Raw genomic sequence first — 41420 nt, 5'->3', positions numbered from 1 at the left:
CCGGGTCCCCTTTTTTATATCCCCGTTCATCCTGGGGGTCTGGTTATTTTTTTTTTATTTCACTTATTAAAACCGCGGCGTGGGGTTTTTTTCCGCGACCCGAGCGGCGATTGCGGCGCGGACAGCACGCCGCCGTGCTCGCCGTTCAGATAAACGTCGAAGGCCGCCGGATCGGGCGTGTCGATGGTGGCCGCCAGACCCGGCGGCGCGCGCCAGGCCTCGCCCGCCGCCAGTTGGCGCGCGAACAGGATGCGGCCGTCGCCCTGGCGGATGACCAGGATGGCGGGCTTGCGCGCCTGCAGAATGACCTGAGAGGCCGTGGCCGAGGCGCCGTAGATGGCCCCGCGCGGGTTGAAGGCGGCCTGCACCGGCGGCGCGGGCGGCGGGACGGCGTTGGGGTCGTCCGGGTCGATCCCCGTCAGCTGAGCCTCCAGCCCCGGCGTGATGTACATGGCCGGCGTCGTCTGGTCCGGCGGCGCCGCCTTGGGCGCGCCGAGGTAGAGGGCGCGGTCCCGTTGATGATCGGCCTGCTCGGCCCAGTCCTTGGGCACGGCGACTAGGTCGGAGGGGTGCGGCGCCTCGATGCGGTTAATGCGCTGGAAGACGTTCCAGCCGATCACCACCGCCAGGAAGACGCCGATAACGCCCAGGATCTTGGGCGAGTTCTGACGCATTTGCTGCAAGGCGGCGCCCGTCGGCGGCTGCAGCGGCACAGCCGCATCGGGGTATTCCTGCTTGAACCGCTCGACCGCGTTCAACTCGTCCAGGCCCAGGGCCCCGGCGTAGGCGCGCACATAGCCCATGGAGAAGATCCGCGACGGCAGGACGGCGTACTCGCCCTGCTCCAGCGCGGTCAGGAAACGCGGATGCACCCGCGTCCTGGTCGACAGTTCGGCCATGGACAGGCCCGACGCCAGGCGCGCAGCGCGCAAAGAGGCGCCCAGGGAATCGTCCGAGGGTTCCTCAGGCGGCGCCGCTTCGGGCGTCGCCTCCGGGGTCTGATCCAGCGTCGCGTCGGCGTCGAAGTCGAACGCGGCTTGCCGATCCTGGTCCATAGGGTCGGGGTTCCGTCACGTCAGGCGCCCGTGCGCCCGTCATCCCCGCTTAGACGAGGCGAGAAGCGCGGGCAACGCGGGAAAGCGGCCCCGCTTGTTCAGACTTCGACGTTGAGCTTGCGCGCCAGGGACTCGATCTCGCCGCGCACCGACCCGGCCGACGAGCCCAGCAGGACGTTCATCCCCCGCCGCGCCGCGTTCAGATCGGCGGACAGGATCATGCGCTTGACCGGCCCCACCCCGCCCGCAGGCGCGGACAGGCGGTTGTAGCCCAGGGTGATCAGGGCGAAGGCTTCCAGCGGGCGCCCCGCCAGCTCGCCGCAGACCGAGACCGGCGTGGCGCTGTCGGCGCACTTCTGCTGGATCTCGGCCAGGGCGCGCAGGAAAGGCGGCGACAGGGGATCATAGCGATCCGACACGCGCGGGTTTGTCCGGTCGGCGGCGAACATATACTGCAGCAGGTCGTTGGTGCCGATCGAGACGAAGTCGGTCAGCGGCAGCAGGGCGTCCAGGTGCCACAGCAGGCTGGGGCATTCGATCATGGCCCCGACGCGCAGCAGGGACGGCAGGGGCCGTCCCCGGCGCCGCGCCCAGTCGCATTCGACGTCGACCAGTTCGCGGGCGGCGCGGAACTCGTCCACCGTGGCGATCATGGGGAACATGACGCGCAGCTCGCGCCCGGCGGCGGCGCTGAGCAGGGCGCGCAGCTGCATCCGCAGCAGGGCCGGACGATCCAGACCCAGACGGATGGCCCGGCGGCCCAGCGCCGGGTTCTCTTCACGCTCATTGTCGAGATAGGGCAGCACCTTGTCGCCGCCGATATCGAGCGTGCGGAAGGTGACGGGCCGGTCGCCCGCCGCATCCAGCACCAGCTTGTAGAGGGCCGCCTGGGCGTCCAGGCGCGGCAGCTCGTCCGAGACCATGAACTGGAACTCGGTGCGGAACAGGCCGATGCCCTCGGCGCCGGTGGCGTCCAGATTCTCCAGGTCCACCGCCAGGCCGGCGTTGGCCAGAAGCATGATGCGCTTGCCGTCCCTGGTGACGGCGGGGGTGTCGCGCAGCTGGTCGAACTCGGCGCGGCGCTGCTCGCGCACGGCCATGCGGCTCTCGACCGCCGCCAGCATGTCGGGACGGGGCCGCAAGTAGGCCTCGCCCGTCTCGCCGTCGACGATGACCTGATCGCCCTCGGTCAGGCGATCGCGCAGGCCTTGCAGGCGGCCGACGCAGGGAATCTGCAAGGCGCGGGCGACGATGGCCGCGTGGGCGGCGGCCGAGCCTTCCTCCAGCAGCAGGCCGCGCAGCTTGTGGCGCGGATATTCCAGCAGGTCCGCCGGTCCCAGATTCTTGGCCACCAGGATGGCGTCGTCGGGCAGGTCGCGCTGGCCCGGGTGATCGCCCGCCATCAGACGCAGCAGGCGGTTGGCCAGATCCTCGAAGTCGTGCAGCCGCTCGCGGATATAGGGATCGCGGGCGTTGGCGAAGCGGGCGCGGTGCTCGTTGCGGACGCGGTCCACGGCGGCTTCGGCCGTCAGACCGGAACGCACCGCCTCCTCCAGCGACCGGTTCCAGCCCCGGTCGTCGGCGAACATGCGATAGGTCTCCAGCACCTCATAGGGGGTGCCGCCCAGCTTGCCCTGGCTGCCTTCCAGCAAGGCGTCGATGCTGGTGCGCAGACGCTCCAGCGCCTCCTTGAGGCGCGTCTCCTCGGCGGCGGGGTCGTCGGCCAGCAGCTGTTCCGGCGCGATCGGCGCCTCGTGCAGCACGGCCTGCCCGAACGACAGGCCCTCGGCGAACTTCTGCCCCTTCAGCCGCTCGGGTCGGTGGGGCGCGACCTCGACGTCGCGAAGCTCCTCCAGCGCCAGCAGCTCGCCCGAGGCCACCGTCTCGGCCAGGACCATGGCGATGGTCTGGATGTCCTCAACCTCTTCCTCGTCATAGCGACGGGCGGCGCGGTTCTGGACGACCAGGACGCCGATGGCCCGGCCGCCGCGCAGCAAGGGCGCGCCGAGGAAGGCGTGATAGGGATCTTCGCCCGTTTCCGGCCGATAGGAGAAACTGGGGTGCGACTGGGCGTCCGACAGGCTGATCGGCGCGGCCGTGCGGGCCACCTCGCCGACCAGGCCCTCGCCGGGGCGCAGGCGGGTGTTGTGGACGGCCTCGGGGTTCAGGCCCTCGGTGGCGAACAGCTCCAGCTCGCCCGAGGCGCGCCGCAGATAGATAGAGCAGACCTCGGCAACCATGGAGCGGGCGATGATCCGCACCACCATGTTCAGGCGGTCCTGCGCAGGCGCGCCGCCCCCGGCTCCGGCCAGAGCCTCGCGGATCTGGCGCAGCAGAAGGCGGGGCCCCCTCGCCGTCACTGCCACGCCCTTGACCATGCCTGCTCCCGCCTTGCCGCCCCTGATCCGTTCCAGATAGGGCGGCGCTTCCGTTATCCTAGTCTTCCGCGTCCAGACCGTAGGCCGCGTGCAACGCCCGAACCGCCAGCTCGGCGTAATCCGAGTCGATCAGAACGCTGATCTTGATCTCGGAGGTCGAGATGGCCTGGAACTTCACGCCCTTGTCAGCCAGGGCGCGGAACATGGTCTGGGCCACGCCCGCGTGACTGCGCATGCCCACGCCGATCACCGAAACCTTGGCCACGTCGTCGTCGACCCGCAGCTCCTCGAAGCCGATGTCGGCCTTGGCGGCGGTCATCAGGTCGGCGGCGCGGCGCGCGTCGCGGCGGCCGGTCGTGAAGGTCAGGTTGACCGCGCCTTCGGTGCGGGCCTGGCTCTGCACGATCATGTCGACGTTGACCTCGGCCTCGGCCAGGCGGGTGAAGACGTCGGCCGGAGCATCCGTCCGGTCCGACAGGCCAAGCAGCGTGATCCGGGCTTCGTCCCGGCTCATGGTCACGCCGGAAACGATGCGCTTTTCCACAATCTCATCCTCGTCGCAAATCAGGGTGCCGGCGTGTTGCGGCAGGTTTCCGTTTTCATCCGGTTCGATGAAGCTGGACAGGACGCGCACCGGCACGCGCTTGTGCATGGCCAGCTCGACCGAGCGGGTCTGAAGCACCTTGGCGCCCAGCGACGCCATCTCCAGCATCTCTTCGTAGGACACCTTCTCCAGACGCCGGGCGCGGCTCTGGATGCGCGGGTCGGTCGTATAGACGCCGTCCACGTCGGTATAGATGTCGCACGGCGCGCCCAGGGCCGCCGCCACCGCCACCGCCGAGGTGTCCGAACCGCCTCGGCCCAGGGTGGTGATGCGCCCGTCGCGGGTCACGCCCTGGAAGCCCGGCACGATGGCGATCTCGCCCGCGTCGAGCGCGGCCCCCAGCGCGTCGCCGGGCACCTCTTCGATGCGGGCGCGGCCGTGGGCGTCGTCGGTCAGGATCGGAATCTGCCAGCCCATCCAGCTGCGCGCCTTCAGGCCCATGTTGCGCAGGGTCAGGGCCAGCAGGCCCGACGTCACCTGCTCGCCCGAGGCGACCACCACGTCGTATTCGTCGTCCGACAGGACGCCGTCGCCGTACAGGCCCGGCGCCGCGCCGCCCACGCCGTCGGTCCAGGCGACCAGCTCATTGGTCTTGCCCGCCATGGCCGAGACGACCACGGCCACCTTCTTGCCCCTGGCGGCTTCGGCGGCGACGATGCGCGCCGCGCGACGGATGCGTTCCAGGTCGGCCATGGAGGTGCCGCCGAACTTCATCACCAACCGGTTCGTGTCGGCCCGCGTCATCCTGGCGTCTGATCCCCTGCTTGCATGGCGGGCGAAGGCGGTCCATGCCTCTGCCCATGCCCGCTTCTAACGACAGCCTCGATCCGCGCAAACCCCAAAGCGAAGAGGGTTTTTCACCCTTTGCTACCGATCGTGCCGAAGGGCCGAGCATCGACCCGGCCGACGTAGCGCGCTTTTCGGCCCAGGCGGCCGAGTGGTGGGATCCCAAAGGCCCCTTCGCCCCCCTGCACCGCTTCAATCCGGCGCGGCTGAAATTCGTGCGCGATCGGGCGGCCGAGCACTTTGATCGCGACGTGAAGGCGCGCGCGCCCTTCAACGGACTCAGCCTGATCGACATCGGCTGCGGCGGCGGCCTGATCGCCGAGCCGATGCGGCGCATGGGCTTTGAGGTCACGGCCATCGACGCCTCGTCCGAGAACATCGGCACCGCCCGCGCCCACGCCGATCAGGTCGGTCTGGACATCGCCTATCGCGCCGCCACGGTGGAGCAGATGGTCGAAGCAGGCGCCGGCCCGTTCGACGTGGTGCTGACGATGGAGGTCATCGAACACGTCGCCGATCCGGAAGCCTTCATCCGCGCCTGTTCAAAGTTGATCAAGCCGGGCGGCCTGATGATCGTCGCCACCCTGAACCGCACGCTGAAAGGGCTGCTGCTGGGCAAGGTCGCGGCGGAATATGTGCTGCGCTGGGTGCCCGCGGGCACCCACGACTGGCGCCAGTTCCTCAAGCCCGAGGAGTTGCGCGCCATGCTGGACGGCGAGCCCCTGACCGTCACCGGCCCCTATGGCCTGGCCTATGATCCGCTGAACGACCGCTGGAGCGAGGGCGACGACGTGGGCATCAACTACATGATGATGGCGACCCGCGACGCATGATCGGCCCGCGCCGCATCGTCCTGACCGGCGGTCCCGGCTCGGGCAAGACGACGCTGCTGGAGGCGCTGGCGGCGGCGGGTCATGCGACCTCGCCTGAGGCCGGGCGCGCCATCATTCGCCGCCAGCAGGCCATCGACGGCGAGGCCCTGCCGTGGAAGGACCGGGCCCTGTTCGCCGAACTGATGCTGGATCGCGAGCTTGAGGCCCACGCCCGCACAGAAGGCGCCGACGGGCCGGTCTTCTTCGATCGCGGCGTGCCGGACGTGATCGGCTATCTGACGCTGTGCGGCCTGCCGGTCCCGGCCCATATGGAGCGGGCGGCGCAGGACATCCGCTATGAGCGGCGCGTCTTCATCGCCCCGGTCTGGCCCGAGATCTTCGGCCAGGACGCCGAGCGCAAGCAGGATCTGGACGAGGCCCGCCACACCTTCGACGCCATGGCCGAGACCTATCCGCGCTTCGGCTATGAACTGATCGAACTGCCCCAGGCGCCTGTGCCTGAGCGCCTGAACTTCGTGCTGAAGTCGCTTACAGCGGCCTGACCATATAGCGGGCGTCGTCGCCGTAGCTGGCCAGCTTCTCGGCCATGCCCGGCGGGTTCTGAACCTCAAAGCCGTTGCGCGCCCAGAAGCTTGATGCATCATTGACCGCCACCAGGGCGACCGCCGGCCAGCCCGCCGCCTTGGCCTGCTCGGCCAGGCGCTCGACCACCGGCCGGGTGTGGCCGCCGCCGCGCGTGTCGGGGTGCAGGGCCAGGTCGTGCAGATAGACCACCTCGGCCTCGGCCGGAATGGCGTCGATCAGCACGTTCAGCGCCGGGGCGGCGTTCAGCACCCACGGATAGGCCACCAGATAGCCCATGACCGGCCCGTCCTCGGCGGCCAGCACGAAGCAGCCTTCGGGGTGCAGCTCCAGACGGTTGGCGAAGCAGGCGCGCTCTTCCGGATGATCGGGGAAGGACAGCTGGGCCACCGCGACCACGCCGTCGAGGTCGTCCGGCGTCATGCCCCGCCAGGTCAGAGTGGACAGCGGGCGTTCAGCTCCGCCCTGTTGAATCGCCATTGCACGCTCCGGTTCTCATCGTCGTCCGCCCCTTCGATCCGGGCGGTCAGCACATCCCCCGCGCGGTCATAGATGATGCGGTGCGGAAAGTCGTTGTCGGGATTGGCGAAAACCGCCCGCTGCGGGCCGCTGTCGATCAGGCGGAAGGGGGTGGCGGGCGCGCCGTCAGGCTGGGCGAAATAGGCCAGGCCGCCATCCTTCATGGGGGCGATGCGGGCGCTCTCGAAGCCGCTGCGGCCATTGCGCACAGTCACCGAGTGGCCGACGATCAGACCCGCGCGCGGGTCGCTCCAGGTCTCGGACGCCTCGCGCCCGCCGGAACAGTCCAGCCAGTAGCCCGCCAGCCATGACAGGTCGGGCGCAGGCGACGCGGGCGCGGCGGCCTGCAACAGGGCGGCGGCCAGCAGGCTGAAAACGGACATGGGCTCTCCCTCCACAAGGACGGAAGGAAGGTTACGCCGCACTCACGGCGCGGGCTTGTAGGAATGCGACGCCAGTTGTCGCGCCAGTTCCGCCTGTTCGCGCGCCCAGGCGGTGGCGGTGCAGCCCAGGAAGCGACGGAAATCGCGCGCCATCTGCGGCTGGTCGAAATAACCGGCGGCCAGACCGGCCTCCAGCCAGGAGGCGGCGTCGGCGTCCTGGCCCATCGCGTGATCGAAGATGCGGCGGAAGCGGAAGACGGAGCGCAGAGTGCGCGGCGCCACGCCGACGCGATCGCGGAACCGGCGCTGCAGGGCGCGGCGCTCGGCGGGGCTCAAAGGCGGCGCCTCAAGATCGTCCTCGGCGGCGGCGACCTGGGCGCGGACGGCGGGGTCGATGCGCCAGTCGCCCGCCCGGCGCTGTTCCTCCAGCCAGGCGCCCAGGGCGGCGGCCTGCCCCGCCGGATCGCCGGGCGGCGCCGTGAAGCCGTCCAGCCGGGCCACGAGGTCCAGCCGCCGATCCGTCGCCTCGATCAGCGGGCGGCCGAGGAACGCGCGCGCCCCGTCCGGCTCGAACTTGGCGGCGACGATCTCGACCGGGCCGACCGGACGGATGGCCATGGGCCGGGTCATCTGACCGGCGAAGATCACCGACGGTTGCAAGCGGAAGACGCCGTCGGCGTCCTGTTCCTCATAGGGGGCGGCCAGGTCGACCACCAGTTCGGGACAGCCGTCCGGAGCGATACGCTGCACCCCGCCGCTGGGGCGAGGCGCGGCGTAGGTCCACAGCAGGCGCACGAAGGGGCGCAAGGCGTCGGGCGGGGCGAATTCCTCGTACCGCTCCCCCTCCCCCATCTGCGATCAGTTCGCCTTCTTGGGGTCGGGCGGCAGGCTGGGCAGGGGCGCGCAAGGCACGCCGTCGTCCTTCAACTTCTTCACCTCGGCGGGGGTGGCCTCGCCGTAGATCTCGCGCTTCTCGCTGCGGCCTTCGTGGATGTCGCGGGCCTCGCGGGCGAAGGCGTCGCCGACGTAGTCGAAATTCTGCTCGACGTGGTCGCGCACCTGCCGCGCCGCCTGCATCATCATCGACTGCATCTGCTGCAGAGCTTCAGGTTTCAGGGCGTCGGGCGAGGTCTTCTTCGTGCCCGAAACGGCCGGGGCCATCACCTGCTTCCTCACCGCCGTCGAGCCGCAGAAAGGGCATTCCACCAGGCCGCGCGCCGCCTGGTCGTCATAGTCGGACGAAGAGCCGAACCAGGCCTCGAAGCCGTGGTCGCAGTCGCAGGAGAGGGCGTAACGGATCATAGGGGCAGGTCAAAATCGCGGTCGTGGCGCAGGGCGGGCACGCTGGCGCGCGCCTTCTCCACGGCCGAAAGGTCCAGCCGCGCGTGCAGCACGCCCGGTTCGTCGTGGTCGAGCCGGGCGATCACCTCGCCCCACGGCCCGACGACCAGGGAGCGGCCCCAGGTCTGACGGCCGTCCTCATGCATCCCGCCCTGGGCCGGGGCCAGGACGAAGGCGCCGGTCTCGATGGCGCGGGCGCGCAGCAGGGTCTCCCAGTGCGCCTCGCCGGTCGGGCGGGTGAAGGCGGCGGGGACGGCGATCAGCGTCGCGCCCGCCTGGGCCAAGGCGCGGTGCAGATGCGGGAAGCGCAGGTCGTAGCAGATGGTCAGGCCCAGGCCGCCCCAGGGCGCAGCGGCGACCACCGCCGCCTCGCCGGGTCTGACCGAGGCGCTTTCGCGATAGGTCTCGCCGTTCGGCAGGTCCACGTCGAAGACGTGCAGCTTGTCATAGCGGGCCGTGACCGCCCCGCTGGGGTCGATCAGCAGGGACCGGTTGGCGGCGCGCGGGTCATCCGCCACGCCCGAGCGGACGATCGCCGAGCCGATCAACAGCCAGACGCCCAGTTCGGCGGCCAGGGCCTTCAGCCCCAGGACAGCCGGGTCGGCGCCTTCGTCCGACAGGGCGGCGTCGCGCAAGGCGCGGCGCTGTTCGAGGAAGTTGGTTCCCTCGGGCGTCAGGATCAGCCGCGCGCCCCCGGCCGCCGCCTGACGGATCAGAGGCTCGACATGCGCCAGCCCTGCGGCCGCCGTCGCCGGCGTCCGCGTCTGGATCAGCGCGATGTCGAGCGTGTCGGTCACCTAGGCCGCCAGCAGGGCGTCCAGCTCGCCCTTGCGGTCCAGGGCGTGGATGTCGTCCGAGCCGCCGATGTGCTTTCCGTCGATGAATATCTGCGGGAAGGTGGCGGCGCCGCCCGAGCGTTCGACCATCTCGGCCTTCTTGGCCGGATCGTTGGAGGCGACGATCTCCGTATAGGCCGCGCCCTTGCGGTCCAGCAGGGCCATGGCGCGGATGCAGTAGGGGCAGCCGGGTTTGGTGTAGAGAACGACTTCGGCCAAGGGGGACTCCTGAAGGCGGATGGGAAGGCTCTCCCTCACTTAAGCGGTTCGCGCGCGTTTTTCACCCTCGCGATGACGGCCAGGTCCACGGCGCGGGCTCCAGCCTCGATCAGCACCCGCGCGCAGGCCTCGGCCGTGGCCCCCGTAGTCAGCACGTCGTCGATCAACAGCAACCGCCGCCCCTTGATGCGTCGCCGCCCCGCCTCGGTCACGGCGAAGGCCGTCTTGACGTTCAGCCGCCGCCCGCGCGCGGACTTGCCGCCCTGGCTGGCGGTAGGCAGCGGGCGGACCAGGGCGTCGGGCAGATAGTCGAGCCGCGCCGCGCGGGCCAGCGGTCGGGCGATCTCGGCCGCCTGATTGAACCGCCGCGACAGCAGGCGGGCGCGGTGCAGGGGCACGGGAACCACGGCGTCGGCCGTCTCGATCAGGGGGGCGGCCGAACGGCTGATCCAGCGCGCGAACAGGGGGGCGAACTGCTGCTGGTCGCCGTGCTTGAACTTGAGGATGATCCCGCGCGACGCCTCGTCGTAGACGCAGGCCGCCCGCGCCCGGCCGAAGGCGTAAGGGCCGGCCGTGCAGGCCGCGCACCGCTCCGCCGCGAAGTCGCCGCCGTCATACTCGAACGCCGCGCCGCAGCCGTCGCAGACCGGCGCCTCCAGAAAGGCCACCCGGCTCCAGGCATCGGGCGACAGGCCCGCTGACGCCGCCGCCTCGCGGCTGTCGTGAGCAACCGGCGGCAATAGAATATCCAGCAGGCCCCGGCCCGCATCGCGCGCGCCGGATGCTAAAGGCCTCCCGACGCCTTTCAATCGACCTCTCCAGCCCCCATCCTGAACCGACATGAGCGCCCCCTCTTCCTCCTCCGGTCCCCCGATCATCTTCGACGCCGCTCGACGCGCCGCGCGCCTGAACCGCGCCGCGCGACGTTTCCCCGACGCCGACTTCCTGCACCTGCGCGCCGCAGACAATGCGGTGAACAGCCTCGAAGTGATCCTGCGCGAGTTTCAGGCGCCCGTCGACCTGTCGCCGCACCCCGGCGTCTTTGCCCGCGCCCTGGCCGACAGCCCGGCGCGCGAACGGGTGGGCAAGGTTCGCGCTGTCGGCTCGACAACCGAGCGCGCCGCGCCGGGCGCCGGGCCGCTGGGGCTGGAGGACGGCTCAGCCGATCTGATCGTCAACCTGCTGGGCCTGCACTGGGCCAACGACCTGCCCGGCGCGCTGAGCCAGATCCGCCGCGCGCTGAAGCCCGACGGCCTGTTCATCGCCAGCCTGTTCGGGGCGGCGACGCTGAAAGAACTGCGCGGGGTGCTGACCGAGGCCGAGTTGGAGGTCAACGGCGGCGCCCAGGCCCGCGTCTCGCCCTTTGCCGACGGTTTCGACGGGGCGGCCCTGCTGCAACGGGCCGGTTTCGCCCTGCCGGTGACGGACGTGGACCGGGTGACGGTGCGTTATGGCGACCCCTTCGCCCTGATACGCGACCTGCGGGCGATGGGCGAAACGAACGTGCTGGCCGGGCCGATCCGGCCGCTCAGCCGCGCCGTGCTGGCCCGCGCGGCCCAGCTTTACGCCGAGCGCCACGCCGAGGCGGATGGGCGCATCCCCGCCACCTTCGAGATGGTGCATCTGGCCGGATGGGCGCCGCACGACAGCCAGCAGAAACCCGCCAAGCGCGGCTCGGCCAAGACGCGTCTCGCCGATGCGCTGGGCGTCAGAGAGCAGACCGGCGAGGAAGACTGACCATCAACCTCCGGCAGCGAGCACGAACTGGCTGACCTTGCCGTAAACCGCCTCCATCCGACCGGAGAAGGCGCCAAGGGCGGCCAGGACGACTATGCCGATCAGGCCGCAGATCAGGCCGTATTCGATGGCGGTGGCGCCGCCTTCGTCGCGGAGCAGCCGGTGGATGAAACCCTTCACGCCCGGCCTCCCCTGTCGTCGGCCCGTCAGAGCAGATCGCGCAGCCAGGCGATCAGCGGTTCATCGGCCGGGGGCATGGGGTAGGCCGACAGCTTGTCCGGCTTCACCCAGGCCAGACCCGCGTGCTCGCGCGCCTCGACCACGCCGGACCAGCGCCGGCACAGGTAGAGTGGCATCAACAGATGAAAGGATTCGTAAGCGTGACTGGTAAACACGAAGGGGGCCAGGCAGGCCTCCTTCACGTCGATGCCCAGTTCTTCCTTCAGCTCGCGGATCAGGGCGGCTTCGGGCCGTTCGCCCGGCTCGACCTTGCCGCCGGGAAACTCCCACAGGCCCGCCAGCTGCTTGCCCTCGGGGCGTTTGGCGATCAGCACGCGGCCGTCCGGGTCGATCAGGGCGACGGCGACGACCAGGACGGTGGGAACAGACGCCTCGCTCACGAGCGGTAGTCCCCGTTGATCTCGATGTAGCGCTTGGTCAGATCGCAGGTCCAGACCGTGGCCGAAGCCCGGCCCGAGGCGACGTGGACGGTGATGTCGATCTCGGCGTTCTTCATATAGGCGCTCATGACCGCCTCGTCGTAGGTCGGCGAGGGGGCGCCGTCGATGGCGGCGACGTGCGGGCCGAAGCGGATGGCCAGGCGGTCGCGGTCGACCGCCTCCTCCGTCTTCCCCACGGCCATGACGATGCGGCCCCAGTTGGCGTCCTCGCCCGCGATGGCGGTCTTGACCAGCGGGCTGTCGGCGATCGACTTGGCCAGTTTTCGCGCCGAGGCGGGCGAAGCGGCGCCCTCGACCGTCACCTTGACGAATTTGGTCGCGCCCTCGCCGTCCTTCACCAGCTGGTGCGCCAGGTCGAGCATGACGGCGTCCAGCGCGGCCGAGAAATCCTTCAGGCGACGGTCGCCGACGCGGCCGATGCGCGGCGCGCCGGACGCACCCGTGGCGAACAGCAGCGCCGTGTCGTTGGTCGAGGTGTCGCCGTCCACCGTCACCGAGTTGAAGGTGGTGCGGACGTGCAGGTTCAGCAGGGCCTTCAGCACCGGCGGGGCGATGTCGGCGTCGGTGACGATGAAGGCCAGCATGGTCGCCATGTCCGGCGCGATCATGCCCGAGCCCTTGGCGATGCCCGCGATGCGGACCTTGACGCCCTCGATCTCGCACTCGGCGTAGGCGCCCTTGGGGAAGGTGTCCGTGGTCATGATGCCCAGGCCGGCCTGCGCCCAGGCGTCGGCCTTCAGACCGGCTTCGACCTCGGGCAGACGGGCGGTGATCTTCTTGTCGTCCAGCACCACGCCGATGACGCCGGTCGAGGCCAGCATGACGTCGCGCTGGCGACAGTCGAAGCGCTTGGCGACCTCGGAGGCCGTGCGGCGCGCCGCATCGGCGCCCGCCTTGCCGGTGAAGGCGTTGGCGCAGCCGGCGTTGACGACCAGGGCCCTGACCCCCTCGCCGCCCTTGTCGGCGTCCAGATGACGCTTGCACCAGTCGACCGGGGCCGAGCCGACCTTGTGCCGGGTGAAGACGCCCGCGCAAGACGCGCCCTCGGGGAAGCGAAAGACCACCAGATCGTCGCGCTCATGCTTGTAGAATCCCGCGCGCGCCGTCGCGATCTCGACCCCGCCGATCGGCGGAATGGCTGGGAAAGGCACGGCCAGGGGCGAGATCATCAGGCCCGGCTTGCCGGGCGAGGCGGCGACCGCCTGGGTGGCCGATTGCGTCGCCCGTTTCAGCGCCGAGGCCAGCGGGTCCAGCGCCTTCTCGATGGCGGTTTCGATCTTCTTGCCGGTCGAGGCGGACTTGGAGGGCGGCTGGCTCATGAGGCGTTTCCGGCGGGAGAAGCGGAGGTTTTCTGGGCCGCAGGCGGAACTGCGGCCTCAACGGGAGCTGAAGGCGGAGCCGTCTTGGCTCCGTCCAGGGATATCTCGACCTCGGCCTGGCCGCGCAGTTGCTCCAGCAACTGGCGGACGCCTTCATAGGTCAGGTAGCGCACGATCTGCGGCCGCGCCTGCTCCAGCGTCGGCGGAGTTTCGACGCGGCGGTCCTCGACCTTGAGCACGGCCCAGCCGGTCTCGGTCTGGATCGGGCCGACGACCGCGCCCGGCGTCTGGCCCTGCAGGGCGGCGGCGTAGGGACCGGGCAGGACGTCCAGCGTCGAATAGCCGAGGTCGCCCCCGGAATAGCGGGTGGCGTCGTCGATGGAGCGTTGGGCGGCGACGGCCTCGAAGGCCGCCCCCTGGCCCAGGACGCCCAGGACGGCGTCGGCCTGTTCCTTGGTCGGCGCCAGAATCAGACGCACCCGCACCTCTTCGGTCGCACGGGCCAGCCGCTGCTGCTCGGCGTAAAGACGTTCGACCGCCTGTTCGGACACGGCGCCGGACACCACCTTCTCGACCAGCATGTCGCCCAGGATGCGTTCGCGCACGGCCTGCAGGCGGCGCTGGGCGGCGGGACTGGAATCGAGGCCGCGGCGCTCGGCCTCGGCGGCCAGCAGCTTCTGGTCGACCACCTCGTCCATCACCCGGCGAAACAGTTCGGACGAGGCGTCCAGGGGATCGTCCTCGCCGATCAACCCCTGCGCCACGGCTTCGCGGCGCACGTCCGAGGCCCAGACGGCGCGATCGTTGACCCGGGCCACGACGCGGTCGTTCTTTTCCGGCGCGGCCTCGTCGCCGCCGCGCCCGCAGGCGGCCACGCCCAGCGCCAAACCGGCGACGGCAACCAGAAACAGGCTGTGGAGGGGACGTCGCGCTCGCATCGGACGCTCCGGGCAAGGGTCTGTGGACAGGCCGTCGAAACGGACATTCGCGCCTGAAACACGCCGCCTTAAAAAGGCCCTCGCGTTGACAGGGATAAGGGCGGTGCTTAAGTCCCGCCTGCGCCCAAGTCGAGGGGTTTTCGATCGTCTGCGCGGCCCTTCGCGCGCCCTCATCTGCAGGGAAGGCCCGGGGCCGGCGTGATCGCGGCCCTCCGACCGGGTGAAACTGTCTTTCTCAGAGCCTTCAGCCGCTCGACCGCCTGACCCGGATCGCCCATGCTCGGCTTCGCCAAGAAATTTCTCGGTTCCTCCAACGACCGCAAGGTCAAGGCCTTCATGGGCCAGGTCCAGAAGATCAACGCTCTGGAATCCAAGTTCGAGGCCTTCTCGGACGACGAACTGCGCATGATGACGCAGACGTTCAAAGACCGCATCGAAGCCGGCGAAAGCCTGGACAAGCTGCAGAACGAGGCCTTCGCCGTGGTGCGCGAAGCCGCCAAGCGCGTGTTGGGCCAGCGTCAGTATGACGTGCAGATGGCCGGCGGCATGATCCTGCATGAAGGCGGCATCGCCGAGATGCGGACCGGCGAAGGCAAGACCCTGGTGGCCGTGGCCCCGGTCTATCTGAACGCCCTGGCGGGCAAGGGCGTCCACGTCGTCACCGTCAACGACTATCTGGCCCGCCGCGACGCGGAACAGATGGGCAAGGTCTATCGCTTCCTGGGCCTGGAGGTCGGCGTCATCGTCAACGGCCTGTCGCAGGGCCAGCGCCAGATGGCCTATCAGGCCGACATCACCTACGGCACCAACAACGAATTCGGCTTCGACTATCTGCGTGACAACCTGGTCTATGACCGTCGCGAGATGGTGCAGCGCAGCCACCACTTCGCCATCGTCGACGAAGTCGACTCCATCCTGATCGACGAAGCACGCACGCCTCTGATCATCTCGGGCCCGACAGAGGACCGCTCGGACCTCTACAAGATCGTCGACGCCCTGGTGAAGGAACTGGTCAAGGACAAGGACACCTACGACCTTGACGAGAAACAGCGCCAGGCCCTGCTGACCGAGCTGGGCTCGGAACGCATGGAGCAGATGCTTGAGCAGGGCGGCCATTTCGCCGAGGACACCGTCGACCTGTACGATCCGGCCAACGTCAGCCTGGTCCACCACGTCAATCAGGCCCTGCGCGCCAATACCCTGTATCAGCGCGACAAGGATTACATCATCAAGGACGGCGAGATCGTCCTGATCGACGAATTCACCGGCCGCATGATGACCGGCCGACGCCTGTCCGAAGGTCTTCACCAGGCCATCGAGGCCAAGGAAGACGTCAAGATCATGCCCGAGAACCAGACCCTGGCCTCGGTGACGATCCAGAACTATTTCCGTCTCTACGAAAAACTGTCCGGCATGACCGGAACGGCCGCCACCGAGGCGCAGGAATTCCTCGACATCTACAAGATGGACGTCATGGAAGTGCCGACCAACCGTCCGATCCAGCGCAAGGATTACGACGACGAGGTCTATCGCACCTTCGCCGAGAAGAACCGCGCCATCGCCCGCGAAATCGCCGACTGCTACGTCCGCGGCCAGCCGATCCTGGTCGGCACGGTGTCGATCGAAAAGTCCGAAGAGCTGTCCGACGTGCTGAAGGACTACGACTATCAGGTCGAAGTTTCCCGCAAGGTGAAGCCCGAGTACGAGGGTCGTGAGAAGGAAGCCCAGAAGGTCGGCGACCTGGCCTATGACATCGAATACGTCACGGGACGCGGCATTCCACACAACGTCCTGAACGCACGCCAACACGAACAGGAAGCCTACATCGTCGCCGAGGCCGGCCTGCCTCACGCTGTGACCATCGCCACCAACATGGCCGGTCGCGGCACCGACATTCAGCTGGGCGGCAACCTGGACATGCGCGTCCAGCGCTGGATCCAGGAACAGCGCAACATGGCGATGGAAGTCCCGCCCGAGGCCCTGGCCGCCAAGGAAGAGGAATTCAAGGCCGAGATCGCCGTCGCCAAGGAAAAGGCCCTGGCCGCAGGCGGCTTGTTCGTTCTGGGCACGGAGCGCCACGAAAGCCGCCGTATCGACAACCAGTTGCGCGGCCGCACCGGCCGCCAGGGCGATCCCGGCACCTCGAAATTCTACCTGTCGTGTGAAGACGACCTGCTGCGCATCTTCGCCGGCGATCGTCTGGACGCCATCATGCGTCAGTTCGGCGTGGCCGAAGGCGAGGCCATCAGCCACCCGTGGCTGAACCGCGCCGTCGAAACCGCCCAGAAGCGCGTCGAAGCCCGCAACTATGATATGCGCAAGAACGTGCTGAAGTACGACGACGTCGTGAACGATCAGCGCAAGGCCGTGTTCGAACAACGCCAGGAGTTCATGGACTCCACGGACCTGTCGGACCTGGTCAACGACTTCCGCGCCGACGTGATCAACGACCTGGTCGAACGTTACATGCCGCCCAAGGCCTACGCCGAGCAGTGGGACATCGACGGCCTGGACGAAAAAGTCCGTTCGACGCTGGGCCTGGAACTGCCCCTGCATGACTGGGCGGCCGAGGAAGGCGTCTCGAACGAAGAGATCGAGGAGCGCATCACCGTCGCCGCCGACGCCCGCGCCGCCGAGCGTCTGGAAATGATCGGCGCAGACCAGACCCGCGGCCTCGAAAAGCAGTTCATGCTGCAGATGATCGACATGCAGTGGCGCGAGCACCTGGTCCACCTGGACCACCTGCGCGGCGTCATCGGCCTGCGCGGCTACGGCCAGCGCGACCCGCTGAACGAATACAAGACCGAAGCTTTCAACCTGTTCGAGACGCTGCTGCACGACCTGCGCCACAACGTCACGCGCTGGTTGATGACCGTCGAGTTCCGCTTCGAGGCCCCGCCGGCGATGGAAATGCCCGAGTTCCAGGAAATCCACCTGAACCCCGGCACCGGCGAGAACGAGATGGCCAACCCGATGGCCCAGAACCCGGAAGGCATGCTGACCGGCGATGATCGTTCCAAGCTGCCGGTCGAAGCCCTGCCGCCCGGCTGGGAACGCACCAGCCGCAACGCCGACTGCCCCTGCGGCTCGGGCCGCAAGTTCAAGCACTGCCACGGTAGTCTTATTTAAGGCGCGCTGACGCGCGCGGCGCTACGCACGCGACGCGGTCGCTCGCTGCTTGAGCCACACAGTCTGAGTTGAGAGAGGCGGGTTCGCGAAAGCGACCCGCCTTTTTCTTTGGACCGTCTCGCGCCATGGCGCCGCACCCGACAAGCCGCTGCTCCACCCACGCCGTCATCCTCGGGCTTGACCCGAGGATCCAGCGCCGGGCGCCTCAACCTTGCTCAAGTCGTGCAGGCGGAAGCCCCGATCCTCGGGTCAAGCCCGAGGATGACGACATAAGAAGCAAGCGCGTGACGGCGCGGCGCAGGCCCGCTAGCCTGCCCTCATGAACTACAAGCCCCTGTTCTCGCGCGCTCTGGGCCTCGATCCGGAACGCCTGCATTTCGCCGCTCACAGCCACCACCTGTGGCCCGACGTCAGCTTCGACGGCCAGGTCCAGGCCTGGGCCGAGGCCAACCGCTTCGCCGACCGCAAATGGGATCTAGTGTTCGGCGAGGTCATCCCCGAGGCGCAAGCGCATGTCGCCAGGGAACTGGACCTGCCTTCGCCCGACAGCCTGATCTTCGCGCCCAACACCCACGAGATTCTGCTGCGCATCATCTCGGCGGTCGACAAGGCGCCGGTGCGCATCCTGGCCACCGACGGCGAGTTCCACTCCTTCCGCCGCCAGTCGGAACGCTGGGAGGAGGCCGGGCAGGCCGTCGTCACCCGCGTGCCCCTGGCCCCGTTCGAGACCTTCGCCGACCGCTTCGTCGCGGCGGCCAGGGCGGGCGGGCACGACCTGATCTTCGTCAGCCAGGTCTTCTTCCGCACCGGCGGCCTGTTCGAGCGGATCGCCGACCTGGCGGAACTGGCCGACCCGGCGGGACCGTGGGTGGTGGTCGATGGTTATCACGGCTTCATGGCCACGCCGACCGATCTGTCGGCCGTGGCGGACAGGATCTTCTATCTGGCGGGCGGCTACAAATACGCCATGGCGGGCGAAGGCGCATGCTTCCTGCACGCCCCGCCCGGCTTCGGCCCGCGCCCGGTCGTGACCGGCTGGTTCGCCGAGTTCGGCCATCTGGAGGGCCCGCCCGGCGGGGTCCAGTACCGCACCGACGGCGGCCGCTTCTGGGGCGCCACCTTCGACGCCAGCGCCCTGTACCGCTTAAACGCCGTGCGCCGGATGCTGGACCAGCACGGCCTGACCACGGCGATGATCGCCGATCACGCGCGCGGCCTTCAGGCCCGGTTCCAGACGGCGATCCAGTCGAACGAAGCCGGAGCGCTGGCCAAGGCCCAGATCCTGAACCCGGTCGAGGGGGCGGCGCCGCGCGCCCGCTTCCTGGCCCTGCGCCACGCCGACGCGCCGCGCTGGAAGGCGGCCCTGCAAGAGATGAACGTCATCGCCGACGTGCGCGACGATGTGATCCGCTTCGGCTTCAGCCTGTATCAGAGCGAGGAAGACGTGGAGCGGCTGATCCACGCCTGCGCCCGCCTGAAGTAGATCAGAAGAACAGGCTCTCCGCGTCGCGCCGGGCTTCGGGCGGGTCGGTGCGACGCGGCTGTCGTTCGCGGCGAGGCGCGGGGGCGGACGCAGGCGACGCCGGGCGTGCCGCGGAAGGCCGCGCGGCGGGCGCCGGATCGCCGGGCAGACGAGGCGCGGGCTGGGTCGCGCGCGACGCTGGAGCCGCGTCTTGCAGCGAGGGCGCGGCCGTCTCGGCCTTCGGCGGCGGGCCGAGCGTCGGATACGACGGCCCGGTCTGCGGGCGAGGGCGACGCGAGGGCGGGGGAACAGGCGGCGCGGCCTCGGCCGCCTCAGCTTCAGTCGTGGGGGCTTCCAACACCTGGCGCGCCTGGGTTCGGGCACGCACGCTGTCACAACGGCACAGCACCAGCTCTGCGCCGTCGCGCCACAGGATCAGGGGGCGACGCGGCGGCTCGGCCCAGCGACTCGCCAGGCGGTCGAGCTCGCGCTCCAGCCCGTCGTCAGCCTGAGCCGAAACCGCCCTGACCTCGCGCCCCCGCGCCTCCCAGGCTGGGGCCGCCTGTTCCAGCCAGGCCCGCCCCGCACCATCCGGATCATAGACATAGATGGGCGTCAGGGCGAAAGCGGTCGGCCCCGCCGCCTGTTCCAGCCGCGCCTCAAGGCCCTCAGGCGGGGCCAGCCGTTGCAGATCATGCCGCGCCACGCCCAGCCACCAGGCGACCAGGATCACGCCGAGCAGCAGCAAGCCCAGAACAGCGCCGATCACGCATCCCAACAGGATGCGCGGCCAGTCCGTGACGGAAGAGGCGGATACGGCGGCGGAGGTCATCGTCCGTCAGGACTAGCACCGAACCGCCGCACGACAACCCCCGTGGCTAGAGCACCGCCCGCATGGCCTCGGCCGACCAGCGCACCACGACCTTCTCCTCCTGGTCGGCGCCCAGCCGAGCGTAGAAACGCCGCGCGCCGTAATTGTCCGTCCGCACCTCCCAGCGCCCGCTCAGCCCCTCAACCGCCGCCTCGGCCGCGAAGCCCCGCATCAACGCCTCACCGACGCCCGCGCCGCGCGCCGCCTCGACCACGAACAGGTCGTCGAGGTTGAGGTAATCCGCACCGCGCCACACGCCATAAACCCGCGTCCAGGAGACGAATCCCGTCGCGCGGCCATCGACCTCCGCCAGCAGAAAGGCGGCCCGCGGCGGCTGAGCCGACAAGGCCTGCTCCAGCGTGTACGGCGTGGCGGCCAGATAGGACGTCAGGCCTTCATGCTCCGCCAGGGCGCGCATCAGGGCGTGGATACGTGCGGCGTCCGCCGCCGCCGCGCGGCGCACCGTCAGTTCTGCCATAATAGCGATCAATGCCTCCCTGCTCGCCTTCTTTTACTCTCGCTTCATGGCGAGGCGGAAACGCCCCGCCAAGGACGGCTGGCTCAGACCGCCAGATCGAACAGGGCGTCGCGCGTCAGCTCGGCGTGCGTCATCGGGAACAGGTGCCCGCCGCCCGTCGCGGTCTCGACCCGCACGTTCGATCGGCGCGCGGACGGCGACACGGCGCACAGACCGGCCGTCTCCGCCTTGAGAATGCGCGTCATGCCGGGATAGCGGGCCAGCGCCCGCCAGGGATCGTGCGCCTGGGCGGCGTAGTTTGAGGCCTCCCAGGCGGGCGTACAGGCCAGCTCCAGCCCGCGGTCCGTCTCGATGAGACCGTCGGCGAGGTAGTCGGCCAGCATCATGTCCGGCCAGCCCTTGAAGGCGCCTCGTCCGCGATAGGCGCTCATGGCCTGCTCGCGGCTGTCGAACAGGGCGCGACGCCGCAGGGTGCTGGCGACAATGGGAAACCGCCGCGACAAAGCCCCGGCGAAGGGCAGATTCATCGCCCACACCATCTGTCGCGGCCAGACGACAGGGTCCAGCAGCAGCAGACGCGACACCCGTTCCGGCCGTTCCGCAGCGGCCATCAGGCCGCTGGTCCCGCCGATGGAATGGCCGGCCAGGGCGACGGGCGGGCCGTCGATCGCCTCAAGCAGGGAGATCAGATCGTCGCGATGATCCTTCCAGCTGCGGCGGCCGTCGGGAACGGCGGGCAGACGCGTACGGCCATGGCCTCGCAGATCAGGCGCCCAGATGCGCAGGGCCCCCGACAAAGGCTGCAGCAAGGAGCGATAGGCGAAGGCGTTGAAGCCGTTGGCGTGGGCGAAGATCAGGTCGACCGGCCGCTTGGGGTCGCCGAAATCCAGCACGGCCATCTCGCCCGCACCCCAGCGATTGTCGATGGGCACGCTGATACGGCGGGGCGCCGACAGGGCCAGGGCGTCCATGGACGTCAGGCCGCCACGCGGCAGGCGCCGCACCGGCCATGGCCCTCGATGGTGGTGCGCTCGATGGCGTAACCGGCGTTCGTCGCCGCCTGGGCGATAACGTCGCCGCCGGGGACGGCCACCTCTTCGGTCGCCCCGCAGCAGTCGCAGATCAGGAAGGCCGCCGCATGGCCGCCCGGCGCGCAGGCCTCGGCGGTGCAGGCGACATAGGCGCTGATGGAGGCGATGCGGTGGGCGAGGCCCCGCTTCTCGAGGAACTCCAGGGCGCGATAAACCGTGGGCGGCTTGGCCGCCTGACCGTCGAGGCCGTAGCGGGCGATCAGGTCATAGGCCTTGACCGGCTCGGCCGCCGAGAGAAGCAGCTCAAGCACGCGACGTCGTGGCGCAGTCATGCGATCGCCGTCGGCCGAGACGCGCGCCTCGACGGCCGCAACCGTCCGTTCGACCTCGGCGGCGCCGGGTCGGCTGTCGATATGATCATGATCGCAGGCGTCGCCCATGGCCTAGAGCTAAGGGGTCCGAGGCCGCGCCGCAACCGGGACCGCGCGCCGCAACACCCGCACCGGCGCAATGTGGCCAAACAGCGGCGTTTGCGACCGTCCCGACCATGAGCTAGAAGAACCGTCCTCTCTGTTCAGAAGATCCGTTTTCATGACCGACACCACCCAAGCGTCCAGCCCCCTGTCGGGCAATGTACTGTTCTATTCCCAGCCCGAGCCGCTGTCGGCCGATGTTCACGGCTCGCTGGGCGTGACGCCCGCAGACAAGCCGTACGCCTTTGTGGCCCAGACCCACGTCGTGCCGCTGACGGTGACTGAGTTCGCCCCCGCCGCCCTGTCCTACCCGGTCATCTTCGTCGGCGACGCCAAGCAGCCGGTCGCCGCCATGGGCCTGAACCAGGGCGACAACCTGTTCATCGAGAACGGCGACTTCCGCCCTGACGCCTACATCCCGGCCTATGTCCGCCGCTACCCCTTCGTCTTCGCCAATGACGACGAGCAGAAGCGCATGGTGCTGTGCATCGACCGCGCCGCCCCCTTCGTGGTCGAAGGCGGCGAGACTCCGTTGTTCGAAAACGGCCAGCCCAGCGGCTACGTCAATTTCGGCATGGAATTCTGCAACAACTTCGAACAGGAGCGCGTGCGCACCGAGTCCTTCGTCAACCTGCTGAAGGAACTGGACCTGTTCGAGGTGCGTGAAGCCAACTTCACCCCGCGCAACGCAGATGGTTCGGCCGGCGCCCCGCAAAAGATCGCCGAATATTTCGCGGTCTCGGAAGACAAGTTGAAGGCCCTGCCGGCCGAGAAGCTGGCCGAACTGCGCGACAACGGCGCCCTGGGCCAGATCTACGGCCACCTCGTGTCGCTGCTGGGCTGGGACCGCCTGATCGCCATGGCCCTGACCCGCGCCGCCCAACAACCGGCCGCCGCCAACGCCTGATCTGCTTTTCAAGCGGGCCTAGCGCGCGTTCGCGCTACTTGAGGCCCGTATTGAAGCGATAAAATGGAAACGCCCCGTCAGGATGCTGGCGGGGCGTTTTTGTTCGCACTCAATAGTGGGCGAGTGATTCAGCGGCGGGCCACCAGGGCGCGGGTGAGGCAGGAGAAAACCAGCCGCCCCGCCTCGTCCAGCAGATCCTGCTGGGCGATGACGACGCCCTTCTCGTCCCCGACCGGATCCTTGCCCATCACGGTCAGCCGCCCGCGCATCAGTTCGCCGGCAGGCGGATTACGCAGGAACCGCAAACCGTCCACGGCCAAGGTCTTAGAGCCCGCCCACCCCCCCATGCGATCGGCGGATAGTCGGCTCCACAGGGCATAGACCATGCCCTCAGGCACCCCGTAGGCCGTATCCCAACCAGGCAGAAAGCGTTCGACGAACAGCTCCAGCGCTGCAGCATCCACGGCGCAGGCGCCCAGGGGGATGACCTGACCGATCTCGAGATCCTCGAAATGGACGTGCAGCGGCTCAATCATGCGCGATCATTCTCCGTCAGGCCGCCGGCTCCTCCGACACCCTGACCATCAGCTTGCCGTCATGGTCGCCGGTGAACAAGCGATTCAGCGAACCGACCGCGCCTTCAAGGCCGTCATCGACATGGACCTTCCAGTGAATTTTTCCGTCAGCCAGCCACGGCCCCATCTCGGCGACCATCTCCTTGGCGCGGTGGGCGTAATCGAGGACCAGGAAGCCCTTCACGTCCAGGCGGTGGGTGATGATGCGGGCGAAGTTGGGCGAGGGCGGCATCCGCGTGGCGTTATAGGCCGAGATCAGGCCGCAGACGGCCATGCGGCCGTGCACCTTCAGCCGGTTCCAGACGGCGATCATGATGTCGCCGCCGACGTTCTCGAAATTGAGGTCGATCCCGTCGGGGGCAAAGCGGTCCAGGGCGTCGCCGACGTCCTCGTTCTTGTAGTCGACGGCGGCGTCGAAACCGAGTTCTTCGGTCAACCAGCGGCATTTCTCGGCGCCGCCGGCGATGCCGATGACGCGGCAGCCGCGCTGCTTGGCCACCTGGCCGGCAATGGAGCCGACCGCCCCCGCCGCCGCCGAGATGACCAGGGTCTCGCCGGCCTTCGCCTTCAGTACGTCGGTGACGCCGAAGTAGGCGGTCATGCCGGTCATCCCCAGCACGGACAGGTTGGCCGTCAGCGGCAGGCCCGGCGCGCGGTGGACCGGCCGCAGCCCCGCCTCGGGCACGACGGCGTAGTCGGCCCAGGCGCCCGACAGGGGCATGACCAGATCGCCTTCCTTGTACCGCTCGCCGCGCGACTGCTCGACCACGCCCAGGGTCAGACCGCGCATGACGTCGCCCAATCCCACCGGCGGCAGATAGCCCTCGGAATCATTCATCCAGGTGCGGTTGGTCGGGTCGATCGACAGATAGACGTTGCGGATCAGAACCTCGCCGTCCTTCAGGTCGGGCGTGACGCTCTCGACCAGTTCCAGGTCGCCGTCCTGGATCAGGCCGTGCGGCCGCTGACGCAGAATCCATTGTCTGTTGCGCAGGCTCATCAATCGTCTCCCTCATAGGGTTTTCTTTCAGAACCCATAGTGACGCCTCAGGGCCGGCTGTCGAGTGCCGCCATGGTCAAAAAAGAGGCGGTCCGTTAGGACCGCCTAGGAGTCGCATCATCGAGAATGAAGCGAAGGCGAAGATCGGCAGAGCCGGTCCGGGGGAATCGCCCTCAGCAGGGAAAGAACGACGTGCGGCGGACTCGGTTCCCGGCCCCGCCCTGCGGGAACAGCCCCAGACGCGCAGCGTTGGCATGGAAGGCTTGAATCGCAACAAGGAGGCGTTGAGATGAGTCACCAGGATCCGCATTCCCACTCAGCTGACCCCATACACGCCGGCCAGGCCGTAGAGGCCCAATATGTCCGCCAGGGTCGAGGCGGACGCCGCATCCTGATCCTTCTGGCGGTTTCCGCCGGAGCTGCGGCCGCGCTGCTGCTGGGCCTGTGGGCGATCAGCAATCAAGGTTTCCAACGCGCCGAAGAGGCGGGCGTGACCGGCGAGCCGACGCCCGTCGTCGAACAGGCCCCCGCGCCGACCGCAGGCCCCGAGACCGCCCCGCCGCCCGTAACCTGACTACGACAAAAAAGGGCCCCGGCGAACCGGGGCCCCTTGATCGGATCGGAGGACGAACCGTCAGGCCGCCTGCTTCTGGCGCGACGGATGGAAGAACAGCGCCTGGCTGATCGCCGCCTTCACCGTCTCCGGCTGGAAGGGCTTGGTGATCAGGAAGGTGGGCTCGGGACGCTCGCCCGTCAACAGCCGCTCCGGGAAGGCGGTGATGAAGATCACAGGCACGTCGAACTGCTTGAGGATGTCCTTGACCGCATCAATGCCCGAGGAACCGTCGGCCAACTGGATATCGGCCAGAACCAAACCGGGCTTGTGACGCGAAACAGCGTCCACGGCTTCGTCGTGGGTGGTGGCCGTGCCGGTGACGCGGTGACCCAACTCCTTCACCAAGCTTTCGATGTCAGCCGAGATGATGGCCTCATCCTCGATGATCAGAACGTCCGTGGCCAGTTCGGCGTCGATGTCAGACTGAGCTTCGGCGATCAGGCGCTCGACAGTGCGGGGATCAACGGCCAGAATCTGGGCCGCCTCGGACGGCGTGAAGCCTTCAAGCGCGGTCAGCAGGAAGGCCTGACGCGACTGAGGCGAGATGCGCAGCAGGCGTCGCGCGGCGTCGTCGCCCTCGAAAGCCACGCCCTCCAACTGGGCGCCCGTGCTGGACCAGATGGTGTGGAAGACATGGTACAGGGCCACCCGCGGCGTCATATCGGCGGGGAGTTGCCGCTCGCCGGCGGCGAGCGCCTCAAGCGCGACGCGGACGTAGTTGTCGCCCGTTCCCTGATCGCCGGTCAGGGCGCGAGCGTAGCGACGAACATAGGGCAAGTGCGGCGCAAGTCTGGCCAATAGACTCATGGATAAATTCCCCGACAACGCCCGCCTCGACTGTTGAAACGGACTCAGATCGAACACAACGTATCAAATGAGCCACGGTTCCGTGAACGCTCTCCAGCTTGAGCATAAAATCATATCCGCCTAGGAACCCTATGCGGGAGGCGACGTTTTCAGTCTCCATGAGCGACATCACAGGGCTTGGGCGGCGGCCGGACACTCAATGATCGAACCTAAGGACACTCCCGCGCGTTCCAGCGGGGCCAGCTCGAACGAGCGAGATCTCGAAGAGGTCCGCCTGCGCCAACAAGCCATCGGCGTGAAGCTGCGGCATATGTTCGACGAAGTCGTCAACGAGCCGGTGCCCGATGAGTTTCTTGAAATTCTGCGTCGCGCCGACCAGGGCGCTCCTACCAAGGAGGGGCAGTGACCAGCGCAAATCCCGCCCCCCGCCGCCCCTCGTCAGACGACAACGCCTTCAAGGCCGAACTCGTCACCCTGATCCCCCATCTGCGGGCATTCGCCCGCACCCTGACCGGCGACCCGACCTCGGCCGACGATCTGGCTCAAGAAGCCATGATGAAGGCCTGGGACGCCCGCGCCAGCTATCAGATGGGCACAAACATGAAGGCATGGACCTTCATGATCCTGCGCAACCAGTTCTATTCGGAAAAGCGCCGCTCGTGGCGCCAGACCCAGCTGGATCAGGAAGCCGCCGAGCGCACCCTGATCGCCGTCGATGATCCTGAAGCGCCGGTGGCGCTGGACGAACTGCGCCAGGCGCTGAAGTCCCTGCCCGAGGAGCAGCGCGAAGCCCTGATCCTGGTCGGCGCCGGCGGCTTCGCCTACGAGGAAGCGGCCGAGATATGCCAGTGCGCCGTCGGTACGGTGAAGAGCCGCGTATCGCGGGCGCGCAAGGCGCTGCAGGCCACGTTGGAGCGGGGCGGCTATGATCGCGACGGCCAATCGGCAAGCGACGCTATGCGATCGATCCTGGCCGACGCCGACAGACTAAGCGGCGCCGGGCGCAAATAGCCGTGCGGTTCGGCCGGGTTCTGGGCCGCAAGCTCGGACGCCCCAGCGTCCAGGGCATCCGATTCCGCCTGGGCCTCGCCATGGCCCTGGCCTTGCTGCCCATCCTTCTGCTCGGCGCGATCCAGACCGAAGCGGGCTTCCGCCAGCAGGAAACGGAACGGCGCAGCGATCTGAAACTGGCGGCGGAACGCAGCGCCTCAGACGCCAAGAGCCGAATCGACTCGACCGTGGTCTTGCTGCAAGCCCTGACGCCGGAGGGCGTGGGTTTCTTCTGCGAAGCGCGGCTCACGGCGCTGGCGGAACGCCTGGACGGCATAACGAGCCTGACCCGCTACAGCGCGACCGGGGAACCCGTCTGCGCATCGCGCAACACCGCCCATGAAACCCGCGAGGAACATGTCCGCGCCCAAAGCTGGCATCAGCGGCTCAGCCGCGGCGAAGACGTGGCGATGCAGCGCTCGGCCGACGGTCAGTCCCTGATCATCGCCGTCCGCTCGGAACGTCCGTTGGGCGCGTTTCAGGGAACGATGACGGCCGCCGTTCCGCTCAGCGCCCTTCAGCCTGACATCAGGGATCCCGCCCTGCCCATCGGCGCCCAGGCGGCGCTGACCGACGGGACAGGACGCGTGCTGATCGCCACGACCACGAGCCCCTTCGCCCTGGGCAACGCCGGCCAGGCCGAGGGCTGGACCGAGCGGGCCCGCGCGGACGCAGCCGTCATGTTCGAGGCGCGAGACGCCAGGGGACGCCGTCACGTCTATGGCGGCGCGCCCCTGGCGGGACGGGACGTCTTCGTCCTGCTGTCGGCGCCGGCGCCCGGCCTGCTGTCCTGGGCGCGTCTGAACCCCTTCGGCACCCTGTTGCTGCCGCTGGCGGCGTGGCTGACCGCCTTCGCCGCCGTCATGCTGCTGTCCGAGCGGATCGTGGTGCGCTGGCTGGACTACCTGGAACGGGTCGCCGCCATCTACGCGCGCGGCCGTTTCACCATTCGTCCCGTTCAGGCCGAACACGCGCCTGCGGAGATTCGCACCTTGGCCCGCACCCTGGGCCACCTGGGCGAGACCATCACCCGGCGCGACAAGGCCATTCTGGACGCCCTGGAAGAAAAAGACGCCCTGCTGCGCGAGATTCACCACCGGGTGAAGAATAACCTGCAGATCATCTCATCCCTGTTGTCGATGCAGCAACGAGCCGTGACAGATCCGAGCGCCCGCGCCGCCCTGGGCGACACCCGCCAGCGGATCACCGCCCTGGCCCAGATCTACCGCATTCTCTACCAGAGCCATGACATCCGGGAAGCGGACGCCGACACCTTTCTGCGCGAACTGGTCGGGCAGTTGATCGCCGGGGAGGCGGTGCGCGGACCTCTGGTCACGACCTCGATCGAGGCCGACCCGCTGATCATCGACCCCGACAAGCTGGCGCCCCTGGCCCTGTGGCTGGTCGAGGCCGTGTCCAACGCCCAGAAACACGCCTTCGCCGGACGGGGCGGCGACCTCAAGGTGCGCTTCAAGGTTCTGGGCCGAACCAGCGTTCTGGAGGTCGAGGACGATGGGCCCGGCGTCGCCGACGCGGCCGAAGCGGGCGTCGGCCGCACCCTGATGATGGCCTTCGCCAAACAGTTGCGCGGCGAGGCCGAAATCGCGCCGGCGCCAGGCGGCGGTTCGATCGTACGGCTGACCTTCGTCACGCCCGAAGCCCGCGACGCCGCCCATGTGCGAGAGGTGGCCGCCTTCCGCCTCAGCGGAACCTCGCCCCAAGCGTAACGTTGTGCATGGGACGGGCACGGAGCCCGAGCCAACAGGAGTCTCCCATGCGCAAACTCATCATTCTGGCCGTCGCCGCCGCAGCCCTGACGACCGCCGCCTGCAATACTATTCAAGGCGTCGGCCGTGACACCCAGGCCGCCGGCCAGGCCGTCGAAGGCGCCGCCCGCGACGCCAAGAACTAGGCTCTTCGCCGCCGGGCGAAGGTTGACGACACCCCGCAGACACCCGCGTCTGCGGGGTTTTATTTTTCGCTGGCGAGAGCGGTTCGGCTTGATTAGCGTCACCGATCTCTGACCCTGTCTCCGCTATCGGAAGAAAAATGCGCGTCGGCACCCCTAGAGAAGTCAAGACCAACGAACACCGGGTCGGCCTGACGCCGACGGCGGTGCGCGAGTATGTCGCCCGCGGCCACGAAGTCCGCATCGAAACCGGCGCAGGCGTCGCCGCCGGCTTCCCGGACGCCGATTATGTGAAGGCGGGCGCCCTGATCGTCGCCGACGCCGACGCCGTCTTCGCCGACAGCGAGATGATCGTGAAGGTGAAGGAACCCCAACCGTCCGAGTGGGGCCGTCTGACCGAGCGGCACATCCTGTTCACCTATCTGCATCTGGCGCCCGACCCGGAACAGACCAAGGCGCTGCTGGCGTCGAAATGCGCGGGCGTGGCCTATGAGACGGTGACCGATCGCAACGGGGGACTGCCGCTGCTGGCGCCCATGTCCGAGGTGGCGGGCCGCATCGCCGTCTTTTCCGCCGCCGAGACCCTGCTGAAGCACAACGGCGGTATGGGGCTGCTGTTCTGCGGCGTGCCGGGCGTCGCGCCGGCCAGGGTGCTGGTGCTGGGCGGCGGGGTCGTGGGACTGAACGCCGCGCGCATGGCCATGGGCCTGGGCGCCGAGGTGGTGGTCCTGGAACGATCCATTCCCCGCATGCGCCAGATCGACGAACTGACCGGCGGGCGCGTCATCACACGCTATTCCTCGCTGCACGCCATCGAAGAGGAACTGGTAAAGGCCGACGTCGTGATCGGGGCGGTCCTGGTCCCCGGCGCCGAAGCTCCGACCCTGGTGCGGCGCGACCAGTTGAAGACGATGAAGCCCGGCAGTGTCCTGATCGACGTGGCCATCGACCAGGGCGGCTGTTTCGAAACCTCGCATGCGACAACGCACGAAGACCCGACCTATGTCGTCGACGGAGTGGTCCATTACTGCGTCGGCAACATGCCCGGCGCGGCGCCGCGCACCAGTTCCGAGGCCCTGAACAACGCCACCCTGCCCTTCGGTCTCGCCCTGGCCGACCGGGGGCTGGAGGCTTTGCGCGCCGATCCTCACCTGGCCAAGGGGCTGAACGTGCTGAAGGGCGAGATCACCCACCCCGCCGTCGCCGAGGCCCTGGGCCTGGAATGGCGCGACCCGTTCGGCGTCTGGGCCGCCGGCGGAGCGAGGGGCTGAATCACAGCCCGCAATTCGCCCGCCTGTAATTCGCCGCGCTTCTGGGCCATAAGGCGCCCATGAAGTTCCTCGATCAGGCCAAGATCTATATTCGCTCCGGCAACGGCGGCGCGGGCTCCGTCTCGTTCCGTCGCGAAAAATTCATTCCCAACGGCGGTCCCGACGGCGGCGACGGCGGCAAGGGCGGCGACGTCTGGGTCGAGTCGGCCGACGGGCTGAACACCCTGATCGACTTCCGCTACCAGCAGCATTTCAAGGCCGCGACCGGCAACCACGGACAGGGCCGCCAGATGCACGGCGCCAAGGGCGAGGACGTGGTTCTGCGCGTGCCCGTCGGCACCCAGGTGCTGGATGAGGACAAGGAGACGGTGCTCGTCGATCTGGACGAGGCGGGCATGAAGGTGAAGCTGCTGTCCGGCGGCAACGGCGGCTGGGGCAACACCCGCTTCAAGGGGCCTGTCAACCAGGCCCCGCGCCACGCCAACCCCGGCCAGGAAGGTCAGGAGCGCTGGATCTGGCTGCGGCTGAAGCTGATCGCCGACATCGGCCTGGCGGGCCTGCCCAACGCCGGCAAGTCGACCTTCCTGTCGGCCGTCTCGGCGGCGCGGCCCAAGGTGGCGGACTATCCCTTCACCACCCTGACGCCCAACCTGGGCATGGTGGACCTGAGCCCGTCCGAACGCTTCGTCATCGCCGACATCCCCGGCCTGATCGAAGGCGCCAGCGAAGGCGCAGGGCTGGGCACCCGCTTCCTGGGCCACGTCGAGCGTTCGGCCAGCCTGATCCACCTGATCGACGGCACGCAGGACGACGTGGTCGACGCCTATCGCATCATCCGTGGGGAGCTGGAGGCCTATGGCGAGGGCCTGGCCGACAAGGTCGAGATCCTGGCGCTGAACAAGATCGACGCCCTGACGCCCGAGGCCCGCGAGGAGAAGGCGGCGGAGCTGGAGGCGGTCGCCGGTCGTCGGCCCTATCTGGTGTCCGGCGTCTCGGGCGAGGGCGTGACCGAACTGCTGCGCGCCGCCTGGGCCGAGGTGAAGAAGACCCGCGGCGAGGTCTCGGACGAGGGCGAACACGTCATCCCCGAAACGCCGGGCGGCTGGCAGCCGTAAGAGAGGCCGACCGTTCCCTCAATTTCCTGCCGTCATCCTCGGACTTGATCCGAGGATCAAGGGTGACTGCGCGCTCGATACAGGATGCGCCACCTACTGCGAGCCACCGCCTTTCCTGAGCGGAGCCGAGGGCTCGACCCTCGGATCAAGTCCGAGGATGACGGCGATTGAGGGCTGCTACGTCGTCTTCTCGCCATTGCATGGGAAGGAAAGCGAAGCGCGGATGACGCCGCGCCTTCGGCCCCCTATGTTCGCGCCATGACCGACGCGCCCGCCGAAATCCCCGCCCGCCCCCTCACGCAAGACGGGCCGCCGCTCAGGCTGTGGTTGATCGACGCCTCGGCCTACATCTTCCGCGCCTATCACGCCCTGCCGCCGCTGACCCGCAAGTCGGACGGCCTGCCCGTGGGGGCGGTGCAGGGCTACTGCAACATGCTGTGGAAGCTGCTGAAGGACATGAAGGGCGAGGACGGGCCGACGCACCTGGTCGCCGTCTTCGACCATTCGGAGAAGACCTTCCGCAACGATCTCTACGACCAGTACAAGGCCCACCGCCCCCCGGCGCCCGAGGATCTGGTGCCGCAGTTCCCCCTGGTGCGCGAGGCGACCAAGGCCTTCGGCGTCCACTGCGTCGAGATGGCCGGGTATGAAGCCGACGACCTGATCGCCACCTATGCCTGTCAGGCGCGCGACGCGGGCGGCGAGGCCGTGATCGTCAGCTCCGACAAGGATCTGATGCAGCTGATCGGCGACGGCGTGGTCATGTATGATCCCATGAAGGACCGGCGCCTGGAAGAAGAGGCCGTGTTCGAGAAATTCGGCGTCACGCCGGACAAGGTGGTCGAGGTTCAGGCCCTGATCGGCGACAGCGTCGACAACGTCCCCGGCGCCCCCGGCATCGGCCCCAAGACGGCGGCCCAGCTGATCCATGAATACGGCGATCTGGACACGCTTCTGGCCCGCGCGGGCGAGATCAAACAGCCCAAGCGCCGCGAGACCCTGATCAACTTCGCCGATCAGATCCGCCTGTCGCGCGAACTGGTGAAGCTGACCTGCGACGCGCCGATCCCCGAGCCGATCGACGACTTCATCATCCGCGACCCGGACCCGGAGGCCCTGTCGGCCTTCCTGGAGACGATGGAGTTCCGCTCGCTGGCCCGGCGCGTCGGCGACGGCAAGGCGCCGCAGAAGGAAGGCTCGGCCTTCACCCGCCCGCTCAGTGCGCCTGTCGCCACCCCGCGCTATGGCCAGACCGAGCTCGCCGCCCCGGCCGAGACCCACGCCATCGACCACGACCGCTATGAGTGCGTGCAGACGCTGGAAGATATCGACCGCTGGATCGCGCGGGCCCGAGCGGCGGGCGTGGTCGGCTTCGACACCGAGACGGACGCCCTGTCCTCGACCCATGCCGGGCTGTGCGGGGTGTCGCTGGCGGTCGGGCCGAACGAGGCCTGCTACATTCCCCTGACGCATGAGCACGAGCCGACCGGCGACGGCGGTCTGGACTTCGGCGACGGCGGTGACGCCCGCCCGCCCCTGCAACAGATCGACAAGCCGACGGCCCTGGCCCGGCTGAAAGACCTGCTGGAAGACCCGTCGGTGCTGAAGGTCGGCCAGAACATCAAATACGACCTGACCGTCATGGCGCGGCGCGGCGTGCGCGTCGCCCCGATCGACGACGTCATGCTGATTTCCTATGTGCTGGAAGGCGGGATGCACGGCCACGGCATGGACGAGCTGTCGCGCCTTCACCTCGGCCACGAGCCGATGACCTTCAAGAGCGTGGCGGGCACGGGCAAGAGCCAGAAAAGCTTCAAGCACGTCGACCTGACGACGGCGACCCGCTACGCCGCCGAAGACGCGGACGTGACCCTGCGCCTGCACCGCCTGCTGAAGCCGCGCCTGGCGGCCGAGGGACTATCAAGCGTCTATGAAACGCTGGAACGCGGCATGCCCGCCGTTCTGGCCGACATGGAATTGGCGGGAGTGCGGGTCGATCCCGACCGTCTGCGCTCCTTGTCCTCGACCTTCGGCCAGCGCATGGCCGAGCTGGAGGAGGAGGCGCACAAGCTGGCCGGCCGCCCGTTCAACGTCGGCAGTCCGCGCCAGATCGGCGAGATCCTGTTCGGCGAGATGAACCTGCCCGGCGGCAAGAAGACCGCCAGCGGCCAGTGGGGCACCGACGCCAGCGTGCTGGAGGATCTGGCCCAGAATCACCCCCTGCCCCGCACCATCCTGGACTGGCGCCAGCTGTCCAAGCTGAAGGGCACCTATACCGACGCCCTGGTGGCGGCTATGGACCCGCAGACGAACCGGGTCCACACCTCCTATCAGCTGGCGGCGGCGACGACGGGGCGTCTGGCCTCATCCGACCCCAACCTGCAGAACATCCCGATCCGCACCGAGACGGGCCGCCAGATCCGTCAGGCCTTCATCGCCTCGCCCGGCCATGTGCTGATCAGCGCCGACTACAGCCAGATCGAGCTACGCCTGCTGGCCCACATCGGCGACATCCCCGAGCTGAAGCGCGCCTTCAAGAGCGGCCTCGACATCCACGCGGCGACCGCATCCGAAATGTTCGGCGTGCCGGTCGAGGGCATGCCCAGCGAGACGCGCCGCCGGGCCAAGGCTATCAACTTCGGCATCATCTACGGCATCAGCGCCTTCGGCCTGGCCGCCCAACTGGGCATCGAACAGGGCGAGGCCGGCGCCTATATCAAGACCTATTTCGAACGCTTCCCCGGCATCCGCGACTACATGGACAAGACGAAGGCGCTGGTGAAGGAGCAGGGCTTCGTCACCACCGTCTTCGGGCGGCGCATCCACATCCCGGCCATCCACTCCAAGTCCGGCGCCGAGCGCCAGTTCGGCGAGCGCGCGGCCATTAACGCCCCGATCCAGGGCGCCGCCGCCGACATCATCCGCCGCGCCATGATCCGCATGCCGGGCGCCCTGGCCGAGGCCGGGCTTCAGACCCGCATGCTGCTGCAGGTCCACGACGAACTGGTGTTCGAGGCCCCCGAGGCCGAGGCCGAGCGCGCCGTCGCCGTCATCCGCCGCATCATGGAAGGCGCCGCCCTGCCCGCTGTGGCCCTGAGCGTGCCGCTGGACGTCGAAGCCAAGGCCGCCGGCAACTGGGACGACGCGCACTAACCCTATCTCCAACCAAGGACGACGACATGAGCCTGGATCCCGAAATCCGCGACAATGAAGAGGCCAAACGCTACGAGCTGGACGTCGACGGCGAGACCGCCGTGGTCATCTACAACCCCGTCGCGGGCGGGCGGCTGATCACCGAGACCATTGTGCCGATCCCGTTGGAAGGACGCGGCATCGCCAGCCGGATGGCCAAGCACGTCCTGGCTGACCTGAAGGAAAAAGGTCTGGTCATCCTGCCGACCTGCCCCTTCTTCTCCGGCTATCTGAAGAAGCACCCGGAATACGCCGATCAGGTGCATCCGACCTATCGGGCCATGCTGGGCCTGTAGGGCATCGCTTCAGGCCCCGCCGCCTGCTAGGGCGGGGCGATGAAGTCTTCAGACATCGACGTCCTGATCGTCGGCGCCGGCGCGGCCGGCATGATGTGCGCCATCGAGGCGGGCAAGCGCGGCCGCCGCGTGCGCGTGATCGACCATGCCCGCGCGCCCGGCGAGAAGATCCGCATCTCGGGCGGCGGGCGCTGCAACTTCACCAATCTGGGGACCGGCGGCGCCAATTTTCTGGGCGAGAATCCGCGCTTCGCCCTGTCGGCCCTGCGCCGCTTCACCCAGCATGACTTCATCAAGATGGTCGATCGCCACGGCATCGCCTGGCACGAGAAAACCCTGGGCCAGTTGTTCTGCGACGACAGCGCCAAGCAGATCATCCGCATGCTGACGGACGAGATGAAGGCGGCGGGCGTCAGCCTGTCGCTGGGCCTCGGCGTCAAGGCGGTGGAGCGCGCGGGCGAGCGGTTTCAGGTCGATCTGGACGATGGATCGCGGGTGACGGCGGCCTCGCTGGTCGTGGCGAGCGGCGGCAAGTCCATTCCCAAGATGGGGGCCACCGGCTGGGGCTATGAGGTCGCGCGACGCTTCGGCCTGCGCGTCACCGACACCCGACCTGCGCTCGTTCCCCTGACGTTCGAGCCGGGGCTGCTGGAGCAGCTCAAGCCGCTGGCGGGCGTGTCGGTCGACGCCGTGGTGCGGCACAAGGCGCCCAAGGATGCGAGCGCCGGCCGCCCGGCCAAGGAAACCGTCTTCCGCGAGGGCCTGCTGTTCACCCATCGCGGCCTGTCGGGGCCGTCGATCCTGCAGATCAGTTCCTACTGGCGCGAGGGCGAGGCGATCACCGTTGATCTGGCCCCCGACCGCGACGCTGCGTCTGAAATTCTGGCCGCCAAGAGCGAGAACGGCAAGCAGGCCGTCCACACGGCCGTCGGCCACGTCGTGCCGCGCCGTCTGGCCGAGGCCCTGTGCGCGCGCGAAAACCTGTCGGGCAAGCTGGCCGAGGTCGGCGACAAGAAGCTGCGCGCCCTGGCCGAGGGGATCAAAGCCTGGACGGTCAAGCCGGTCGGATCGGAAGGCTATCGCACCGCCGAGGTGACGCTGGGCGGGGTCGACACCGCCGCCCTCGATCAACAGACAATGGAGGCCAAGGCGGTCCCCGGCCTGTTCTTCATCGGCGAGGTCGCGGACGTGACCGGCTGGCTGGGCGGCTACAATTTCCAGTGGGCCTGGTCGTCGGGCTGGGCGGCGGGCCAGCACTGCTGACCGCATGAAAACAGAGCCTGCGGCGACGCGGCGCGTTGTCGCGCGGGCGGGCGCTCCCTACCTCTTTTGCGGTAGCGGGACGGGCCCCTCTGGCGGCGCTTCGGCGGCGTGATGTCGGACCGCATTCAACGACGAAAGAGGATGTCATGCCCCTGCTGATGTGCCCGAACGACAATGCGCCCATGCAGACGCTGGACCGCCACGGCGTCCAGTTCGACATGTGCCCGACCTGCCGCGGGGTCTGGCTGGATCGCGGCGAGCTGGAAAAACTGATGGAATCGGCGACCGACGAAGGGCGCGCCGCCGCGCCCGCCGCCTACGCCCCGCCCCCGCAACCAACCCCCGCTCAGCCTCAGCAACCCTGGGGAAGCCAGCCGACCTATCGCGAGCCGCCGCGTCATCGTGACGACCGCTATGACCACGACCGTCGCCGGGACGACGACTACCACTACCGCAAGAAGAAGAAGCGGTTGGACATCTTCGACATCTTCGACTGACGCCGAAGGGCAGTCAGGCCGCCAGGCCGACCGCCTGCATCAGGGGCCGCAGGGTCAGCACCGCCTGCGGCTCGGCCCCCAGGGCGGCGCGGGTGTCCGGCGCGCGCATCAACCGCACCGCTTCGGCGCGGGCGCGTTCAGCGACGGGGCCGGTCGGCCCTGTCTCGGCGGCCGCCAGCCGCAACAGCGCGGCCAGCTTCTGCGCGACCGGCGCAGGCGCACGGGCCAATTGAGCGGTCAGTCGAGCGTCAACCTCGATTGATCCGCCGACGGCGCCCAGGGCGTCCACAACCGTCTGAGTCTCGCGCTCCGACAACCCCGCCTTGCGCACCGCGCGTTGCAATTCGCCCAGGGCCATCAGCCGCTGTCCCGGCGGGATCGCGCCAGGCGTCCGCGCCCGGAGCTCGGTCTCGAAGCGCAGAGAGGCGACGCAGGCGTCCAGCCAGCGCGCCGCCGCCCGCTTGTTGGCCCCGCCCGTAACGTTCTCGCACAGGCGCGTCAGCCGTTCGGCCTCGGCCAGAACGGTCGTGCAGTCTTTGACATAGGCTGCGACGAAGTCGGCTGCGACCAGCCCCTTGGATCGTTCGATGAAGGCGGTCTGCACCTCTTCGAGAGTCAGCAGACGTCCGGCCGTCGCCGTCAACGCCATGGCCAGGACGCGCAAAATCTCAATCTCGCCGACCGCATCCCCAGGCCGCAGACGACGCTGGCTCATCAACTCGCGCAGCACCATGCGGGCTAGGGAAGCCGCCAGCAGGGGAAACTCGCCCGCCGCCAACCGCTCGCCCAGACGCCGCACCGGCCCCTCGATCGGCGGAGCCAGCAGATTGAGGCGCGCGTCCTGAGCCAGAACGGCGTCCACCTCGCGCGGGGCGGCCATCCGAACCACGGCCGCCAGACTGGCGCCTTGATCGAGGCCAGGCCCCAGCACCTGAGCCAGACCGGAGCGCGATCCCATCAGTTCACAGAGAATCTGCTCCACCGGCACGAAGACCAGGGCGCGCGGCGCGCCCTCGACCGGGGCCTGGTCGCAAATGTCCATCAAACGCTCCACACGCGCCCGCGCCCCCGGCAGGCCGCACAGAGCGCTCGCCACGGCCCCGCCCATGACGAAGGCGCGATCCGGCGCGCCCTGAAGCGCCAGAGCCGTCGTCGAGACCGGGCGATCGTCGAAACTGGGCAACTGTTTCTTGCGCCCGGCGACCAGCAGACGCTCGATCGCCTGCTCGGCCAGGCGCTGATAATGGCGCATCAATTCGTGCACCGACTTCGCCGCCCCCTGCGCCTCAGGCACGGCGATCTTCTGGATGGCGTGCTGAAGCTCGACGCCGGAGGCTTCCAGCCTTTCGGCCAGGTCAGGACGGTGCAACAGTTCGAAGGCTGTCGCGCCCTGGCGATGCAGCCAATCCTCCAGCACCCGACCGATCATCTCGCGCGCATGGGGGGCGTACAGGTCGCCGACGCCCCGGCAGACCGGGCCGCGCGGGTCCGCCGCGGGGGCGCGCTTGCGCGTCAGCTCGGGCGCGCCGCGCGTCAGGATGACGACGCTGGCGAATTCCATCGTCTCGGGGTTCAGCGTCTCCTTGGTGACTCGAACGGCCACGGCCTCGCGGTCGCGCAACAGCTCCTCGGCCGTGTCCACGGCCTGTCTGCGGTCCTCCGTCGCCTGGTGCAGGGACCAGTCAGCAGGCGCCGTCCGACGCATATAGATTTCGTAGTGAACCGGTCCGGCCATGGGGTCTTTCACAAGCACGAAGCTCCATCCTGTCGCCCCAAGCTTTAAGGCCGGGTTTCGCTTTTCGCCTCGATGGTTGAAAGCAACAGCGCGGCGCTCCATTTTGTGTGACCGTAAAGTCACCACGATCGGGTAGAACAGTTACGCTTGCTGTGCGTTGTGCAGACGACGGCGGACCGGACGTTCCCCCGCCCGTACTAAGGAGAAGCCCTTGGCCAACATCACCCTGGTCGACGACGACGAAAACATCGTCGCCTCCGTGTCCCTGGCTCTGGAAAGCCATGGCCACACGGTGACCGCCTATCACGACGGCGCCTCGGGCCTGGAAGCGCTTGAGACGACTCCGCCGGACCTGGCGATACTGGATGTAAAAATGCCCCGTATGGACGGCATGGAAGTGCTGCGCCGCCTGCGCCAGACCTCCAGCATTCCGGTCATCATGCTGACGTCCAAGGACGAAGAGATCGACGAGATCCTCGGCTTCAACCTCGGCGCCGACGACTACATCCACAAGCCCTTCAGCCAGCGCCTGCTGATCGAGCGGGTCAAGGCCCTGCTGCGCCGCGCCGGCGTCGAAGGTCTGGACCCCGTCGACCCCGCCGCCGTCGAAGCCGGCAAGGCGATCAAGCGCGGCAAGCTGTCGATGGACCCGGCGCGCCACGAATCGACCTGGGACGGGCGGCCGGTCAAGCTGACCGTCACCGAGTTCCTGCTGCTGCAGGCCCTGGCCCAGCGTCCCGGTTTCGTGAAGAGCCGCGACAATCTGATGGACGCCGCCTATGACGATCAGGTCTATGTCGACGACCGCACCATCGACAGCCATGTGAAACGGATGCGAAAGAAGTTCCGCATGGTCGACCCCGAGTTCGACGCTATCGAGACCCTGTATGGCGTCGGATACCGCTACCGCGAGAGCTGAACCTGAAGACGCCCCGGCGCGGCGCCGATTCCGCTTCGGCGGATCGCGCCTGGGCGGCTTCATCCTGGCCCTCAATCTTCTCAGTCTGCTGATCCTGTTCGGCGGCGCCCTGCTGCTGAACGAGTGGCGGCGCGGCCTGATCGAGGCGCGCCAGGAATCGCTCGGCGTCCAGGCTGAACTGCTGGCCAACGTCCTGGGCGAACTGGGCATCACCCAGGGCGACCCCTATCCCATGCTGGATGACCGCGCGGCCGCCCTGTGGCTGCGCGACAACTTCATCCCGGCGGGCCAGCGCGCCCGCCTGTTCGACGTGGACGGGATCGAGGTGTCGGATTCCTTCCGAGTCAGCGACACTATCCCCGGCGCCCCCCTGCCCCCGGCCAACCCGGCGGGCACGGCCCTGGCCCCGACAGAGCCTTCGCGGCGCGAAACCGCGCAGTTGGCCCGCGCCAACGCCGAACTGTCGGCCGAAGTCGAACGCGCCCTGAAGGGCACGCCTCAGGCCGCCATCCGCCGCAATGAAGAGGGCGAGCGCGTCGTCTCCGTCTCCCTGCCCGTGCGCCATGTGCAGCAGGTGCTGGGCGTGCTGACCTTGGAAGCCGGCGACGTCAACGCCACCTTGGACGCGCAACGCCGCGCGCTGATGCCCTTCGCCCTGGTGGCGCTGGCGGTGAATCTGCTGGCGTCGCTGGTGCTGCACCTGTTCGTGGCGCGGCCGGTGATGCGGCTGTCGGCGGCCGCGGACCAGGTGCGCCTGCAGCGCGCCCGCGCCATCTCCTTGCCCGACCTTGAAGACCGCAAGGACGAAATCGGCGACCTGGCCCGCGCGCTTGAGTCCATGACCGACACCCTGTCGACGCGCATGGACGCCATCGAACGCTTCGCCGCCGACGTCAGCCACGAGATCAAGAACCCCCTGACCTCGATCCGCTCGGCGCTGGAGACCCTGCCCCTGGTCAAGACCGACGAGCAGAGGGCCCGCCTGACCAATCTGCTGCAACAGGACGTGCGGCGGCTGGATCGCCTGATCACCGACATCTCCAACGCCTCGCGTCTGGACGCCGAACTGTCGCGCGACCGCCCGCGCGCCATCGATCTGAAGGAGCTGCTGGGCGACATCATCGGCGTCTATGAGGCCGGTCAGAAGCCGGGCGAGCCCCCGGTGCGCTTCGTCCTGACCGCCGACAGCGCCCGCGTCGTCGGCCGCGACATTCCTCTGGGCCAGGTGTTCCGCAACCTGATCGACAACGCCCGCTCCTTCAGCCCGCCCGACGGCGAAGTGCGGGTGAGCCTGGAGCGCGACGACAGCCAGCCCGACCTGCCCCTGCGCGTCCGCATTGAAGACGACGGCCCCGGCATTCCGGCTGAAAACCTTGAGACGGTGTTCGAGCGCTTCTACACCTCACGGCCCAAGGGCACGGCCTTCGGCGCCAACTCGGGCCTGGGCCTGGCCATCGTGCGCCAAATCATCGACGCCCACGGCGGGCGCGTCCACGCCGAGAACCGCACCGGCCCCGACGGCGCCGTGGTCGGGGCCCGCTTCGAGGTGCGGTTGCCGGCGACGGGCAAGCGCCCGTGATCTGACCCTCATGACCGCGCCCCGACAGCCCCTGCACGCCACCGTCGCCGCGCTCCGGCTCGGCGGCGCCTGGCGCGGCGTGCTGATCCAGGGACGATCCGGCGCCGGCAAGAGCGACCTGACCCTGCGGCTGATGCAGCACGGCTGGCGTCTGGTAGGCGACGATTGGGTGGATGTCTTCGCCTGCGAGGGCGCCCTCTACGCCGCCGCGCCCGCGACCATCGCCGGGCGGATGGAGGTGCGCGGCCTGGGCCTGGTCGACCGGCCTTTCCTGCCTTTCGCGCGGATCGCCCTGTCGCTGCACCTGACCCATGAGCCGGTCGAGCGGATGCCCGAAAAGGCCCAGGAAATGATCGACGGAATCGCGATCCCACGCCTGGTTCTGGACCCTCGCCCCGCCTCGGCGCCCCTGGTCGTCGCAGCGGCGATGAACGTCGTCGCAACGCTTCCGTGACGGCGCGACGACGGCGCCCTTTGATCCGCGCCGCGATTGCCCTATGAAACGAGGCTTGTCGCTCGTCGAGGCGAGCTGGGGATGTCTTTGGTGAAGCCTATATGATCGGGCTGGTGATCGTCACCCACGGGGGCCTGGCCTCCGAATTCCTGTCGGCGATGGAGCACGTGGTGGGGCCGCAGCGCGGCGTCGCCGCCATCTGCATCGGCCCTGAAGACGACATGGAACGGCGCCGCCGCGACATCGTCGACGCCGCCGCCGCCGTCGATGAAGGCGAAGGCGTCATCCTGCTGACCGACATGTTCGGCGGCACGCCGTCCAACCTGGCCATCTCGGTGATGGAGCAGACCGGCGCCGAGGTCATCGCCGGACTGAACCTGCCCATGCTGATCAAGCTGGCCAGCGTGCGCGGCCGCGAGACGCTGGAGGCCTGCGTGGCCCACGCCCAGGATGCGGGCCGCAAATACATCTCGGTGGCGTCGTGGGTGCTGGCGGGCGAGAAATGAGCGACGTCGCCCCTTCCGCCCAGGCGGTGCTGAACATCTGCAACCAGCGCGGCCTGCACGCCCGCGCCTCGGCCA

At 68.6% G+C, this 41420-nt stretch carries 43 protein-coding genes and 1 pseudogene (1 of these 44 only partly in view); 22 read left to right on the top strand and 22 right to left on the bottom strand.

Going from position 1 to position 41420, the window contains the following annotated elements; genetic code table 11:
- Positions 1-59 precede the first annotated feature (59 nt).
- The 3 genes from EGK63_RS13660 to EGK63_RS13650 all read right to left on the bottom strand — a co-directional run bounded on the left by EGK63_RS13660 (position 60) and on the right by EGK63_RS13650 (position 4781).
- Positions 60-1055 (bottom strand): helix-turn-helix domain-containing protein, encoded by a 996-nt coding sequence (locus EGK63_RS13660; RefSeq protein WP_125901952.1) that lies wholly within the window; start codon positions 1053-1055, stop codon positions 60-62.
- 98 nt (positions 1056-1153) lie between these two features.
- The gene (gene ptsP, locus EGK63_RS13655; protein WP_125901951.1) at positions 1154-3433 is read right to left on the bottom strand and encodes a phosphoenolpyruvate--protein phosphotransferase; all 2280 of its coding nucleotides are present in this window, start codon (positions 3431-3433) and stop codon (positions 1154-1156) included.
- Positions 3434-3491: 58 nt separating this feature from the next.
- On the bottom strand, positions 3492-4781 hold the full coding sequence (locus EGK63_RS13650; RefSeq protein ID WP_125901950.1) for an aspartate kinase: 1290 nt from the start codon (positions 4779-4781) through the stop codon (positions 3492-3494).
- Positions 4782-4825: 44 nt separating this feature from the next.
- On the opposite strand from EGK63_RS13650, the gene ubiG reads away from it, so the two are divergent.
- Positions 4826-5656 (top strand): bifunctional 2-polyprenyl-6-hydroxyphenol methylase/3-demethylubiquinol 3-O-methyltransferase UbiG, encoded by an 831-nt coding sequence (gene ubiG, locus EGK63_RS13645; protein WP_243637695.1) that lies wholly within the window; start codon positions 4826-4828, stop codon positions 5654-5656.
- Entirely contained in the window at positions 5653-6198 is a 546-nt protein-coding gene (locus EGK63_RS13640; protein ID WP_125901949.1) for an AAA family ATPase, read from the top strand. The genes ubiG and EGK63_RS13640 overlap by 4 nt, the downstream gene beginning before the upstream one ends.
- Here the strand turns inward: EGK63_RS13640 and EGK63_RS13635 are convergent.
- From EGK63_RS13635 to EGK63_RS13605, 7 genes are read right to left on the bottom strand one after another with little or no spacing between them, the layout of a single operon-like run.
- Entirely contained in the window at positions 6185-6718 is a 534-nt protein-coding gene (locus EGK63_RS13635) for a GNAT family N-acetyltransferase (RefSeq protein WP_125901948.1), read from the bottom strand. The two genes, EGK63_RS13640 and EGK63_RS13635, sit on opposite strands and share 14 nt — an antisense overlap.
- Positions 6673-7140 (bottom strand): DUF6265 family protein, encoded by a 468-nt coding sequence (locus tag EGK63_RS13630; protein WP_125901947.1) that lies wholly within the window; start codon positions 7138-7140, stop codon positions 6673-6675. The genes EGK63_RS13635 and EGK63_RS13630 overlap by 46 nt, the downstream gene beginning before the upstream one ends.
- A gap of 42 nt (positions 7141-7182) precedes the next feature.
- Entirely contained in the window at positions 7183-7992 is an 810-nt protein-coding gene (locus EGK63_RS13625) for a helix-turn-helix domain-containing protein (RefSeq protein ID WP_125901946.1), read from the bottom strand.
- A gap of 6 nt (positions 7993-7998) precedes the next feature.
- On the bottom strand, positions 7999-8442 hold the full coding sequence (locus EGK63_RS13620) for a DUF1178 family protein (RefSeq protein ID WP_125901945.1): 444 nt from the start codon (positions 8440-8442) through the stop codon (positions 7999-8001).
- A complete protein-coding gene (locus EGK63_RS13615) occupies positions 8439-9278 on the bottom strand; it encodes a carbon-nitrogen hydrolase family protein (protein ID WP_125901944.1) in 840 nt (279 codons plus the stop codon). The genes EGK63_RS13620 and EGK63_RS13615 overlap by 4 nt, the downstream gene beginning before the upstream one ends.
- Entirely contained in the window at positions 9279-9536 is a 258-nt protein-coding gene (gene grxC / locus EGK63_RS13610; RefSeq protein WP_125901943.1) for a glutaredoxin 3, read from the bottom strand.
- Positions 9537-9571: 35 nt separating this feature from the next.
- Positions 9572-10378, bottom strand: coding sequence for a ComF family protein (locus EGK63_RS13605; RefSeq protein ID WP_125901942.1), 807 nt, complete (start codon positions 10376-10378; stop codon positions 9572-9574).
- On the opposite strand from EGK63_RS13605, the gene EGK63_RS13600 reads away from it, so the two are divergent.
- Positions 10377-11273 (top strand): methyltransferase domain-containing protein, encoded by an 897-nt coding sequence (locus EGK63_RS13600; protein ID WP_125901941.1) that lies wholly within the window; start codon positions 10377-10379, stop codon positions 11271-11273. The two genes, EGK63_RS13605 and EGK63_RS13600, sit on opposite strands and share 2 nt — an antisense overlap.
- A 3-nt stretch (positions 11274-11276) precedes the next feature.
- Here EGK63_RS13600 and EGK63_RS13595 read toward each other — a convergent pair whose 3' ends face one another.
- Genes EGK63_RS13595 through EGK63_RS13580 form a run of 4 tightly spaced genes read right to left on the bottom strand, consistent with a single transcriptional unit; the run spans position 11277 to position 14210 of the window.
- Positions 11277-11453, bottom strand: coding sequence for a Flp family type IVb pilin (locus tag EGK63_RS13595; protein WP_125901940.1), 177 nt, complete (start codon positions 11451-11453; stop codon positions 11277-11279).
- Positions 11454-11479: 26 nt separating this feature from the next.
- Positions 11480-11893: a (deoxy)nucleoside triphosphate pyrophosphohydrolase gene (locus tag EGK63_RS13590; protein ID WP_125901939.1), complete on the bottom strand. Its 414-nt coding sequence runs from the start codon at positions 11891-11893 to the stop codon at positions 11480-11482.
- Positions 11890-13272 carry a bifunctional glutamate N-acetyltransferase/amino-acid acetyltransferase ArgJ gene (gene argJ, locus EGK63_RS13585; protein WP_125901938.1) on the bottom strand — a complete coding sequence of 461 codons (1383 nt, stop codon included), beginning with the start codon at positions 13270-13272 and terminating at the stop codon, positions 11890-11892. The genes EGK63_RS13590 and argJ overlap by 4 nt, the downstream gene beginning before the upstream one ends.
- The gene (locus EGK63_RS13580; protein ID WP_125901937.1) at positions 13269-14210 is read right to left on the bottom strand and encodes a peptidylprolyl isomerase; all 942 of its coding nucleotides are present in this window, start codon (positions 14208-14210) and stop codon (positions 13269-13271) included. The genes argJ and EGK63_RS13580 overlap by 4 nt, the downstream gene beginning before the upstream one ends.
- 276 nt (positions 14211-14486) lie before the next feature.
- On the opposite strand from EGK63_RS13580, the gene secA reads away from it, so the two are divergent.
- Positions 14487-17339 carry a preprotein translocase subunit SecA gene (secA, locus tag EGK63_RS13575; protein ID WP_125901936.1) on the top strand — a complete coding sequence of 951 codons (2853 nt, stop codon included), beginning with the start codon at positions 14487-14489 and terminating at the stop codon, positions 17337-17339.
- A gap of 319 nt (positions 17340-17658) precedes the next feature.
- Complete coding sequence (locus EGK63_RS13570; protein WP_125901935.1) at positions 17659-18822, top strand: class V aminotransferase; 1164 nt, start codon at positions 17659-17661, stop codon at positions 18820-18822.
- A 1-nt stretch (position 18823) separates the two neighbouring features.
- Here EGK63_RS13570 and EGK63_RS13565 read toward each other — a convergent pair whose 3' ends face one another.
- From EGK63_RS13565 to EGK63_RS13550, 4 genes are all read right to left on the bottom strand, one after another.
- Positions 18824-19633, bottom strand: coding sequence for a hypothetical protein (locus tag EGK63_RS13565; protein WP_125901934.1), 810 nt, complete (start codon positions 19631-19633; stop codon positions 18824-18826).
- Between the two features lie 46 nt (positions 19634-19679).
- Positions 19680-20150 carry a GNAT family N-acetyltransferase gene (locus tag EGK63_RS13560; protein WP_125901933.1) on the bottom strand — a complete coding sequence of 157 codons (471 nt, stop codon included), beginning with the start codon at positions 20148-20150 and terminating at the stop codon, positions 19680-19682.
- An 83-nt stretch (positions 20151-20233) separates the two neighbouring features.
- Positions 20234-21121: an alpha/beta fold hydrolase gene (locus EGK63_RS13555; protein ID WP_125901956.1), complete on the bottom strand. Its 888-nt coding sequence runs from the start codon at positions 21119-21121 to the stop codon at positions 20234-20236.
- A 5-nt stretch (positions 21122-21126) separates the two neighbouring features.
- A complete protein-coding gene (locus EGK63_RS13550) occupies positions 21127-21621 on the bottom strand; it encodes a Fur family transcriptional regulator (RefSeq protein WP_125901932.1) in 495 nt (164 codons plus the stop codon).
- Positions 21622-21772: 151 nt separating this feature from the next.
- On the opposite strand from EGK63_RS13550, the gene EGK63_RS13545 reads away from it, so the two are divergent.
- Positions 21773-22561 carry a SapC family protein gene (locus EGK63_RS13545; protein WP_125901931.1) on the top strand — a complete coding sequence of 263 codons (789 nt, stop codon included), beginning with the start codon at positions 21773-21775 and terminating at the stop codon, positions 22559-22561.
- A gap of 128 nt (positions 22562-22689) precedes the next feature.
- On the opposite strand, the gene EGK63_RS13540 is transcribed toward EGK63_RS13545, so the two are convergent.
- Complete coding sequence (locus tag EGK63_RS13540; protein ID WP_125901930.1) at positions 22690-23097, bottom strand: acyl dehydratase; 408 nt, start codon at positions 23095-23097, stop codon at positions 22690-22692.
- Between the two features lie 16 nt (positions 23098-23113).
- On the bottom strand, positions 23114-24136 hold the full coding sequence (locus EGK63_RS13535) for an NADP-dependent oxidoreductase (protein WP_125901929.1): 1023 nt from the start codon (positions 24134-24136) through the stop codon (positions 23114-23116).
- A gap of 289 nt (positions 24137-24425) precedes the next feature.
- Here EGK63_RS13535 and EGK63_RS13530 point away from each other — a divergent pair, with 289 nt between their 5' ends.
- Positions 24426-24710 carry a hypothetical protein gene (locus tag EGK63_RS13530; protein WP_165906615.1) on the top strand — a complete coding sequence of 95 codons (285 nt, stop codon included), beginning with the start codon at positions 24426-24428 and terminating at the stop codon, positions 24708-24710.
- Between the two features lie 60 nt (positions 24711-24770).
- Here the strand turns inward: EGK63_RS13530 and EGK63_RS13525 are convergent, their stop codons facing one another.
- A complete protein-coding gene (locus EGK63_RS13525) occupies positions 24771-25559 on the bottom strand; it encodes a response regulator (protein WP_125901928.1) in 789 nt (262 codons plus the stop codon).
- Positions 25560-25758: 199 nt separating this feature from the next.
- Here EGK63_RS13525 and EGK63_RS13520 point away from each other — a divergent pair, with 199 nt between their 5' ends.
- The 10 genes and pseudogenes from EGK63_RS13520 (at position 25759) to EGK63_RS13475 (ending at position 36152) form a co-directional block, all read left to right on the top strand.
- Positions 25759-25965 (top strand): NepR family anti-sigma factor, encoded by a 207-nt coding sequence (locus EGK63_RS13520; protein ID WP_125901927.1) that lies wholly within the window; start codon positions 25759-25761, stop codon positions 25963-25965.
- 13 nt (positions 25966-25978) lie between these two features.
- Positions 25979-26570, top strand: a pseudogene (locus EGK63_RS13515) (sigma-70 family RNA polymerase sigma factor); the annotation flags it as partial.
- A 2-nt stretch (positions 26571-26572) separates the two neighbouring features.
- Complete coding sequence (locus EGK63_RS13510; RefSeq protein WP_125901925.1) at positions 26573-28336, top strand: sensor histidine kinase; 1764 nt, start codon at positions 26573-26575, stop codon at positions 28334-28336.
- Positions 28337-28383: 47 nt separating this feature from the next.
- Complete coding sequence (locus tag EGK63_RS13505; protein WP_003169829.1) at positions 28384-28521, top strand: entericidin A/B family lipoprotein; 138 nt, start codon at positions 28384-28386, stop codon at positions 28519-28521.
- Positions 28522-28658: 137 nt separating this feature from the next.
- Positions 28659-29789: an alanine dehydrogenase gene (ald, locus tag EGK63_RS13500; protein ID WP_125901924.1), complete on the top strand. Its 1131-nt coding sequence runs from the start codon at positions 28659-28661 to the stop codon at positions 29787-29789.
- Between the two features lie 59 nt (positions 29790-29848).
- Complete coding sequence (gene obgE, locus EGK63_RS13495) at positions 29849-30904, top strand: GTPase ObgE (RefSeq protein ID WP_125901923.1); 1056 nt, start codon at positions 29849-29851, stop codon at positions 30902-30904.
- Positions 30905-31162: 258 nt separating this feature from the next.
- A complete protein-coding gene (gene polA / locus EGK63_RS13490) occupies positions 31163-34057 on the top strand; it encodes a DNA polymerase I (protein ID WP_125901922.1) in 2895 nt (964 codons plus the stop codon).
- Positions 34058-34083: 26 nt separating this feature from the next.
- Positions 34084-34392 carry a GNAT family N-acetyltransferase gene (locus tag EGK63_RS13485; RefSeq protein ID WP_125901921.1) on the top strand — a complete coding sequence of 103 codons (309 nt, stop codon included), beginning with the start codon at positions 34084-34086 and terminating at the stop codon, positions 34390-34392.
- Positions 34393-34431: 39 nt separating this feature from the next.
- Positions 34432-35655 (top strand): NAD(P)/FAD-dependent oxidoreductase, encoded by a 1224-nt coding sequence (locus tag EGK63_RS13480; RefSeq protein WP_125901920.1) that lies wholly within the window; start codon positions 34432-34434, stop codon positions 35653-35655.
- Positions 35656-35801: 146 nt separating this feature from the next.
- Positions 35802-36152: a zf-TFIIB domain-containing protein gene (locus EGK63_RS13475; protein ID WP_125901919.1), complete on the top strand. Its 351-nt coding sequence runs from the start codon at positions 35802-35804 to the stop codon at positions 36150-36152.
- 13 nt (positions 36153-36165) lie between these two features.
- Here the strand turns inward: EGK63_RS13475 and EGK63_RS13470 are convergent, their stop codons facing one another.
- Positions 36166-37887, bottom strand: coding sequence for a hypothetical protein (locus EGK63_RS13470; protein ID WP_125901918.1), 1722 nt, complete (start codon positions 37885-37887; stop codon positions 36166-36168).
- A gap of 211 nt (positions 37888-38098) precedes the next feature.
- On the opposite strand from EGK63_RS13470, the gene EGK63_RS13465 reads away from it, so the two are divergent.
- The 5 genes from EGK63_RS13465 to EGK63_RS13445 form a co-directional block, all read left to right on the top strand.
- A complete protein-coding gene (locus tag EGK63_RS13465; RefSeq protein WP_125901917.1) occupies positions 38099-38806 on the top strand; it encodes a response regulator transcription factor in 708 nt (235 codons plus the stop codon).
- Positions 38775-40385: an ATP-binding protein gene (locus EGK63_RS13460; RefSeq protein ID WP_125901916.1), complete on the top strand. Its 1611-nt coding sequence runs from the start codon at positions 38775-38777 to the stop codon at positions 40383-40385. Before EGK63_RS13465 ends, EGK63_RS13460 begins: the two co-directional genes overlap by 32 nt.
- A 10-nt stretch (positions 40386-40395) precedes the next feature.
- On the top strand, positions 40396-40839 hold the full coding sequence (locus EGK63_RS13455; protein WP_125901915.1) for an HPr kinase/phosphorylase: 444 nt from the start codon (positions 40396-40398) through the stop codon (positions 40837-40839).
- A 101-nt stretch (positions 40840-40940) separates the two neighbouring features.
- Positions 40941-41345 carry a PTS sugar transporter subunit IIA gene (locus tag EGK63_RS13450; protein WP_003164212.1) on the top strand — a complete coding sequence of 135 codons (405 nt, stop codon included), beginning with the start codon at positions 40941-40943 and terminating at the stop codon, positions 41343-41345.
- Positions 41342-41420 carry the 5' portion of an HPr family phosphocarrier protein gene (locus EGK63_RS13445; protein WP_087139155.1) on the top strand. Its footprint extends 209 nt past the window's final position, so 79 of the gene's 288 nt are visible here — the first part of the coding sequence; its start codon is at positions 41342-41344; its stop codon lies off the right edge, out of view. The genes EGK63_RS13450 and EGK63_RS13445 overlap by 4 nt, the downstream gene beginning before the upstream one ends.

This window comes from Brevundimonas sp. 357 (genome assembly GCF_003938605.1).
In the GTDB taxonomy this organism is placed as follows: Bacteria; Pseudomonadota; Alphaproteobacteria; order Caulobacterales; family Caulobacteraceae; genus Brevundimonas.
This window is presented reverse-complemented; position numbering and strand designations above follow the sequence as displayed.

Coding starts and splice junctions, on each gene's coding strand:
- EGK63_RS13660 (WP_125901952.1), bottom strand. CDS start 1,055: ATGGACCAGGATCGGCAAGCCGCGTTCGACTTCGACGCCGACGCGACG.
- ptsP (WP_125901951.1), bottom strand. CDS start 3,433: ATGGTCAAGGGCGTGGCAGTGACGGCGAGGGGGCCCCGCCTTCTGCTG.
- EGK63_RS13650 (WP_125901950.1), bottom strand. CDS start 4,781: ATGACGCGGGCCGACACGAACCGGTTGGTGATGAAGTTCGGCGGCACC.
- ubiG (WP_243637695.1), top strand. CDS start 4,826: ATGCCTCTGCCCATGCCCGCTTCTAACGACAGCCTCGATCCGCGCAAA.
- EGK63_RS13640 (WP_125901949.1), top strand. CDS start 5,653: ATGATCGGCCCGCGCCGCATCGTCCTGACCGGCGGTCCCGGCTCGGGC.
- EGK63_RS13635 (WP_125901948.1), bottom strand. CDS start 6,718: ATGGCGATTCAACAGGGCGGAGCTGAACGCCCGCTGTCCACTCTGACC.
- EGK63_RS13630 (WP_125901947.1), bottom strand. CDS start 7,140: ATGTCCGTTTTCAGCCTGCTGGCCGCCGCCCTGTTGCAGGCCGCCGCG.
- EGK63_RS13625 (WP_125901946.1), bottom strand. CDS start 7,992: ATGGGGGAGGGGGAGCGGTACGAGGAATTCGCCCCGCCCGACGCCTTG.
- EGK63_RS13620 (WP_125901945.1), bottom strand. CDS start 8,442: ATGATCCGTTACGCCCTCTCCTGCGACTGCGACCACGGCTTCGAGGCC.
- EGK63_RS13600 (WP_125901941.1), top strand. CDS start 10,377: ATGAGCGCCCCCTCTTCCTCCTCCGGTCCCCCGATCATCTTCGACGCC.
- EGK63_RS13605 (WP_125901942.1), bottom strand. CDS start 10,378: ATGTCGGTTCAGGATGGGGGCTGGAGAGGTCGATTGAAAGGCGTCGGG.
- argJ (WP_125901938.1), bottom strand. CDS start 13,272: ATGAGCCAGCCGCCCTCCAAGTCCGCCTCGACCGGCAAGAAGATCGAA.
- EGK63_RS13580 (WP_125901937.1), bottom strand. CDS start 14,210: ATGCGAGCGCGACGTCCCCTCCACAGCCTGTTTCTGGTTGCCGTCGCC.
- secA (WP_125901936.1), top strand. CDS start 14,487: ATGCTCGGCTTCGCCAAGAAATTTCTCGGTTCCTCCAACGACCGCAAG.
- EGK63_RS13570 (WP_125901935.1), top strand. CDS start 17,659: ATGAACTACAAGCCCCTGTTCTCGCGCGCTCTGGGCCTCGATCCGGAA.
- EGK63_RS13565 (WP_125901934.1), bottom strand. CDS start 19,633: ATGACCTCCGCCGCCGTATCCGCCTCTTCCGTCACGGACTGGCCGCGC.
- EGK63_RS13560 (WP_125901933.1), bottom strand. CDS start 20,150: ATGGCAGAACTGACGGTGCGCCGCGCGGCGGCGGCGGACGCCGCACGT.
- EGK63_RS13555 (WP_125901956.1), bottom strand. CDS start 21,121: ATGGACGCCCTGGCCCTGTCGGCGCCCCGCCGTATCAGCGTGCCCATC.
- EGK63_RS13550 (WP_125901932.1), bottom strand. CDS start 21,621: ATGGGCGACGCCTGCGATCATGATCATATCGACAGCCGACCCGGCGCC.
- EGK63_RS13545 (WP_125901931.1), top strand. CDS start 21,773: ATGACCGACACCACCCAAGCGTCCAGCCCCCTGTCGGGCAATGTACTG.
- EGK63_RS13540 (WP_125901930.1), bottom strand. CDS start 23,097: ATGATTGAGCCGCTGCACGTCCATTTCGAGGATCTCGAGATCGGTCAG.
- EGK63_RS13535 (WP_125901929.1), bottom strand. CDS start 24,136: ATGAGCCTGCGCAACAGACAATGGATTCTGCGTCAGCGGCCGCACGGC.
- EGK63_RS13530 (WP_165906615.1), top strand. CDS start 24,426: ATGAGTCACCAGGATCCGCATTCCCACTCAGCTGACCCCATACACGCC.
- EGK63_RS13525 (WP_125901928.1), bottom strand. CDS start 25,559: ATGAGTCTATTGGCCAGACTTGCGCCGCACTTGCCCTATGTTCGTCGC.
- EGK63_RS13520 (WP_125901927.1), top strand. CDS start 25,759: ATGATCGAACCTAAGGACACTCCCGCGCGTTCCAGCGGGGCCAGCTCG.
- EGK63_RS13505 (WP_003169829.1), top strand. CDS start 28,384: ATGCGCAAACTCATCATTCTGGCCGTCGCCGCCGCAGCCCTGACGACC.
- ald (WP_125901924.1), top strand. CDS start 28,659: ATGCGCGTCGGCACCCCTAGAGAAGTCAAGACCAACGAACACCGGGTC.
- obgE (WP_125901923.1), top strand. CDS start 29,849: ATGAAGTTCCTCGATCAGGCCAAGATCTATATTCGCTCCGGCAACGGC.
- polA (WP_125901922.1), top strand. CDS start 31,163: ATGACCGACGCGCCCGCCGAAATCCCCGCCCGCCCCCTCACGCAAGAC.
- EGK63_RS13485 (WP_125901921.1), top strand. CDS start 34,084: ATGAGCCTGGATCCCGAAATCCGCGACAATGAAGAGGCCAAACGCTAC.
- EGK63_RS13480 (WP_125901920.1), top strand. CDS start 34,432: ATGAAGTCTTCAGACATCGACGTCCTGATCGTCGGCGCCGGCGCGGCC.
- EGK63_RS13475 (WP_125901919.1), top strand. CDS start 35,802: ATGCCCCTGCTGATGTGCCCGAACGACAATGCGCCCATGCAGACGCTG.
- EGK63_RS13470 (WP_125901918.1), bottom strand. CDS start 37,887: ATGGCCGGACCGGTTCACTACGAAATCTATATGCGTCGGACGGCGCCT.
- EGK63_RS13460 (WP_125901916.1), top strand. CDS start 38,775: ATGGCGTCGGATACCGCTACCGCGAGAGCTGAACCTGAAGACGCCCCG.
- EGK63_RS13455 (WP_125901915.1), top strand. CDS start 40,396: ATGACCGCGCCCCGACAGCCCCTGCACGCCACCGTCGCCGCGCTCCGG.
- EGK63_RS13450 (WP_003164212.1), top strand. CDS start 40,941: ATGATCGGGCTGGTGATCGTCACCCACGGGGGCCTGGCCTCCGAATTC.